The sequence below is a fragment of the Nonomuraea sp. ATR24 genome (genome assembly GCF_041950485.1).
GTDB lineage: Bacteria > Actinomycetota > Actinomycetes > Streptosporangiales > Streptosporangiaceae > Nonomuraea > Nonomuraea ceibae.
Genome location: NZ_JBGNUU010000005.1, coordinates 218,653 through 273,187, shown reverse-complemented (window position 1 = coordinate 273,187; position 54,535 = coordinate 218,653). Strand labels below are relative to the sequence as shown.

Annotated in this window: 58 protein-coding genes (2 of these 58 running past the window's edge); 35 read left to right on the top strand and 23 right to left on the bottom strand. The window is 72.5% G+C overall.

The annotated features are described in order from the left end of the window. Both ACBI99_RS15515 and ACBI99_RS15510 read left to right on the top strand, forming a co-directional pair. On the top strand, positions 1-361 hold the 3' portion of the coding sequence (locus tag ACBI99_RS15515) for a helix-turn-helix domain-containing protein (protein ID WP_375072569.1). Its footprint begins 737 nt before the window's first position; 361 of the gene's 1,098 nt are visible here — the last part of the coding sequence; the start codon falls outside the window, past its left edge; the stop codon is at positions 359-361. Positions 362-387: 26 nt separating this feature from the next. Beyond that, positions 388-903, top strand: a complete 516-nt coding sequence (locus ACBI99_RS15510) for a DUF3368 domain-containing protein (protein ID WP_219504535.1) — start codon at positions 388-390, stop codon at positions 901-903. 7 nt (positions 904-910) lie between these two features. Here the strand turns inward: ACBI99_RS15510 and ACBI99_RS15505 are convergent, their stop codons facing one another. Beyond that, positions 911-2,032: a winged helix DNA-binding domain-containing protein gene (locus tag ACBI99_RS15505; RefSeq protein ID WP_375072568.1), complete on the bottom strand. Its 1,122-nt coding sequence runs from the start codon at positions 2,030-2,032 to the stop codon at positions 911-913. Positions 2,033-2,099: 67 nt separating this feature from the next. Beyond that, a complete protein-coding gene (locus tag ACBI99_RS15500; RefSeq protein WP_375072567.1) occupies positions 2,100-3,455 on the bottom strand; it encodes a serine hydrolase domain-containing protein in 1,356 nt (451 codons plus the stop codon). 113 nt (positions 3,456-3,568) lie between these two features. Between ACBI99_RS15500 and ACBI99_RS15495 the strand changes: the two genes are divergently transcribed. Then, positions 3,569-4,093 carry a helix-turn-helix domain-containing protein gene (locus ACBI99_RS15495; protein ID WP_364167839.1) on the top strand — a complete coding sequence of 175 codons (525 nt, stop codon included), beginning with the start codon at positions 3,569-3,571 and terminating at the stop codon, positions 4,091-4,093. 82 nt (positions 4,094-4,175) lie between these two features. Here the strand turns inward: ACBI99_RS15495 and ACBI99_RS15490 are convergent, their stop codons facing one another. Further along, positions 4,176-4,745 carry an ArsR/SmtB family transcription factor gene (locus ACBI99_RS15490; RefSeq protein WP_375072566.1) on the bottom strand — a complete coding sequence of 190 codons (570 nt, stop codon included), beginning with the start codon at positions 4,743-4,745 and terminating at the stop codon, positions 4,176-4,178. 79 nt (positions 4,746-4,824) lie between these two features. Between ACBI99_RS15490 and ACBI99_RS15485 the strand changes: the two genes are divergently transcribed. From ACBI99_RS15485 to rfbD, 11 genes are all read left to right on the top strand, one after another. Next, positions 4,825-6,228 carry an alpha/beta hydrolase family protein gene (locus ACBI99_RS15485; RefSeq protein WP_375072565.1) on the top strand — a complete coding sequence of 468 codons (1,404 nt, stop codon included), beginning with the start codon at positions 4,825-4,827 and terminating at the stop codon, positions 6,226-6,228. A gap of 33 nt (positions 6,229-6,261) precedes the next feature. After that, positions 6,262-6,618 carry an MmcQ/YjbR family DNA-binding protein gene (locus ACBI99_RS15480; protein WP_219504548.1) on the top strand — a complete coding sequence of 119 codons (357 nt, stop codon included), beginning with the start codon at positions 6,262-6,264 and terminating at the stop codon, positions 6,616-6,618. Continuing rightward, positions 6,618-7,103 (top strand): GNAT family N-acetyltransferase, encoded by a 486-nt coding sequence (locus ACBI99_RS15475; RefSeq protein ID WP_219504551.1) that lies wholly within the window; start codon positions 6,618-6,620, stop codon positions 7,101-7,103. Before ACBI99_RS15480 ends, ACBI99_RS15475 begins: the two co-directional genes overlap by 1 nt. Before the next feature lie 352 nt (positions 7,104-7,455). Continuing rightward, positions 7,456-7,836 carry a hypothetical protein gene (locus tag ACBI99_RS15470; RefSeq protein ID WP_375072564.1) on the top strand — a complete coding sequence of 127 codons (381 nt, stop codon included), beginning with the start codon at positions 7,456-7,458 and terminating at the stop codon, positions 7,834-7,836. Positions 7,837-7,854: 18 nt separating this feature from the next. After that, positions 7,855-8,763, top strand: a complete 909-nt coding sequence (locus ACBI99_RS15465) for an EamA family transporter (RefSeq protein ID WP_357584651.1) — start codon at positions 7,855-7,857, stop codon at positions 8,761-8,763. A 10-nt stretch (positions 8,764-8,773) separates the two neighbouring features. Next, positions 8,774-9,520: a GntR family transcriptional regulator gene (locus ACBI99_RS15460; RefSeq protein ID WP_375072563.1), complete on the top strand. Its 747-nt coding sequence runs from the start codon at positions 8,774-8,776 to the stop codon at positions 9,518-9,520. An 18-nt stretch (positions 9,521-9,538) separates the two neighbouring features. Then, entirely contained in the window at positions 9,539-9,889 is a 351-nt protein-coding gene (locus ACBI99_RS15455) for a hypothetical protein (RefSeq protein WP_219504557.1), read from the top strand. A 258-nt stretch (positions 9,890-10,147) separates the two neighbouring features. Next, a complete protein-coding gene (locus ACBI99_RS15450; RefSeq protein WP_375072562.1) occupies positions 10,148-11,602 on the top strand; it encodes a sugar transferase in 1,455 nt (484 codons plus the stop codon). Between the two features lie 2 nt (positions 11,603-11,604). Further along, positions 11,605-12,672: a glucose-1-phosphate thymidylyltransferase gene (locus tag ACBI99_RS15445; protein WP_219504560.1), complete on the top strand. Its 1,068-nt coding sequence runs from the start codon at positions 11,605-11,607 to the stop codon at positions 12,670-12,672. Beyond that, positions 12,669-13,598, top strand: a complete 930-nt coding sequence (gene rfbB / locus ACBI99_RS15440) for a dTDP-glucose 4,6-dehydratase (protein WP_219504564.1) — start codon at positions 12,669-12,671, stop codon at positions 13,596-13,598. The genes ACBI99_RS15445 and rfbB overlap by 4 nt, the downstream gene beginning before the upstream one ends. Beyond that, positions 13,595-14,452 carry a dTDP-4-dehydrorhamnose reductase gene (gene rfbD / locus ACBI99_RS15435; RefSeq protein ID WP_219504566.1) on the top strand — a complete coding sequence of 286 codons (858 nt, stop codon included), beginning with the start codon at positions 13,595-13,597 and terminating at the stop codon, positions 14,450-14,452. Before rfbB ends, rfbD begins: the two co-directional genes overlap by 4 nt. Here rfbD and ACBI99_RS15430 read toward each other — a convergent pair. Continuing rightward, complete coding sequence (locus ACBI99_RS15430; RefSeq protein ID WP_219504568.1) at positions 14,434-15,006, bottom strand: dTDP-4-dehydrorhamnose 3,5-epimerase family protein; 573 nt, start codon at positions 15,004-15,006, stop codon at positions 14,434-14,436. The two genes, rfbD and ACBI99_RS15430, sit on opposite strands and share 19 nt — an antisense overlap. Before the next feature lie 62 nt (positions 15,007-15,068). On the opposite strand from ACBI99_RS15430, the gene ACBI99_RS15425 reads away from it, so the two are divergent. The 9 genes from ACBI99_RS15425 to ACBI99_RS15385 all read left to right on the top strand — a co-directional run bounded on the left by ACBI99_RS15425 (position 15,069) and on the right by ACBI99_RS15385 (position 24,238). Further along, positions 15,069-16,271 carry a methyltransferase domain-containing protein gene (locus ACBI99_RS15425; protein WP_375072688.1) on the top strand — a complete coding sequence of 401 codons (1,203 nt, stop codon included), beginning with the start codon at positions 15,069-15,071 and terminating at the stop codon, positions 16,269-16,271. After that, a complete protein-coding gene (locus ACBI99_RS15420) occupies positions 16,268-17,047 on the top strand; it encodes a glucose-1-phosphate cytidylyltransferase (RefSeq protein WP_219504570.1) in 780 nt (259 codons plus the stop codon). The genes ACBI99_RS15425 and ACBI99_RS15420 overlap by 4 nt, the downstream gene beginning before the upstream one ends. Further along, on the top strand, positions 17,044-17,694 hold the full coding sequence (locus ACBI99_RS15415; RefSeq protein WP_357584645.1) for a PIG-L family deacetylase: 651 nt from the start codon (positions 17,044-17,046) through the stop codon (positions 17,692-17,694). Before ACBI99_RS15420 ends, ACBI99_RS15415 begins: the two co-directional genes overlap by 4 nt. Before the next feature lie 5 nt (positions 17,695-17,699). After that, positions 17,700-18,719, top strand: coding sequence for an NAD(P)-dependent oxidoreductase (locus ACBI99_RS15410; RefSeq protein ID WP_219504574.1), 1,020 nt, complete (start codon positions 17,700-17,702; stop codon positions 18,717-18,719). After that, positions 18,716-19,987: a DUF4910 domain-containing protein gene (locus ACBI99_RS15405; protein WP_219504576.1), complete on the top strand. Its 1,272-nt coding sequence runs from the start codon at positions 18,716-18,718 to the stop codon at positions 19,985-19,987. Before ACBI99_RS15410 ends, ACBI99_RS15405 begins: the two co-directional genes overlap by 4 nt. Then, positions 19,984-20,940: a hypothetical protein gene (locus tag ACBI99_RS15400; RefSeq protein ID WP_375072561.1), complete on the top strand. Its 957-nt coding sequence runs from the start codon at positions 19,984-19,986 to the stop codon at positions 20,938-20,940. The genes ACBI99_RS15405 and ACBI99_RS15400 overlap by 4 nt, the downstream gene beginning before the upstream one ends. Beyond that, positions 20,937-22,385: an oligosaccharide flippase family protein gene (locus ACBI99_RS15395; protein WP_308125726.1), complete on the top strand. Its 1,449-nt coding sequence runs from the start codon at positions 20,937-20,939 to the stop codon at positions 22,383-22,385. The genes ACBI99_RS15400 and ACBI99_RS15395 overlap by 4 nt, the downstream gene beginning before the upstream one ends. A 22-nt stretch (positions 22,386-22,407) precedes the next feature. After that, the gene (locus ACBI99_RS15390) at positions 22,408-23,247 is read left to right on the top strand and encodes a glycosyltransferase family 2 protein (RefSeq protein WP_375072687.1); all 840 of its coding nucleotides are present in this window, start codon (positions 22,408-22,410) and stop codon (positions 23,245-23,247) included. 124 nt (positions 23,248-23,371) lie between these two features. After that, positions 23,372-24,238 carry a hypothetical protein gene (locus ACBI99_RS15385; protein ID WP_375072560.1) on the top strand — a complete coding sequence of 289 codons (867 nt, stop codon included), beginning with the start codon at positions 23,372-23,374 and terminating at the stop codon, positions 24,236-24,238. Here the strand turns inward: ACBI99_RS15385 and ACBI99_RS15380 are convergent. Together ACBI99_RS15380 and ACBI99_RS15375 are read right to left on the bottom strand one after the other, a co-directional pair. Further along, on the bottom strand, positions 24,217-25,089 hold the full coding sequence (locus ACBI99_RS15380; protein WP_219504584.1) for a DUF6492 family protein: 873 nt from the start codon (positions 25,087-25,089) through the stop codon (positions 24,217-24,219). The genes ACBI99_RS15385 and ACBI99_RS15380 overlap by 22 nt on opposite strands. Continuing rightward, the gene (locus tag ACBI99_RS15375; protein ID WP_219504586.1) at positions 25,086-25,970 is read right to left on the bottom strand and encodes a DUF6492 family protein; all 885 of its coding nucleotides are present in this window, start codon (positions 25,968-25,970) and stop codon (positions 25,086-25,088) included. The genes ACBI99_RS15380 and ACBI99_RS15375 overlap by 4 nt, the downstream gene beginning before the upstream one ends. A gap of 145 nt (positions 25,971-26,115) precedes the next feature. Between ACBI99_RS15375 and ACBI99_RS15370 the strand changes: the two genes are divergently transcribed. Next, positions 26,116-26,826: a hypothetical protein gene (locus tag ACBI99_RS15370; RefSeq protein WP_219504588.1), complete on the top strand. Its 711-nt coding sequence runs from the start codon at positions 26,116-26,118 to the stop codon at positions 26,824-26,826. A 3-nt stretch (positions 26,827-26,829) separates the two neighbouring features. Next, positions 26,830-28,197: an O-antigen ligase family protein gene (locus tag ACBI99_RS15365; protein ID WP_364167809.1), complete on the top strand. Its 1,368-nt coding sequence runs from the start codon at positions 26,830-26,832 to the stop codon at positions 28,195-28,197. Here the strand turns inward: ACBI99_RS15365 and ACBI99_RS15360 are convergent. Beyond that, a complete protein-coding gene (locus tag ACBI99_RS15360) occupies positions 28,146-29,051 on the bottom strand; it encodes a hypothetical protein (RefSeq protein ID WP_375072559.1) in 906 nt (301 codons plus the stop codon). The two genes, ACBI99_RS15365 and ACBI99_RS15360, sit on opposite strands and share 52 nt — an antisense overlap. Before the next feature lie 12 nt (positions 29,052-29,063). Then, positions 29,064-29,612: a dTDP-4-dehydrorhamnose 3,5-epimerase family protein gene (locus ACBI99_RS15355; protein WP_219504591.1), complete on the bottom strand. Its 549-nt coding sequence runs from the start codon at positions 29,610-29,612 to the stop codon at positions 29,064-29,066. A gap of 26 nt (positions 29,613-29,638) precedes the next feature. Here ACBI99_RS15355 and ACBI99_RS15350 point away from each other — a divergent pair, with 26 nt between their 5' ends. Continuing rightward, positions 29,639-30,484 carry a glycosyltransferase gene (locus tag ACBI99_RS15350; protein WP_375072558.1) on the top strand — a complete coding sequence of 282 codons (846 nt, stop codon included), beginning with the start codon at positions 29,639-29,641 and terminating at the stop codon, positions 30,482-30,484. Here the strand turns inward: ACBI99_RS15350 and ACBI99_RS15345 are convergent. From ACBI99_RS15345 to ACBI99_RS15295, 11 genes are all read right to left on the bottom strand, one after another. Then, entirely contained in the window at positions 30,457-31,641 is a 1,185-nt protein-coding gene (locus ACBI99_RS15345; RefSeq protein WP_375072557.1) for a glycosyltransferase family 4 protein, read from the bottom strand. The genes ACBI99_RS15350 and ACBI99_RS15345 overlap by 28 nt on opposite strands. Then, on the bottom strand, positions 31,631-32,938 hold the full coding sequence (locus tag ACBI99_RS15340; protein WP_375072556.1) for a nucleotide sugar dehydrogenase: 1,308 nt from the start codon (positions 32,936-32,938) through the stop codon (positions 31,631-31,633). The genes ACBI99_RS15345 and ACBI99_RS15340 overlap by 11 nt, the downstream gene beginning before the upstream one ends. Before the next feature lie 86 nt (positions 32,939-33,024). Next, positions 33,025-34,014, bottom strand: a complete 990-nt coding sequence (locus tag ACBI99_RS15335) for a GNAT family N-acetyltransferase (protein WP_375072555.1) — start codon at positions 34,012-34,014, stop codon at positions 33,025-33,027. Between the two features lie 5 nt (positions 34,015-34,019). Continuing rightward, on the bottom strand, positions 34,020-34,940 hold the full coding sequence (locus ACBI99_RS15330; protein WP_357584627.1) for a glycosyltransferase family 2 protein: 921 nt from the start codon (positions 34,938-34,940) through the stop codon (positions 34,020-34,022). Then, on the bottom strand, positions 34,940-35,602 hold the full coding sequence (locus ACBI99_RS15325; protein WP_357584626.1) for a polysaccharide deacetylase family protein: 663 nt from the start codon (positions 35,600-35,602) through the stop codon (positions 34,940-34,942). The genes ACBI99_RS15330 and ACBI99_RS15325 overlap by 1 nt, the downstream gene beginning before the upstream one ends. 75 nt (positions 35,603-35,677) lie before the next feature. Continuing rightward, positions 35,678-36,559: an NAD-dependent epimerase/dehydratase family protein gene (locus tag ACBI99_RS15320; protein WP_375072554.1), complete on the bottom strand. Its 882-nt coding sequence runs from the start codon at positions 36,557-36,559 to the stop codon at positions 35,678-35,680. A 12-nt stretch (positions 36,560-36,571) separates the two neighbouring features. Next, positions 36,572-37,504 carry a hypothetical protein gene (locus ACBI99_RS15315; RefSeq protein ID WP_375072553.1) on the bottom strand — a complete coding sequence of 311 codons (933 nt, stop codon included), beginning with the start codon at positions 37,502-37,504 and terminating at the stop codon, positions 36,572-36,574. A gap of 21 nt (positions 37,505-37,525) precedes the next feature. Beyond that, the gene (locus tag ACBI99_RS15310) at positions 37,526-38,572 is read right to left on the bottom strand and encodes a 2-oxoacid:ferredoxin oxidoreductase subunit beta (RefSeq protein ID WP_219504601.1); all 1,047 of its coding nucleotides are present in this window, start codon (positions 38,570-38,572) and stop codon (positions 37,526-37,528) included. Next, complete coding sequence (locus ACBI99_RS15305; RefSeq protein ID WP_219504603.1) at positions 38,565-40,409, bottom strand: 2-oxoacid:acceptor oxidoreductase subunit alpha; 1,845 nt, start codon at positions 40,407-40,409, stop codon at positions 38,565-38,567. Before ACBI99_RS15305 ends, ACBI99_RS15310 begins: the two co-directional genes overlap by 8 nt. A gap of 121 nt (positions 40,410-40,530) precedes the next feature. Next, positions 40,531-40,620, bottom strand: coding sequence for a putative leader peptide (locus tag ACBI99_RS15300; protein ID WP_357584620.1), 90 nt, complete (start codon positions 40,618-40,620; stop codon positions 40,531-40,533). 33 nt (positions 40,621-40,653) lie between these two features. Continuing rightward, on the bottom strand, positions 40,654-42,120 hold the full coding sequence (locus ACBI99_RS15295; RefSeq protein WP_375072552.1) for a polysaccharide deacetylase family protein: 1,467 nt from the start codon (positions 42,118-42,120) through the stop codon (positions 40,654-40,656). Between the two features lie 84 nt (positions 42,121-42,204). Here ACBI99_RS15295 and ACBI99_RS15290 point away from each other — a divergent pair, with 84 nt between their 5' ends. Genes ACBI99_RS15290 through nuoH form a run of 4 tightly spaced genes read left to right on the top strand, consistent with a single transcriptional unit; the run spans position 42,205 to position 44,592 of the window. Next, a complete protein-coding gene (locus ACBI99_RS15290; protein ID WP_375072551.1) occupies positions 42,205-42,576 on the top strand; it encodes an NADH-quinone oxidoreductase subunit A in 372 nt (123 codons plus the stop codon). Between the two features lie 54 nt (positions 42,577-42,630). Next, positions 42,631-43,131 carry an NADH-quinone oxidoreductase subunit B gene (locus ACBI99_RS15285; protein ID WP_219504707.1) on the top strand — a complete coding sequence of 167 codons (501 nt, stop codon included), beginning with the start codon at positions 42,631-42,633 and terminating at the stop codon, positions 43,129-43,131. Further along, positions 43,128-43,658, top strand: a complete 531-nt coding sequence (locus tag ACBI99_RS15280) for an NADH-quinone oxidoreductase subunit C (RefSeq protein ID WP_219504609.1) — start codon at positions 43,128-43,130, stop codon at positions 43,656-43,658. Before ACBI99_RS15285 ends, ACBI99_RS15280 begins: the two co-directional genes overlap by 4 nt. Further along, the gene (nuoH, locus tag ACBI99_RS15275; protein WP_357584616.1) at positions 43,651-44,592 is read left to right on the top strand and encodes an NADH-quinone oxidoreductase subunit NuoH; all 942 of its coding nucleotides are present in this window, start codon (positions 43,651-43,653) and stop codon (positions 44,590-44,592) included. Before ACBI99_RS15280 ends, nuoH begins: the two co-directional genes overlap by 8 nt. A 227-nt stretch (positions 44,593-44,819) precedes the next feature. Here the strand turns inward: nuoH and ACBI99_RS15270 are convergent, their stop codons facing one another. The 3 genes from ACBI99_RS15270 to ACBI99_RS15260 all read right to left on the bottom strand — a co-directional run bounded on the left by ACBI99_RS15270 (position 44,820) and on the right by ACBI99_RS15260 (position 50,221). Further along, the gene (locus ACBI99_RS15270) at positions 44,820-45,839 is read right to left on the bottom strand and encodes an ABC transporter permease (protein WP_375072550.1); all 1,020 of its coding nucleotides are present in this window, start codon (positions 45,837-45,839) and stop codon (positions 44,820-44,822) included. 143 nt (positions 45,840-45,982) lie between these two features. Further along, a complete protein-coding gene (locus ACBI99_RS15265; RefSeq protein WP_219504614.1) occupies positions 45,983-46,900 on the bottom strand; it encodes a zinc-binding dehydrogenase in 918 nt (305 codons plus the stop codon). Between the two features lie 108 nt (positions 46,901-47,008). Further along, positions 47,009-50,221: a BTAD domain-containing putative transcriptional regulator gene (locus tag ACBI99_RS15260; protein ID WP_375072549.1), complete on the bottom strand. Its 3,213-nt coding sequence runs from the start codon at positions 50,219-50,221 to the stop codon at positions 47,009-47,011. 117 nt (positions 50,222-50,338) lie between these two features. Here ACBI99_RS15260 and ACBI99_RS15255 point away from each other — a divergent pair, with 117 nt between their 5' ends. The 5 genes from ACBI99_RS15255 to ACBI99_RS15235 all read left to right on the top strand — a co-directional run bounded on the left by ACBI99_RS15255 (position 50,339) and on the right by ACBI99_RS15235 (position 54,262). Beyond that, on the top strand, positions 50,339-50,950 hold the full coding sequence (locus tag ACBI99_RS15255) for an NADPH-dependent FMN reductase (protein WP_219504619.1): 612 nt from the start codon (positions 50,339-50,341) through the stop codon (positions 50,948-50,950). Continuing rightward, a complete protein-coding gene (locus tag ACBI99_RS15250) occupies positions 50,931-51,935 on the top strand; it encodes an NADP-dependent oxidoreductase (RefSeq protein ID WP_357584607.1) in 1,005 nt (334 codons plus the stop codon). The genes ACBI99_RS15255 and ACBI99_RS15250 overlap by 20 nt, the downstream gene beginning before the upstream one ends. A gap of 86 nt (positions 51,936-52,021) precedes the next feature. Then, on the top strand, positions 52,022-52,696 hold the full coding sequence (locus ACBI99_RS15245) for an NAD(P)H oxidoreductase (protein ID WP_357584605.1): 675 nt from the start codon (positions 52,022-52,024) through the stop codon (positions 52,694-52,696). 4 nt (positions 52,697-52,700) lie between these two features. Further along, entirely contained in the window at positions 52,701-53,468 is a 768-nt protein-coding gene (locus ACBI99_RS15240) for a GNAT family N-acetyltransferase (RefSeq protein ID WP_375072548.1), read from the top strand. A gap of 425 nt (positions 53,469-53,893) precedes the next feature. Next, positions 53,894-54,262, top strand: coding sequence for a sulfurtransferase TusA family protein (locus ACBI99_RS15235; protein ID WP_375072547.1), 369 nt, complete (start codon positions 53,894-53,896; stop codon positions 54,260-54,262). A gap of 38 nt (positions 54,263-54,300) precedes the next feature. Here the strand turns inward: ACBI99_RS15235 and ACBI99_RS15230 are convergent, their stop codons facing one another. Then, on the bottom strand, positions 54,301-54,535 hold the 3' portion of the coding sequence (locus ACBI99_RS15230) for a VOC family protein (protein WP_375072546.1). It continues 23 nt past the right edge of the window; only the last 235 of its 258 coding nucleotides appear in the window; the start codon falls outside the window, past its right edge; the stop codon is at positions 54,301-54,303.

Below are 54,535 nucleotides of genomic sequence, written 5' to 3'. Positions count from 1 at the left end.
CGGTACGGTCACCCGGAGCGACGGGCGGGCGACGCGGGAGGACCTGGTGGTTCTCGCCGCACGCTTCAGGACCTCATGGTCGCTGACCGTACGGCAAGCCGTCGAAGCGCAAGCCATCGACAGGGGCGCGGCGAAGGAGATGCGCCGCCGGAATCCGACGCGTGCGGAGCTGATGGAGGCGGTCGGATGGACTCCGCAACCTGACCTGGAGACCGTACGAGTTCCGCCCGGCTACGCTCACGCGGTGGTGGAGTCCTACAAGAAGTCGCTCATCACTGCCCACCGTGCGGTCGAGTTGATGCGAGGTCAGATCGTGGCAGCCGACCTGCCGCTACGTGACGATGCGGATCCCGAGCTTTGAGCAGCGTGGAGCCGGACCCTGTCCTGGTGTTCGACGCGACGTGTCTCAGCCACTTCTCGCGCGCCGAGCGACTTGACGTCCTACGTGATCTGCTGTCCGGGGTCACGTGTCTCACAACGCACGTGGTGCGGGAAGAAATACGGGCGGGCTGCGGGGCGCACCCGCTCCTGCAAGCCGTGCTCGACGCCGACTGGCTCGGTCTGGCGAGACTTGACGAACTGGACGAGATCAAGTGCTTCGTCAAGTGGGTGCAGCGTATCGGTTCCGAGCAGCGGAACCTGGGAGAGGCCAGCGTGTTCTCCGCCGCCGAACTGCATCACGGGATCGCCATCACCGACGACCGTGAGGCGGTGGCGGTAGGGAGAGCACACGGACTGGAAGTGCATGGCTCCCTTTGGATTCTGGCTCGGGCGTGCCGTGATGGGAAGCTCAACGACGTGGGCGCCGGCAACATCGTGGACGCTCTGACGGCGACCGGGATGCGCCTGCCGTGTTCCGGCTCCACGTTTCCGTCCTACATGCACCACAACATGGGCTCCTGAAGGTCTCCTATCCGAGGATGCGCACCTGGGCGGCGGGGAGGGGTTTGGTCCACCAGTGGGCGTAGCGGCGGTAGGTGGCCGGGTCGCGGGCCGCCAGCAAGGTCACCAGGGCGGCGGCCTCAGTGGCGAGGGACTGCCAGGTCTCCTCGTCCAGCGGGTGGAAGGCCGTGGCCTCGATGCCGTCGTCGACCGGGCGCCAGACGCCGGCGACGTGGCCGTCCACCAGGAGGGTGGGCAGGACGTCGCCGTTGCGGCGGGTGACCAGGGGGCGGTAGGCGGGCGGGATGACGCGGCTGCGGTCGGCGTAGGCGAGCAGGATGCTGTCCCACATGGGGAGCAGGCGCGGCGGGGCGGGGGTGTCGGCGGCGGGCAGGGAGGCGCCGGCCAGGTCGTACAGCGTGACACCGCCGGGGCCGTCGAGCTCGACGACCTGGCCGGTGAGTGACTGGAGGACGCGGCGGACGACCGGGCGGCCGAGCAGGGTGAACTGGGCGAGGTCGGGCGCCGTGGCGGGGCCGAACGCCTCCAGGTAGCGCAGGGCCAGGTGGCGGAGGGAGTCGTCCTCCGGGGCCGGGGGCGTGGTCGAGGCGACGAAGGCGCGGCCGGCGAACGACCAGGGGCCGCCGGTGGGGGCGTGGCGCAGGGGCGCGAACGTGCGCAGCGCCCACCACATGCGGCGGCCGTGCTCGCCGAGACGGGACTCCAGGAGGGCTTCGATCTCGGCGGCGGTGCGCGGGACGGCAGTGAAGGCGGCGAGGTGGGGAAGCAGGGCGTCGGCGTCGTCGGCGGTCAGGCCGGTCGAGGTGAAGCGGCGGTCGTACAGCCGGACGGCGCGCAGGTTGGTCCGCATCGCGCCGTGGAAGGCCGGGTAGTCGGCGGCGTGCACGGCGTGCAGGGTGATGCGCATCAGCGTCGCCTTGACGACGGTCCCGGTGGCGAAGGCGGCGTCGAGGTCGGCCGGGTCGAAGCCGGCCAGCCGGTTCCACAGGGCCAGGTAGGGCGAGGCCGCTTCCTGGGCCTGCAGGGCGGCGATGCGGCGGATGCCGTCGCTGACGCCGAGCGGGGCGCGGCGCAGGAGCAGTTGCCGGTCGAGGGTGGCCCGGTTGAGCTGCCGGGCGGTGAGCGGCATGCCGGTGAACCTGTCCTTTCATGAAATGTCGGGAAAGGGTACCGGCTGCTCGCGCTGTCCGAGGCGGTCAGGCCGTGCGGGGGAGCGCCCGGCTGTTGTGCAGGATGCGGAAGCGCCCGTCGGCGCCGGGGTCCAGGAAGGCGACGCCGCGGTGCAGGCCGCCGTCCGGCTCGGTCTCGACGAAGTGCGTGTCGTCGAGCGCCACCAGCGTGGTGACCGGGTTGGTGACCACGGCCTCGGCGATGGCGCCGTGCGGGACGATCGTCATGGTGAGCGACGGGCCGCCCTCGTGGCTGATGCGGATCGTGGCCAGGCCCATGTCGTACGCGCCCACGTACCGGCCGGGGTCGAAGGGGACCGGGACGGCGGGCGGCGTCACGGCGGCGGGCGGGCGGACGCCGGTGAGCTCGGCCAGCAGCGGGAGCAGCAGCTCGTCGTGGAGTGCGGCGGGCGCGCCGCCGTTGGTCAGCAGCACCACGGCGGTGCCGGTGTCGGGGACCATGCGCAGGAACGCCGTCTGGCCGATGGTGGCGCCGTGGTGGCCGATCACCGCGCGGCCGTCCCACGCGTACAGCTCCATGCCGAGCCCGTACGAGGCCGGGAACCCCGACAGCGGCGGCGGGGACGACTGGTGGGTGCGGATCGCCTCGGCGGAGGCCGTGGAGAGCAGGCGGGAGCCGTCGCGGGCGAGGCCGAGCGTGAGGTGCAGGCGCGCGAACTCCAGCAGGTCGGCGGCGGACATGCAGAGCCCGCCTGCCGGGTCGAGCGCCCGGGGGAGCGACCACACGGGCGCGGGCTGGACCGTGCCGCCTGCCTCGACGTGCCCGACGGCGGCCCGGTGGAGGAGCGCCTGTTCGGGCAGGGTGACCGTGGCCGGCAGGCCGAGGGGCGCGATGAGCCGCCGGTGCACGGCCTGGCTCCAGCTCTGGCCGGTCAGCACCTCGATCAGGCGGCCGAGGACGACGAACCCGGCGTTGTTGTACGAGAACAGGGTGCCGGGGCGGACGATCTGGGCGGCGCGGGAGAGGTTGGCGACGAGGCGGGTGATGGCGTCGTCGCCGCGGCCGTAGTCGTCGAGGTCCTCGCCGGAGAAGCCGGCGGTGTGGGCCAGCAGGTGGCGCGCGGTGATGGCGGCGGCGGCGTCCTCGTCGGGCAGCGTGAAGCCGGGCAGCCGGTCGCGGATCGGCCGGTCGAGGTCGAGCAGGCCGTCGTCCACGAGTTGCATGACCAGCGTGGCCGTCCACGTCTTGGTGATGGAGCCGACCTGGAACAGGGAGTCGGTGGTGGCCGGGACGCCGGTGCGCAGGTTGAGGGTGCCGGTGGCGGCTTCGGTGACGGCGTCGTCGTGCAGGACGGCGATCACGGCCCCGGGGACGCGGTGGCGTTCGGCGAGCGTGGTGAGGCGTTCTTGCAGATCGGGCATGGCGGGGGTCCTTCCAGGAGCGATTGACTTCATTTTTGAGACTATAGCCAGAAACGAAATCAATGACCACGGCCGCGCTACGATTCCGGGGTCGGGAGATCGGGAGGACGTCAGTGAGCGATGTAGGTGTGCTGCACCCCGTACGGGTCCGGGTGGTGCAGATCCTGGCGCTCGGCCCCCGCACCGGCACGCAGCTCCGCCAGGCGCTGCCCGAGGTGCCCTACAGCAGCCTCTACCGGCACATCCGGTGGCTCACCGACGCGGGCGTCGTCCACGTCACCGGCGAACGCAAGGTGCGCGGCGCGGTCGAGCACACCTACGAGCTGGACGAGAGCGCGGTCCAGGGCGCGCTGCCCGATCCGGGGGAGCTGACCCCGGCCGACCATGACCGGGCGGTGACCGCGTTCGTGACCGGGCTGATGGCGCAGGCGCACGCCTACCTGGGCAATCCGCCCGACGATCCGGTCGCCGACGGGCTCACGTACACGCTGGTGCACCTGTGGGCCGACCCTGGCGACGTGGCGCGCATCCACGCGGGGCTGCGCGAGCTGATCGGCCCGCTGCTGGAGAAGGAGCCGGCCGAGGGGCGGCGGCAGATCACGCTCGGCGTCGTGACGATCCCGCAGCCGCGCCCCTGATCAGCGGCCGAACATCAAGGCGACGACGAGGGCCGGCATCGCGCCCCATAAGGGGCCGGTGATCCGCTCCGTCGTGGTCGTGTCAGTCCTCGTCGGCGGGGAGGGCGAACAGGCGGACGTGGATGGGACGGGCGCCGGGCGGGGCTTCCTCGGGCCGGTGGTTGTACTTCAGCAGCAGCGCGATGTAGGCGTCGAAGAACTCGGCGAACTCCTCCTTGGTCATGCGTCCCATGCCGCGCGACGCCTTGGCCCAGTCGGGGTCGCGGTAGTAGGCGGCCGGGAAGCGCTCCAGCAGCTCGCGGTCCTCCTCCAGGCCCATGCGCTGGAACTCCGCCAGCACCGGCCGGTCCTCGGGCGCGAGCTGGTCGGCCGTCGGCAGGCGCAGGTCGCGGGGGCTGTCGGACTTGCGCCACCAGCGCTCCCTGCCGGCGGAGCGCTCGGGGATCTCCTCGATGAGGCCGTGCTTCTCCAGTTGGCGCAGGTGATAGCTGGTGGTGCCGGTCTTGGCGCCGAGCAGCTCGCCGAGGGTGGTGGAGGTGGCGGGGCCGTGGATGCCGAGGTGGCGCAGCATCAGCCGGCGCATGGGATGCGCGAGGGCCTTGAGCCTCTCCGGGTCGAGCAGGGAAGGCTCTTCGGGCTCCTCATCCTTCATGACGATCAGTCTAGTCCGTGCGAGTGAGATTTGCAGAGAACTCTCTGCCGATAAGTCTCTGCAGATTATATTCGGCGATATGAGACGACTTTTCGCCGCATTGGCGGTCGTGCTGGCGCTGGTCGCCACACCCGCGGCGGCCATCGCCGACGAGCCGGAGCCGGCCGTCCCGTCCGACCTGGCCGCCACGGAGGTGAGCTTCCGCGGCAGCGGCGGGCTCACCCTGCACGGCACCGTCCTGTCCCCCCGCACCCCCGGCGAGCGCCCCGGGATGGTCCTCGTGCACGGAGCCGGTACGGGCACGCCCAGGACCAAGCTGATGGGCGAGGCCGTCGAGTTCGCCCGCCGCGGCATGGCCGTGCTGATCTACGACAAGCGGTCCGAGGGCTACTCGCTCTTCGAGCGCTCCTACGAGCAACTGGCCGAGGACGCGCTCGGCGCCGTCGCCGCTCTCGGCGAGCAGGACCGGGTCGGCAAGGTCGGCATCTGGGGCCTGAGCGAGGGCGGCTGGGTCGCCCCGATCGCGGCGTCGCGGTCGCCGGAGATCGCGTTCGTGGTGCTCGTCGGCGCGAACTCCCTGCAGCCGCTGCGCCAGCAGACCTGGGCCGTGGCCGCCGGGCTGCGCAAGGCCGGGGTGTCCGGGTCGCTGGTGGACCGGGCCGAGCACAACCTGTATCGAGCCATCGCCGACGGCGGCCTGTTCCCCGAGCCGTACCACGACGCCGAGGCGGTCCTCGCGGCGGTGCGCCAGCCGGTGCTGTCGATCTGGGGCACGAACGACCTGCTGACGCCGCCGCAGGAGAGCCCGCCCGTGATGGCCGCCGCCCTGGAGAAGGGCGGCAACCGGCAGTACGCGTTCCGCTTCGTCGCCGACGCCGACCACGCCGCGCACCGGACCCCCGACGGCGGCGTGACGCGGCTGCCCGAGCTCGCCCCAGGCTACGCCGACGCGGTCGGCGCTTGGGTCGAGCAGGTCGTCGCCGGCAAGGCGCCCACGGCCGACGTGTCAGGCCCCGAGCCGCAGCAGGCGTCACGCACCCGGCCCGTCGAGCCGCCTGCCTGGTGGGAGTCGGCCCCGGTGCAGACGGCCGCGCTGGTGCTGTTCGTCGTGGCGTTCCTCGCCTACCCGGTGGTCGCGCTGGTCAGGCGGCTGCGCGGGGCGTCGCGGGCCCCCGCCAGCCGGGCCGCGCGCCTGGTCAGCGCGGGCGGGCTGGTGGCGGTGCTGGGCGGGTTCGGCTACCTGTTCAGCGTGGTCATGAGCGGAGGGAAGCTTGCCTCACCCGGTCCCCTGCTGGCGGGGCGGCCGGTGATCTGGCTGGCGCTCCAGGTGCTGGCGGTGGCGGTCGTCGCGGCCACCGTGCTCGCCGCGCTCGCCTGGCGGCGGACGTCGGCCGGAGGGGAGAAGGTCCGGCTCGGCGTGCTGCTGGCCGGCGGCCTGGTCTTCGTCCCGTGGGCCTTCTACTGGGGGCTGCTGATCCCTTAGGAACTGTCGGCGGCGTTTGCTACACAGGAGCACATGGGTGTGACCGTCGATGAATTCCTCACCATGCTGGACAGCCTGCCGGAGGTGCGCACGAGCGACGGCGGGAGCTGGGTCGCGCTCAAGGTGCGTGACAAGGGCTTCGGCTACCTGTGGGAGGAGACCGAGACCGTCGGGCTCAAGTCCACCATCGAGGAGCAGCTCGCGCTCGTGGCCGAGCGGCCCGAGGTGTTCGAGATCCAGTTCACCGCCGGGCGGTTCGGGTGGGTCGTCGTCCACCTCGACAGGATCGAGATGGACGAGCTGTTCGAGCTGACCGCCGAGGCGTGGTGCCTGACCGCGCCCAAGCACCTCGTCACCGCTTTCGAGGAGGCCCATAAAATCGGTCAGTAATGGGACAGATAGGGCTGAGAGAGTGGCGTGAGGACGACGCTCCGGCGGTGCTGCGTGCCTTCCGGTCGCCGGACATGGCCACTCAGGCGTCCTGGCCGGTCGTCACGCTCCAGGACGCGGTCGGCTGGATCGCCTCCTGGACCGGCGTGGGCCACGCGTTCGCCGTCACGCTCGGTGGGCGGGTCGTCGGCAACGTGGCGGTGACGGGGATCGACAGGCACGACAACGGCTGGGTGTCCTACTGGACGGTGCCCGAGGTGCGGGGGCGCGGCGTCGCCTCGGCGGCCACCGCCGAGCTGGCCCGATGGGCGTTCGGGGAGCGCGGGCTGTTCCGGTTGGAGCTGGGGCACCGCACCGACAACCCGGCCTCGTGCCGGGTGGCCACCAAGGCGGGCTTCCGCCCGGAGGGCGTCGAGCGCGGGAAGCTTCACTACGACGGGATCCGCTACGACGTCGAACGCCACGCCCGCCTCGCCACCGACTGACATCACCTCCGGAACACGCCGCCTTCCGGTGCGGGCGCCTCGCCGCTGAGTGGCGGTGCCTCCCGGATGCGGCGTCCTCCACCGACCGGCGGGCGCCTTCCGGATGCGCCCGCCCCGCCCCGGGGTGGCGGGACGGAGGGACGGGGGCGGGGGGGATCTGGGGAGGCTGGGGGATTCGGGGGTCCCGGGCTTCCCGGGGATCGGAGCTGAGGTGCTCCAGGGCTCGGGGATCCGGGGCGCTGAGGGGATCGCCGGGGGCGGGGTAGTTGGCGGGATCTGTGGGATCTCTGGGATCCGGCGGGTAAATGGGATCGCCTGGTTATTTGGGGGCGGGGTGATCTACGCTTTTGTGGTGGACAGCGACAGTCTGGCCGCGGCCGCGCTCCTGGCGGGCCTGAGCCGGGCCTCGGGAATCCTCGCCGAGTTACATCACCCGTTCGTGCGCAGCGCGCCGTTCGCCGCCTTCCTCCCGCCCGCCGGGGCCCGTACCGGCGTCATGTTCACCCTGCCCGACGGCCGTGAGGTCACCGTCGCGGTCTCCATCGCCGCATCGGGCGGCGGCGTGCTGCAGGTCGACGGCGCGGTCACTCTCGACGGCGAGCCGCTGCTCGATCTTCCCCGCCGGACCGCCGTGGAGCTGGGCGACGCCCTGGCGGTCCTGGACGAGTACGTGGCGGACGTGGCGCAGCCCACAGGCCGGCTGCTGGACCAGCTACTGGACGAAATTGTCTAGTTGTCAGACAATGTCTGTATGAGGAACGGACCGCTCGCCGTCGTGGCCGCCGCCGTGCTGTGGGGCACGGCCGGCACCGCGGGCATGCTCGTCTCGGACGACTCCGTCGCGCTGGCCGCCGCCCGGCTCGTCATCGGCGGCGCGGCGCTGGCCCTGCTCGCCCGGGGCGGGCTGCGGCAGGCGGTGCGCCCCGGTCTGCTGCTGGCCGCCGTGGCCGTCGCCGCGTACCAGCTCTGCTTCTACGCCGCCGTCGCCCGCACCGGCGTGGCCATCGGCACGGTGGTGGCGATCGGCAGCGGGCCGGTGTTCACCGGGCTGCTGTCCTGGCTGATGCACCGGCAGCGGCCGAGCGCCCGGTGGGCGGCGGCGACGGCGGCGGCGGTGGCCGGGTGCGCGGCGCTGATCGCGGGCGGCGGCGCGCAGGCCGGTGGCCAGGTGGTGTCCGGTGTGCTGTTCGCGCTGCTGGGCGGCCTGCTCTACGCCTTCTACGCGGTCAGCGCGGCCCGCGCCATCAGCGGCGGCAGCTCGTCGAACGCGGTGATGGGCGTGCTGTTCGGCGGCGCGGCGGTCATCATGCTGCCGGTCCTGATCTGGCGGGGCTCCGGCCTGCTCGGGCCGGGCTCCTCCTGGCCGGTCGAGCCGATCGTCCTGCTCGCCGTCCTCTACCTGGGCCTGGGCACCACCGCGCTGTCCTACTTCCTGTACGGGCGCGGGCTGCGGACCACTCCGGTGGCCACGGCCGCCACGCTGGCGCTGGCCGAGCCGGCTGTCGCGGCGCTGCTGGGCCTGGTGGTGCTCGGTGAGCGGCTGGCCCCGGTCTCGATCGGCGGGCTGGTGCTGCTGGGGGTCAGCCTGGTGGCCGTGGCGCTGCCCGAGAGGCCGGCCCGGGTGGACGTACGGGAGAAAACGCCCGCCGGGGCGCGTTAGAGTCGCACGCGTGACGCCGCCCACCCAGCCGCCCACCCAGCCGCCCACCCAGCCCGGCCATCCAGTCCGGCCAACCCAGCCGGTCCAGTCGACCCAGCCGACCCAGTCGCCGATCCGGCCTGTGTCCGCTGTCGGCGCGCTGGCTGACGCGCTGCGCCGCCGGGTGCTCTCCGGCGAGATCGAGCCGGGCACGCCGCTGCCCGAGCAGGAGATCGCCGCGGCCTACGGCGTGGCCAGGCCGACGGTGCGCGAAGCGCTGGCCGTGCTGGTGCACGAGGGGCTGCTCAGGCGCGAGCGCAACCGCAGCGCGCATGTCGCCGAGGTGACGCTTTCGGACCTGGACGACCTGATGTTCGTGCGCAGGCCGCTGGAGGACCTGATGGCCACGGCCGTGGCCGGGCGGCGGGTGCCGGAGGCCGACGCGGCGCTGGCGCGGATGGCGGCGCTGCCCGCCGACGCGCCCTGGTCGGATTCGGTCGCCGAGCACATGGCGCTGCACGAGGCCCTGATCGAGGCGGTCGGCAGCCCTCGGCTGGAGCGGCTCTACGGGGCGCTGGCGGCCGAGACCCGGCTCGGGCTGGTGCGGCTGCGGCAGGTCTACGAGGAGCGTGACGTGCTCGTGCGTGAGCATCGCGAACTGCTCGACGCCATCGCCGAAGGGCCCGCCGAGGCGGCCAGGGCGGCAGTGGCGGCGCATCTCAGCCATTCGTGGGGTCACTCCCAAAGCAGCGCGAACCCTTGCGGGACTGCCCCGTAACTCGCAAGAATCGCGGCCATGCACGGCGAACCAGTGCCGGACTCCTATGTGTATGTCACGGAGGAGGGCGTCACCCGTCACTACGCGGACGGGAGCGTCGAGGCCCTCGCATGGGAGGACGTCGTGGAGGTCCGTGTGGCCACCGAGCCGGAGGCCGACGTCCTCTACATCTTGCTCGATCGGGAGGGCGAAGGGTGCGTGGTGCCGCGTTCGGCAACCGACGCCACTTTTCTGGCGCGCCTCCGCTATCTTCCTGATTTCGACCTCGACAGGTTGACCACGGCGTCGGATTCGGCGCATGACGGCGTTGTGGTCGTGTGGCGGAGCCCCGATCCGCCGTCCGCATTGCCCGATCTTGAGTATGACTAGCCTGTCACCTGCCGAAATACCGGCATAAACCTCGCATTTTCCCGAACTGTGCCGCATCACTGGTGGACCGTTCCGTCAAGCCCTGGAGCCGGATCGCCGGCCGTCCGATTGTGGCCAAAAGTCGATATTCCCCATTACAAGTTGGATCTTTACTCTTTAGTGGGGGCCGCCGCCCTTGATTGTGCATGGGGTGTTGTCAACCCATGGGGTTCAAGGAACGTCACGTTAACGCGGTGCACATGAGTTCTGGGTGGTGCTATGAGGGTGGGGACTGAGGAGTCCGCTGTCGTGCTCCTCGAGGCCGTGCCACGCCATGCGTCCAGCATCTGGACACGGGCGTATCTACGGCTTCTGTTATCCGGGGACACGATCTGCGCATTACTGGCATGCGTCTGCGTGCTGAGCGTCCGGCTGATCTACGGGGCCTACATTCCGCCGGAGGAGTTCCTGCTGGGATTCGCCCTGGTGGCGGCCTGGCCGGTGGCGCTCAGGGTCGGCGGCGCGTATCGCCAGCGCGCGAACGGCGAGGGAACGGACGAGTTCAAGGCGGTGTTCAACGGCGGGGTGGGACTGATGGCCGCCGTCGCCATCGGCGCATATGCCACGCAGACCGCGATCGCGCGGAGCTTCGTGATGGCGATGCTGCCGCTGGCGCTGCTTTCCACGCTTTTCTTCAGATATCGGATGCGCAAGCGCCTGCATCGCCGCCGGGCGGTCGGCGACTACATGCGCCAGGTCATCGCCGTCGGGCATCGGGAGTCGATTCTCGACCTGGTGATGCAGTTCCGCCGTCAGCCGTATCACGGGATGCGGGTCGTGGGGGCCTGCCTGCCGCAGGACCGGATGGACGCCGACCTGGACGGGATCCCGGTCCTCGGTGACTTCGCCGAGGTGGCGGACGTGGTGGCGCACACCCGGGCCGACGCGGTCGCCGTGCTGGCCTGCCCGGAGTTCGACGGGTCGGCGCTGCGCCGGCTCGCCTGGAGCCTGGAGGCCACGCGCACCGACCTGTTTGTGGCGCCCGCGCTCATGGACGTGGCGGGGCCGCGCATCAGCATCAGGCCGGTCGCCGGGATGCCGCTGCTTCACGTGGAGCATCCCGAGTTCGACGGCGGTCGGCAGTTCGTCAAGAGCGTGTTCGACCGGGTGGTGGCGGGGGCCGCGGTGCTGCTGCTCGCGCTGCCGCTGCTGGCGATCGCGCTGCTCATCCGGATGACCAGCCAGGGCCCGGCGCTGTTCCACCAGACAAGAGTGGGCAGGCGGGGCAAGGAATTCCAGGTCGTGAAATTTCGCACGATGGTGGTGGACGCGGAACGCCTGAAAGGCTCCTTGATCAATTCGAACGAGTTCGACGGGGTGCTGTTCAAGATTCGGAACGATCCAAGGATCACCCGTGTGGGAGCGTTCCTGCGCCGCTACTCGCTCGACGAGCTCCCGCAGCTCCTCAACGTGGTCCGCGGCGAGATGTCGCTCGTCGGCCCGCGCCCGCCGCTGCCGGAGGAGGTCGCCCAGTACGGCACCGACGTGCGCCGCCGCCTGGTCGTCAAGCCGGGCATGACCGGCCTCTGGCAGGTCAGCGGGCGCTCCGACCTGTCCTGGGAGGAGTCGGTCCGGCTCGACCTGCGGTACGTGGAGAACTGGTCGCTCATCCTGGACCTGCAGATTCTCTGGAAGACCTGGTCCGTCGTCACCCGTGGAGAAGGGGCCTACTGACCGTGAAAGCACTCGTGCTCGCCGGAGGGTCGGGCACACGGCTCCGGCCCATCACCCACACCTCGGCCAAGCAGCTCGTGCCCGTCGCCAACAAGCCCGTGCTGTTCTACGGGTTGGAGGCCATCGCGGCGGCCGGCATCCGCGAGCTCGGCCTGGTCGTGGGCGACACCCAGGCGGAGATCGAGGCGGCGGTCGGCGACGGCTCCGCGTTCGGGCTGGAGGTCACGTACCTGCGCCAGGAGGCGCCGCTCGGGCTGGCCCACGGCGTGCTGATCGCCCGGGACTTCCTCGGCGACGACGACTTCGTCATGTACCTGGGCGACAACTTCATCGTCGGCGGCATCACCGGCCTGGTGGACCGCTTCGCCCGGGAGCGGCCCGCCGCGCAGATCATGCTCACCCGGGTGGGCGATCCCCGCCAGTTCGGGGTGGCCGAGCTCGACGACCGGGGCCGGGTCGTCGGCCTGGAGGAGAAGCCGGCCCGCCCGAAGAGCGATCTGGCGCTGGTCGGCGTCTACCTGTTCAGCCCGGCGGTGCACGAGGCGGTGGCCGAGCTGAAGCCGTCGGGCCGGGGCGAGCTGGAGATCACCGACGCCATCCAGTGGCTGCTCGAAGCCGGTCTGCCCGTCGAGTCGTCGGTGATCACCGGCTACTGGAAGGACACCGGCAACGTCACCGACATGCTGGAGGTCAACCGGCTGGTGCTCGAATCGCTCGAGGCCGGAGTGCTCGGCTCGGTCGACGACGCCAGCGAGCTGGTCGGCCGGGTCCTGGTCGAGCCGGGCGCGGTCGTCGAACGCTCGCGCCTGGTCGGCCCGGTGATCGTCGGGTCCGGCGCGGTCGTCCGTGACAGCTACGTCGGCCCGTTCACCTCGATCGGGGCCGGGTGCGCGGTCACCCGCAGCGAGATCGAGTACTCGATCGTGCTGCCCAGGGCGTCGATCGAGGGCGTGGGCCGGATCGAGTCGTCGCTCATCGGCCACGACGTCGAGGTCACCCCGGCTCCCAACACGCCCAGAGCCCACCGTCTCGTGCTGGGCGATCACAGCAAGGTACAGATCAGTTCATGAAGAGAATCCTGGTGACGGGCGGCGCGGGCTTCATCGGCTCGCACTTCGTCCACGGGCTGTCCGGTGCGGACGTGACCGTGCTGGACAAGCTCACCTACGCGGGCAACCGGGCCAACCTCGAAGGCGCGCCGCACACGTTCGTGCACGGCGACATCTGCGACGGCGCGCTGCTGGCCGAGGTGGTGCCGGGCCACGACCTGGTGGTGAACTTCGCCGCCGAGTCGCACGTCGACCGCTCGATCGCGGGCGCCGGCGAGTTCGTCCGCACCAACGTGCTGGGCACCCAGACGCTGCTGCAGGCGTGCCTGGACGCGGGCGTGCCCAAGGTGGTGCAGGTGTCGACGGACGAGGTGTACGGGTCCATCGACATCGGCTCCTGGGACGAGTCCGCCCCGCTCCAGCCGAGGTCGCCGTACGCGGCGGCGAAGGCGGGCGGCGACCTCATCGCCCGCTCGTACGCGGTCACGTACGGGCTGGACGTGTCGATCACCCGGTGCGGCAACAACTACGGGCCGCGGCAGTACCCGGAGAAGGTGATCCCGCTGTTCGTCACGAACCTGCTGCGCGGCCGGAAGGTCCCACTGTACGGCGACGGCGGCAACGTGCGCGACTGGATCCACGTTGAGGACCACTGCGCGGGCATCCGCCTGGTCGCCGAGGTGGGCAAGCCGGGCGAGGTCTACCACATCGCGGGCACCGCCGAGCTGACCAACAAGGAGCTGACCGGCCGCCTGCTGGACGCGACCGGGCACAGCTGGGCCATGGTCACGCCCGTCGAGGACCGCAAGGGCCACGACCGCCGCTACTCGCTGGACGACCGCAAGCTGCGGGCGCTCGGCTACGCGCCGCGCATCCCGTTCGACCAGGGGCTGCGCGAGACCGTGCGGTGGTACGCCGACAACCGTGACTGGTGGGACGGGTTATGAGGTGGCTGATCACGGGCGGCGGCGGGATGCTGGCCGCCGACGTGCTCGACAGGATCGGGCTGACCGGTGAGCCGGTGCTCGCGCTCGGCCGGTCGGAGCTGGACCTGCGGGACGCCAGGGCGGTGCGCGACTTCGTCTCCGCCTACCGGCCGAGGGTGGTGGTCAACTGCGCCGCCTGGACCGCCGTGGACGAGGCGGAGACGCGCGAGGCCGAGGCGCTGGCGGTCAACGGTCACGCGGTGCGCACGCTGGCCGAGGCGTGCGAGCGCGTGGGGGCGCGGCTGGTGCACGTGTCGACCGACTACGTCTTCGACGGCGCCGGGGTGCTCCCGTACGCGGAGGACGCGCCGACGGCGCCGCTCAACGCCTACGGGCGCACCAAGCTCGCGGGCGAACTGGCGGCGCTGGGGCACGGCCACTACGTGGTGCGGACGGCGTGGCTGTACGGCGCCACGGGGCGCAACTTCGTCCGCACGATGATCGAGCTGGCCGGGAGCCGCCCGTTCGTGGACGTGGTCGCCGACCAGCGCGGCCAGCCCACCTGGTCGGCCGACCTGGCCGACTTCCTGGTCCGGCTGGCCCAGTCGGACCTGCCGCCGGGCGTCTACCACGGCACCAGCTCGGGCGAGACGACCTGGCACGGCCTGGCCACGGAGGTCTTCACGCTGCTCGGCGCCGACCCGGCCCGGGTGCGCCCGGTGCCGGCGGCGGCCTTCCCGCGCCCGGCGCCCCGGCCCGCCTACAGCGTGCTGGCCGGCACCCGGTGCGAGCTGATGCGCCCCTGGCGCGAGGCGTTGCACGCCGCCTGGCCGGTGCTGGCGGGGAAGGCGGGCCGTCAGTGCGTCGTCGCGTAGAACCGCCGGCACGCCTCGAAGTCGGGCAGGAGGCCGGCGGTCATCGCCTCCTTGAGCGTGGGCGCCGCCGCGTCCTTGTCCGACAGCAGCGGCTCGGGCCCCCACGGGATCGCCAGGTCCGCGTCGAGCGGGTGCACGCCGTGCTCGCGGCCCGGGTTGTAGGGCTGGGAGCACAGGTAGACGACCGTGGCCTGCTCGCTCGTCGCCTGGAACGCGTGGCCCAGCCCTTCGGCGACGAGCACCGCCCGGCGCTCCCGGTCGTCCAGCGTCACGGCCTCCCACCGGCCGAACGACGGCGAGCCCGTACGCAGGTCGACGACCACGTCCATGACGCTGCCCTGCACGCACATGACGTACTTGGCCTGGCCGGGCGGCACGTCGGCGAAGTGCACGCCGCGCAGCACCCCCCGGGCGGAGACCGAGCAGTTCACCTGGGCCACGTCGAACGGGCGTGGCAGGTCGGCGGCCCGGTACGCCTCCAGGAACGCGCCACGCGGGTCGGTGTGGACGCGAGGCGTGTGGCACCAGGCGCCGTCGATGCCGAGGGGATCCATGACGCGCACAGTAACGAGTGCGGCAGTCCGAGCGAAATATCCCACGGCCTTGGAGCGTGCGAATGATTGTTTGCCGGTTATGCGGATCGGGCGACCTCGCCTCGGTGGTCGACCTGGGCGCCACCCCGCCCTGCGAGCGGTTTCTGACCGCCGCCCAGCTCGACGAGCCTGAGACGACCTACCCGTTGCACCTGCGCGTGTGCACGGCGTGCTGGCTGGCGCAGATCCCGCCGCTGATCACGCCTGAGGATACTTTCACCGATTACGCGTACTTCTCGTCCTATTCGACGTCGTGGGTGGAGCACGCCCGCGCGTTCGTGGCCGGGCTGGAGCTGAAGCCGGACACGTTCGTGGTGGAGGTGGCCAGCAACGACGGCTACCTGCTGCGGCACGTCGTGGACCGGGGCGTGCGCTGCCTGGGCGTCGAGCCGTCGGTGAACGTGGGCGAGGCGGCCAGGAAGCGCGGGGTGCCGACGGTCACCGCGTTCCTGACGCCGGAGACGGCCAGGCAGGTCGTCGCCGAGCACGGCCCGGCCGACTACGTGGTGGCCAACAACGTCTACGCGCACATCCCCGACGTGATCGGGTTCACCCGGGGGCTGCGCACGCTGGTGGCGGACGACGGCTGGGTGTCGATCGAGGTGCAGCACCTGCTCACGCTCATCGAGGGCAACCAGTACGACACGATCTACCACGAGCACTTCCAGTACTACACGGTCGCCTCGGCGCAGCGGGCGCTGGCCTCCGGCGGGCTCACGCTGGTGGACGTGGAGCTGCTGCCGACGCACGGCGGCTCGATCCGGCTGTGGGCCAGGCCGTCGGGCGAGCCGTCGGCGCGGGTGGCCGACGTGCTGGCGCTGGAGAAGGCGGCCGGGCTGCACGAGATCTCCGGCTACATCGACTTCGCCGTGCGGGTCGCCAAGGTCCGGCGTGACCTGCTGGGCTTCCTGGTGGGCGCGGCCGAGGAGGGCCGGACCGTCGTCGGCTACGGCGCCCCGGGCAAGGGCAACACGCTGCTCAACCACTGCGGGGTGCGGCCGGACCTGCTCGCCTACACCGTGGACCGCAACCCGTACAAGCACGGCAGGTTCACGCCGGGGGCGCGCATTCCGGTGTTCGAGCCGGAGCGGATCGCCGCGGACCGGCCCGACTACGTGCTCGTGCTGCCCTGGAACCTGCGCGAGGAGCTGGCCGAGCAGCTCTCCTACGTCCACGAGTGGGGCGGCCGGCTGGTCTTCCCCATCCCTTCCCTGGAGGTCGTGTGAAGGTCGTCCTCTTCTGCGGCGGGTACGGCACGCGGATGCGCAGCGGCGCTCCCGGGGACGCGCCCAAGCCGATGCAGCTCGTCGGCCCCAGACCGCTGATCTGGCATGTGATGCGCTATTACGCGCACTTCGGGCACAAGGAGTTCGTGCTCTGCCTCGGCTACGGCGCCGACCAGATCAAGGACTTCTTCCTGCGGTACGAGGAGACCGCCTCCAACGACTTCGTGCTGCGCGGCGGCAGGGTGGAGCTGCTGGCCAGCGACATCTCCGACTGGACGATCTCGTTCGTGCACACCGGCATCGAGTCGTCGATCGGCGAGCGGCTGCGCCGGGTGCGCGAGCACCTGGACGGTGAGGAGGTGTTCCTGGCCAACTACGCCGACGTGCTCAGCGACGCGCCGCTGCCCGAGATGATCGACCGGTTCGCGGCCTCCGACGCGGGCGCCTCGCTCATGGTGGTGCCGCCGCCGGGCACCTTCCACTGCGTCGAGGTCGCCGAGGGCGGGCTCGTCGGCCAGATCACGGCTGTCACGGAGATGCCGCTCTGGGTGAACGGCGGCTACTTCGTGCTGCGCCAGGAGATCTTCGAGCACATCCCGGCGGGCGGCGACCTGCTCGTCGACGGCTGCCGGGAGCTGGCCAAGCGCGGCAGGCTGCTGGCCTACCCGTACCGCGGCTACTGGCGGCCGACCGACACCGTCAACCAGCGGCTGGAGCTGGACCGAGCCTACGCCAGGGGCGAGCGGCCGTGGGCCGTGTGGGAGCCCGCGGCATGATCGACCTCCTGCCCGGCAGCCTGCGCAGGGTCGCCGCCGTCGCCGCGCACTGCGACGACCTCGCGATCGGCGCCGGGGGCACGCTGCTGGCCATGTGCACGGCCCACCCGGGGATCAGGGTGGACGCGCTGATCCTGTCGGGCGGCGGCACCGAGCGGGAGCGGGAGGAGCGGGCCGCGCTGGCCGCCTTCTGCCCAGGCGCCGACCTGCGGGTCACCGTGGGCAAGCTGCCCGACGGCCGGCTGCCCGCGCACTGGGAGGAGGCCAAGCGCGCGGTGGAGGAGCTGCGCCTGCGCACGGTGCCGGACCTGATCCTGGCCCCCCAGCCCGGCGACGCCCACCAGGACCACCGGGGGCTGGCCGAGCTGGTGCCGACGGCCTTCCGCGACCATCTCACGCTCGGCTACGAGATCGTCAAATGGGACGGCGACCTCGGCCGGCCCAACGCCTACCAGCCGCTCGAACTGGCGCTCGCCGAGCGCAAGGTCGCGCTGCTGTGGGAGCACTACCCCTCCCAGCGCCGCCGCCACTGGTTCGACAGGGAGGCCTTCCTCGGACTCGCCCGGGTCCGCGGCATCGAATGCCACGCACGTTATGCCGAGGCCTTCTACGTGCGCAAACTCACTCTCGACCTCGCAGGAGGCTGATCGACATGCGCGTTCTGCTCACCGGGCACCAGGGCTACCTGGGCACCGTGATGGCGCCGGTGCTCACCAGAGCCGGGCACGAGGTGACCGGACTCGATTCCGGGCTGTTCGCCGACTGCGTCCTCGGCCCGGCCCCCGACGACCCGCCCGGCCACCGGGTGGACCTGCGCGACGTCACCGAGGCGCACCTCGACGGGATCGACGCGGTGATCCACCTGGGCGCCCTGTCGAACGACCCGCTCGGCGCGCTCGCGCCGGAGCTCACCTACGCCATCAACCACCACGCCTCCGTCCGCCTGGCCAGGCTGGCGCGCGAGGCGGGCGTGCGCCGCTTCCTGTACGCCTCCACGTGCTCGGTGTACGGCGCGTCCGGCGGCGACGAGCTGCTGGACGAGGACGCGCCGCTGCGCCCGGTCACCCCGTACGCCGAGTCGAAGGTGCGCGTGGAGGACGAGCTGGACGAGCTGGCCGACGCCGACTTCTCGCCCGTCTACCTGCGCAACGCCACCGCGTTCGGGTTCTCGCCGCGGCTGCGGGCCGACATCGTGCTCAACAACCTGGTCGGCCACGCCCATCTGACCGGGAAGGTGCTGGTGCTGTCGGACGGCACGCCGTGGCGGCCGCTGGTGCACGCCGCCGACATCGCCGACGCGTTCGCCGCCGTGCTGACCGCGCCGCGCGAGGCGGTGCACGGCCGGGCGTTCAACGTGGGCGGCGAGCAGAACAACCTGACCGTCGCCGAGATCGCCGAGCACGTGGTCGAGGCGGTGCCCGGCTCCGAGCTGGTCATCACCGGGGAGACGGGGGCCGACCCGCGCTCGTACCGGGTGGACTTCTCCCGCATCGAGGCCGCGCTGCCCGGCTACCACGCCCGCTGGACGGTCAAGGCGGGCGCGGTCGAGCTGGCCGACGCCTACCGCGACCACGGGCTGACCGCGCACGACTTCCGGCGCCGGTTCATCCGGCTGGCCCGGCTGGCCGACCGCCGCGAGGCCGGTACGGTCTCGCCGGAGCTCAGGACGTGACCGGGGAGGACATGCATGCCCTGGTGGAGCGGCTCTTCCCGGTGTGCCGCTCCATCACGGGCGACGGAGTGCGGCGCACGCTGGAGATCGTCGGCGAGCGGCTGCCGCTGACCGTCCACGAGGTGCCGACCGGGACCCAGGTGCTCGACTGGACGGTGCCCAGGGAGTGGAACATCCGCGACGCCTGGATCAAGGACCCCGAGGGGAACCGGGTCGTCGACTTCCGGCGCTCCAACCTGCACGTGGTGGGCTACAGCGTGCCCGTGTCGGCCACGATGACGCTCGACGAGCTGCGCCCGCACCTGCACACGCTGCCCGGCCAGCCGGACCTGGTGCCGTACCGGACCAGCTACTACGCCGAGACGTGGGGGTTCTGCCTGGCGCAGCGGGTGCTCGACGGCCTGGGGGAGGGGCCGTACGAGGTCGTGATCGACTCGACGCTGGCCGACGGCTCCCTCACCTACGCCGAGCACGTCGTGCCGGGGCGCAGCGCTGACGAGGTGCTCATCTCCTGCCACGTGTGCCATCCGTCGCTGGCCAACGACAACCTGGCCGGGATCGCGGTCGCCGCCGCGCTCGCCGCCCGGCTGGACCGGCCCCGGCTGACGTACCGGTTCCTGTTCGCGCCGGGCACGATCGGGGCCATCACCTGGCTGGCCCGCAACCGCGACCGCGTCGGCCGGATCGCGGCCGGGCTCACGCTCGCCTGCGCCGGCGACCGCGGCGCGCTCACGTACAAGCGGAGCAGACGCGGCGACACCCGCATCGACCGGGTGATGACGCACGTCCTGCGCGGCAGACCGCACACGGTCGTGGACTTCTCCCCGTACGGGTACGACGAGCGGCAGTTCTGCTCACCGGGCTTCGACCTGCCGGTCGGCAGCCTGACCAGGACCCCGTACGCCGGTTACCCGGAATATCACACCTCGGCCGACGACCCGGGCTTCGTCACCCCCGAAGCCCTGGCCGACACCCTGGAGACCCTCTGGCAGGCCGTACAGGTGCTGGAGCGCGACGGCCGCTACGAGAACCTGAGCCCCTACGGCGAGCCGCAACTCGGCAGGCGCGGGCTCTACGGCTCTCTCGGCGGCCGGAGTGACACGAAACAAGCCCAGCTGGCGATGTTATGGGTGTTGAACCAGTCAGACGGCGGCCACAGCCTGCTGGACGTCGCGGAAAGGTCGGGTTTGCCCTTCCAGGCGGTCGCCGAGGCGGCCGACGCGCTGGAAGGTGCCGGTTTGCTGAAGCGGGTGGGGGAAAGCGGATGAACCTCCGAGTGGGGGACCTCGTCGAGGTGCGCGGTCAGGCGGAGATCCTGGCCACGCTCGACGAGCGGGGCGAGCTGGAAAGCCTGCCGTTCATGCCGGAGATGCTGCGCTTCTGCGGGCAGCGGATGACGGTGCACAAGGTCGCGCACAAGCTGTGCGACACGATCAGCCGCAGCGGCATGCGGCGGATGGAGCGCGCCGTGCACCTCAAGGCGGCCCGCTGTGACGGCGGCGAGCACGGCGGCTGCCAGACCGCCTGCTCCCTCTACTGGAAGGAGGCGTGGCTGCGGAAGGTCGATCCGGACGAGCCGCAGCCGATCGCCGAGCCGTCGCCCGAGCTGCTGCCGCTGCTGCGGCTCAACACGCGCAAGGGCGGCGGCGCCTACTCCTGCCAGGCCACGGAGCTGCTGCGGGCGGCGCCCGCCTGCCTGCCGTTCCGCGACGCCGGCCAGTACGTCGCCGACGTGCGCAGCGGCAACGCCTCGGCCTCGCGGGTGGCGCGCACGTTCCTGGTCGGGCTGTTCAACCGCCTCCAGGAGGTCAGCAAGAAGGTGCTGCCGAGGCGGCTGTGGTTCCGGCGCGGGCTGCGGTGGGGGTTCGTCGAGGGCCGGGCCGGTGCCAGCACGCCGACGGCCAAGCTCGACCTCAGGCCGGGTGAGCTGGTCAGGATCAAGACGAAGGACCAGATCCTCGACACGCTCAACGGCGACCTGCTCAACCGGGGCCTGGGCTTCGAGGAGGAGATGGCCCGCTACTGCGGCAGGACCGCGCGGGTGCGGGCCAGGGTCGAGCGCTGCCTCGACGAGCGGACCGGGGAGATGCTGATCATGAAGACGCCCAGCATCATCCTCGACGACCTGGTGTGCGAGGGCGTCTACAACGCCAACTGTCCCCGCGAGTTCGTGCCGTTCTGGCGGGAGATCTGGCTGGAAAGGGTCGAGGACGGTACGTGAGCGACATCGGCGAGATCGGCCGCAAGGCAGGACGCGGGCTGCGCTGGAGCCTGCTGGGCAACGTGGTGATGAAGGCCGGCTCGTTCGGCATGAGCCTGGTGCTGGCGTGGTTGCTCCTGCCGACCGATTTCGGGGTGTTCGCGATCGCGCTCGCGGTCAGCCAGTTCGTCATCTTCATCAACGACGCCGGGGTCATCTCCGCCGTCGTGCAGTGGCGCGGCGAGCTGGAGGAGGTCGCGCCCACCGCCACGGTGGTCGCGCTCGCCTCCAGCGTCTCCCTGTACGCGCTCTTCTTCGTGATCGCGCCGTTCTACGCCCAGCTCGCCGGGAGCGAGGACGCCACCTGGGTGATCCGCATCCTCATGGCGACCAACCTCGTCTACGGGCTCACCGCCGTGCGCAGCGCCGCGCTGATGCGCCGGTTCGAGCAGGACAAGCTGGCCTGGGCCAACCTGGCCGGGTTCGCCGCCAACGCGTCGGTGTCGATCACGCTGGCCGCCAACGGGGCCGGCGCCTACAGCTTCGCCTGGGGGCAGCTCACCGGGGCCACGGTCACCGGCGTGTTGGTGCTCGTGCTGGCCCGGGTCCGCTTCACCGCCGGGTTCGACCGGGAGATCGCCAGGCGGCTGCTGAAGTTCGGGCTGCCGCTCTGCGTCGGGCTCGGCGTCGAGGGGCTGCTGCTCAACGTCGACATCGTCATCGTCGGCGACGTGCTGGGGCCGCACCAGCTCGGCCTCTATCTGCTCGCCTTCAACATCGCGAGCTGGGTGCCCGGGCTGATCGGCACCGCCGTCCGCTACGTGGCCCTGCCCAGCTTCTCGCGGCTGGCCGAGGAGGGGCGCGAGTCGATGGAGGCCGGGGTGCGGCAGGCCGTGCCGCTGCTGGGCGCGATCGTGCTGCCCATCGCGGTGCTCATGGGCACGCTCGCGCCCGCCCTGGTCGGGCTCCTGTACGAGCCGCGCTGGCTGCCCGCGGCCGGCGTGCTGCAGTTCCTGGCCGTGGTCATGGCCGTGCGGATGCTGACGCTGCTGATCACCGACATCCTGGCCGGGCTCGGCGCCACCCGGTCGATGATGTGGGTCAACCTGGGCTGGGCGCTCGCGCTGGTGCCCGCGCTGCTGGTCGGCGCCCGCGCGGGCGGCATCCAGGGCGCCGCCGTCGCGCACGCCGTCATCGCCGTCACGGTGGCGCTGCCGCTGCTCGGCATCACGCTGCGGCGCTCGCGGGTGCCGCTGCGCCTGGTCGTGTACGGGCTGGCCAGGCCGATGCTGGGCGCGGGCGTCGCGGCGGCCGTCATGGCCGGGCTGTCGCTGGTCGTCGAGGGGCCGTTCGCGCAGCTCTGCGTGGCCGGTGGCGCGGGCGTGCTGGCGTTCGCGCTGGTCGCCGTGCCGCGGGCCGTACTCATGCAACTGGTGCGTCAAAGGAGGGCACATGCCCGGCTCTGAGCTGGTCTCGATCGCGTTGCCGGTGCGCAACGGGGCGGACCGTCTGGAAGGCGTCGTCCGGTCGGTGCTGGCGCAGGACCACCCCGACGTGGAGCTGGTCATCTCCGACAACGCCTCCACCGACGGCACCGAGGAGCTCTGCCGCGACCTGGCGGCGGGCGACCCGCGGGTCGTCTACCACCGGCACCCGGAGAACGTCGGGCTGCTCAACAACTTCGTCCACGCCGCCCGGATCTCCCGGGGCGCGTTCGTGCGATGGATCGGCGACGACGACCGGCTCGACCCGGGCTGCGTCTCGCGCGGGCTGGCCGAGTTCGCCAAGGACGAGCGGACGATCCTGGTCACCACGCAGGTCGCCTACACCGGGCCCGACGGCGTCGTCAGGACCGCCGCGTACGACGGGACCGCGCTGGCCTCCGGCGACCCGGTGGAACGATTCACCGAGATGTTGCGGCTGCTCAACGAGAGCCACCTGCTCATCGACCCGCTCTACGGCATGCTCAGGCGCGGGCCGGCGACCGGCATCCCGCGGCGCAACATGCTGCGCGAGGACGAGGTGTTCGCCGCCAAGCTGGCGCTGGCCGGGCCGTGGGCGCACGTCAACGAGGTGCTGGCGCACCGCAACTGGCGGCAGGAGCGCATCTCCGGCGTGGCGCGGCGGCTGGACGTGCCGTCGTGGCAGTCGCGGCTGGCCAACACCCTCCAGTGCCGCGAGCTGCTGGCGTGGGTGCGCGGCTGCGACCTCACCGCCGACCAGCGCCGGCGGGCCCGCGCGGCGGTGCTCAAGATGTACGTGAGACGGCAGCGGCGCACTGTGGCGCACCGGAGCCGGAAGCTGCTGGCCATGGCCCGGTTGGTGTAACGCGGCAGATGAACAGCGCGATTTCCTGTTTGTATCGAAAAATCTGACGGGGGCGGAAATAGTGGGCTTCTGGACGACCATCTTTGGTCTGGCCCGGAAGAAGTTCGTTGGACCGCCCATCGCGGTGGCGGCGATCATCCTGGCACTGGCCGGGTACTTCCTCATGCCGAGCAGGTACGTCTCGACCGCGTCCATGGTGCTCACCGTGCCCGCCACCGGCGGCACGCTGGAGACCGAACGGCGCGAGAAGCCGAGCCTGACCAACCCGTTGCTGCACTTCAACGACGCGCTGCGGACCACGGCCGGCATCCTCATCCTGGCCACCAACACGCCCGAGGTGGCCGCCGAGATCGGCGTCACCGAGGACGGGCCGACCTCGGTCACCGTCAACGACGGGCGCACCAACCCCGACCTGCTCGGCATCAGCACCAACGGCCCGTTCGTGTACGTCGAGGTGGAGTCCACCTCGCCGCAGGTCGTCCGCGACGTGATGCGCAAGGCCCAGCAGCGGGTCCGGCTGGAGCTGGCCAAACGCCAGGTGGACCTCGAAGCGCCGGTCAGCACGCACATCGGCATCCTCGACGTGATGCCCGCCTCCAGCCCCAGGGCCGTGGTCTCCGACCGGCTCATGGCGGCGGCGGGCGGCGGCCTGCTGGGCGTGCTGGCCGGGTTCGCGGTCGCCTACGCGATCCCGCGCCTGCGCCCGGCCGCCCGCCGCGAGCCCCTGCCCGCCCCCGAGCCCGAGGCCGCCCCGGCACCCGCGCCGGAGCCGGCTCCCGAACCTACGCCGGAGCCCGCTCCCCAGCCCCGGCCCGCCCCGGTTCCGGCCGAGGACGTCAAGGGGACCGTCGAGTTCCGGGTGCGCAACGGGACGCACGCCCCCGCCGCGCCGGTGTTCCCGATGACCGTGGCGGAGCTGGGGTCGGACGACGACACGGGCCCGATCGAGGTCGTCGTGCCCCGCGACGATCAGCTCGACTCCACCACCTGAGCGCACCGCCGGATCGCCGCCAGCCGTGACTCCATCGGCGTGTGCGACTTGGCGGAGATCATCATGCCGACCGCCTGCGGCCCGAGCCGGTCGGCGAACGCCACGGCGGTGGCCTCGTCCCACGGCTCGTGGTTGTAGCTCAGGTGACAGATCGAGGTGTTGACCGGCGGCGACGCCTTCAGCACCTCGTCCACGAACACCCCGTACAGGATGAACTCCGAGATGTGCAGCTGCGAGTTGAACGCGTCGATCCAGTCGCGCCCGGTGACCTCGGAGATGCGCCGCTGCATGGCCCGCACGATCACCGGGTCCCAGTACGTCAGCGCGGTCACGTAGTCGGGCAGCGGAGGCGGCGGCGCGGGCGGCAGGCCGAGCAGCTTGCGCGCCACCTGGTGCCACAGCACGTGCCGCTCCATCCCGGCGGTGACGCCGTTCTCCAGCCGGTACAGGCACAGCCGCCCGTCCACGCTGAACGACTCGACGCCGGCCGGCCGTACCAGGACCGCGTCGGAGTCGACGATGAGCAGCGCGTCGGCGTCGATCAGCCCGGCGGCGGCGATCTTGACGGTCTGCTGCATGACCCAGCCGCGCAGCGGCGGCCACGGCCGCCGGCAGTTGACGTACAGGTCGGTCGCCGGGACCCGCACGTAGCGGCGGGGCAGCAGCTCCGAGCGCACCCACACGTGGCAGCGCGGTCCCTGGAAGCGCGCGAACGCCTCCCGGTCGCCGGGCGGCACGAAGACGTGGTGGATGGTGTCGTCGGAGGTGTGTTCCAGAACGGATCGGTGCAACAGGGCGAACAGCTCGGCGTCGGGGGCGTAGGACGGGGTGATGACCGCCAGCTTGCTCAAGGATGGCTCCCATCGGGTCCGGTGACCTGGGCGCACCGCTGGATGGCCGCGAGCCGGGCCGCCATCGGCGTGCGCGACTTGGCGGAGATCATCATGCCGATCGCGCGGGGGTCCAGCAGGTCGGCGAAGGCGACGGCCCCGGCCGGGTCCAGCGGGGTGCGTTCCCATCGGTTGTGGCAGATCATGGTGTCGACCGGCGGCGACGCCTTCAGCACCTCGTCGACGAACACGCCGTACACGATGAACTCCGACACCTGGAGGTGGGAGGTGAAGGCGGCCAGCCAGTCGCGCCCGGTGGCCTCGGCGACGCGCTCCTGCATGGCCCGCGCGACGGCCGGCTCCCAGATCGCCAGCGAGCTGATGTAGTCGGGCTGCGGCAGCGTGAAGCCGGAGGGCAGCCCGAGCAGCGCGCGGGCGGCCCGGTGCCAGACGACGTGGTCGGCCATGCCGTCGTGCACGCCGTCGTCGGCGCGGAAGAACGTCACCCGGCCGTCGCGGACGAAGTGCTCGGGCAGCGCCCGCCGGACGAGGACCACGTCGGAGTCGGCGACCAGCACGACGCGCGCGTCCAGCAGCGCCGTGACGGCGATCTTGACGGCCTGCTGCACCACCCAGCCGCGCAGCGGCGGCCACGGCCGCCGCGCGTTCACCCACAGGTTCGTGCCCGGCACGTGCACGACGTGCCGGGGAAGGATCTCCGGGTACGTCCACAGCCGGCAGCGCGGACCCGCGTAGCGGGCGAACAGCGACCGGTCGGCCGGCGGCACGATCACGTGGTGCACCGTGTCGTCCGAGGTGTGCTCCAGGACCGAGCGGTGCAGGTGGGCGAAGAGCTCGGCGTCGGGGCCATAGGTGGGCGTGACGACGGCCAGTTCGCTCATGAAGGTTGATCTCCAGTCCCCCGGCGCGGGTGAAAACGCCCTGTAAGCCATATCGGGCTGCGGATGGCGGCGTTACAGCCCGCCGTGTAACGCTCCACCCCGGTTCGCGCGACATGCATGAGGCGAGACTCGCAGGGGAGGGCGCGTGGATTTCTGGGGGACCATCCTCGTCCTGTTGCGGCGGTGGTTCGTCGCCTTACCGGCGTTCGCGCTGGCTGTGGGCGGGGCGTTCTACGCGTACTCGACGGTCCCGACCACCTACACGACGACGGCGGTGCTGGTGCTGACCGCGCCGACCAGCGGCGGCGTGCTCCCGCCGCACCCCGACCAGCCGATTCCCCGGGTGAACCCGCTGCTCAACTTCGACCACGGGCTCAGCGTCGCCGCCTCGATGCTGATCAGCGCGATGAGCACGCCCGACATGGTCGCCGAGATGGGCACGGCGGAGGGCGACACCAAGTACGCGGTCACGAACGGCACCAACAACCTGGAGTCGCTGGCCACCGGGCCGCTGGTGTTCGTCGAGGGGGAGAGCCTCACGCCGGAGGCGGCGACCGCGATCACGCTGAAGGTGCTGGACCGGACCAGACGCGAGCTGGACAAGCGCCAGCGCCAGGTGCAGGCGCCCGAGGAGACGTACATCACGACGAGCGAGGCGGTGCCGCCGACCACGCCGGTGCCGCAGCAGGGCAGGAAGCTCCGCTCGGCCGCGGCGGCGCTCGGGCTGGGCCTGATCGCCGCCCTGTGCGCGTCGTTCGCGGCGGAGAGCGTCTCCGGCCGCCTGCGACGGCGACGGCCCGCGCCGGAGGCCGCCGGCGAGGCACGGGAGCCGGCCACGGCCGGCAAGGGAGCCTGAAGCGTGGCCACCGGCTCCGTCGCGGGCATCGGCCCGCTGGGCGCGCGGTCGCCGCTCGCCGGGAGGGCCGACGGGGCGACCGTGGCGGCGGTCTTCGCCCTGGCGCTGCTCGTCGTGCCCGCGCGGCTCGTGCTCAAGTACCTGCCGCTGTCGCTGACCCCGGCCAACGTCGTCAGCCTGGCGGCGGCGCTGCTCTGGCTGTGCGCGCAGTTCACGCTCACGCTCGGCGTCGCCAAGGGCCGCAACCCGGTGCGCACCGCGCTGTTCGCCTACTTCACCGCCATGCTGGCCACCTACGGGTTCTCGACCTGGGGCTACATGGACTCCGACGAGCTCAACCTGACCGACCACGCGTTCGTGCTGGCGATCGCGTCCGTCGGCATCGGGCTGACCATGTGCGACGGCGTACGCGGGTTCCGGCGGCTGGACTTCGTCATCAAGACGCTGGTCGTCGGCGGCGCGATCATCTCGGTGATCGGGGCCTTCCAGTTCGTCCTGCACTGGGACCTGACCCGGTTCCTGGAGCTGCCGATCCTGCGCTACACCTCGGAGGGCGACTCGTTCGTGCTGGAACGGGCCGACCTGCGCCGGGTGGCCGCGACCACCGGCCACCCGATCGAGTTCGGCGTGACGACGGCGATGCTGCTCCCGCTGGCCGTGCACCTGGCGACCAAGGCGCGGATGCGGGCCGAGCCGTCGCTGCGCTGGTGGGCGTGCGCGCTGCTGATCGGGCTGGGGCTGATGTTCTCGGTGTCGCGCTCGGCCATGCTCAGCCTGGGGGCCGTCGGGCTGGTGCTGTTCCTCGGCTGGCAGGCGCGGCGGCGCCTGGAGGCTGCGGCGGTGGCCGGCGGGTTCCTCGTCGTCATCTGGGTCACCGTGCCGGAGCTGCTCGGCGCCATCTTCGGGCTGTTCTCCAACCTGTCCAACGACGAGAGCATCCAGTACCGGACGCACGACTACGCGGTGGCCGCCCAGGAGATCGGCAGGCACTTCTGGCTGGGCCGCGGCCTCGGCACCTGGTACGCGCCCAAGCACCAGATCTTCGACAACCAGTACATCCTGTCGATGGTGGAGACCGGGCTGGTCGGCACGCTCGCGTTCGCCGCGCTGTTCGTGGTGGCGTTCTGCACCGCGCTGCGGGCTCGCCACCTGAGCGCCGACCCCGGCACCCGGGATCTCGGGCTGACCGTCGCCGCCTGCCTGGTGGTGCCGCTCGTCGGGTCGTTCACCTTCGACCTGCTGTCGTTCGCCACCGTCACCGGGCTGTCGTTCGTGCTGGTCGGGGCCGCCGGGGCGTTGCTGCGCGCGGTCAAGGAGGATCAGCTCGCGCCCTCGCAGCGCAGCGGGCCGACGATCGAGGTGACCCGATAATCGGCGTCGATGGTGACCAGCTCGTTGCCCGCCCACTCGGTCCGGCCGCACTCGGAGTCGACGGGCCCGTACACCCACGACTTGTCGACGAGCTTGTTGCCGCGCACCACCTGCTTGCCGCCCGCGTTGCGCACCTGGATGCTGAACGTGCCGCCCATCACCAGGTTGTCGGTGACGACGACGTCGCGCGACTTCTCGTCCACCAGGAAGATCGGCGCGGTGATGTCCTTGGCCGCGCGCTGGTCGACGGTGTTGTGGTGGAAGAGCAGCCCGGTGCCGCCCACGTACGCCTGGATGCCGTCGGAGTGGTCGCCGGGGTTGGAGCAGAGCTTCACGAACGAGTCGCTGATGCGCACGTCGTCGCCGGAGACGCGGAAGCCGTCGCTGTGGCCCTGGACGAGCACCCGGCTGGCCGTGTACTTGTCCTGGCCGATCGCGGGCAGCGGGCCGCACGTCTTCGTGGTGCCGACCGTGGTGTCGGAGATGGAGAAGCGGAAGGTCTTGGCCCCGTCGGCGTTGGTGACGTGGCCGTCGATAACGCTGTTGCGGACCGTCACATCGTCGGCGTGGATCACCAGCGGGCCGGGGACGTGCACGCCGTCGAGCACGGCTCCGGGCGTCTTGACGCGGTAGGCGACGCCGTCGAGGTTGGGCGCGACCGGCGTCAGCTTGACCGCCTTGGGCGCGCCGGTGCAGGCCGGGGTGGGGTGGTTGGGGCAGGAGCTGCCGTCGGGCCGGACGATGCCCGGCGACGGGGTGGGGGCGGCCACCGGCGGGTCCGACGGCCGCACGGCCGGGGTGGCCTGGCACGCCGCCAGCACGAGCACCGCAACAGCCGCGAACAGCACGCGCATCGCCGTCACCTCTCAGCCGCCGAGCCGGCGCAGCAGCTCGGCCCACGAGCCCGCGCTCAGGTCGCGCCCGCTGACCTCGGTGGGCGGCAGGGGCCACGCTACCTTCAGATCCGGGTCGTCGTAGCGGACCGCGAGATCCTCGGCCGGATCGTGCTCGCGGTCGATGCGGTAGCAGGTGTCGGCCTGCTCGGTCAGCGCCTGAAAGCCGTGCAGCAGCCCCGGAGGCACGTACAGGGTGACGAACTCCTCGTCGTCCAGCCGTACCGCCATCTGCCGCCCGAACGTCGGCGAGCCCGGCCTGGCGTCCACCAGCACGTCGTGGATCGCGCCCCGGGCGCAGCGCACCAGCTTGGCCTCGCCGCTCCCGGCCCGGCCGTGCAGGCCCCGGATCACGCCCCGGCGCGACCTGGACTGGCTGTCCTGGATGAACGCCTCCGGCCTCAGCCCCGCCCCGGCGGCCACGGCCGCGTCGAACGTCCGGGTGAACAGGCCGCGCCCGTCCCGGTGCGGCGCGGGCTTGAACAGCAGCACGCCCTCGATCTCGCCCCGATCCACTCGCATGTGTCGTCCTTACTCAAGGCGGTCTGATGAAGCCGACGGTCAGTGTCGTCGTCCCGGCGCACAACGAGGAGGCGGTCATCGCCGCCGGCCTCGACACGCTGCTGGCCGGCGCCGAACCCGGCGAGTTCGACGTGGTCGTGGTGGCCAACGGCTGCTCCGACGGCACCGCGCGGGCCGCCGCCCGGCCGGGGGTGCGGGTGCTGGAGACGGCGACGCCGGGCAAGGCGCACGCGTTGCGCCTGGGGGACGCCGCCTGCCGCACGTTCCCGCGCGTCTACCTGGACGCCGACGTGCGGCTCGACGCCGGGTCCCTGCGCGCCCTGGTCGCGGCGGCCGGCTCGCCGGGCGTGCTGGCGTGCGCGCCGCAGGTCTCGTGGGACCTGACCGGCGTCGGCCTGCTGGTCCGCCGGGTGCTCGCCGTGCACGAGGCGCTGATCCGGCCGGGCCGCGCGCTGGCCGGTGTGGGCGTGTACGCGCTCACCGCCGAAGGGCACAGCCGGGTCTTCCCGCTGCCGGACGTGATCTCCGACGACGGCTACGTGGACAGCTTCTTCACCGGGGACGAGCGGGTCGTGGTCACCGGGGCCCGCTCGGTCGTCCGCCCGGCCCGCACGGTCCGCGCCCACCTGGCCAGGCGGGTCCGGGTCCGGCAGGGCAACCGGCAGCTCGCCGCGCTGGGCCGCCCCCTGCGCCCGCTGGAGGCGGGCAGCCTGCGCCGCGTGATCCGCTCCGGGGCCGCCGGCCCGCTGAACGTCGCCTGCTACCTCGCCGTCCTGGCCGTCGACCGCCTCCTCACCCGGCTGCGCGGCGACCGGCAGGACTGGGGCACGGACGCGAGCAGCCGTCACAACGAACCGACGGCCGCGTCGTAGGCCCGGAGCAGCGCCGCCTTCGAGTGCTCCCACGACAGCGGCCCCGCCACCCGCTGCCTGCCGATCTCGCCCATCCGCTCCCGCTCGGCCGGGTCGTCCAGCAGCCGGGCGATCAGCTTGGCGAACTCCGACTCGTCGTTGGCCGGTGCGTACACGGCCGCCTCGCCCGCCGACACCCGCGCCTCGCGCAGCTCGAAGGAGACGATCGGCCGGGCCATCGCCATGTACTCCATGACCTTGTTCATCGTGGAGACGTCGTTGAGCGGGTTGAGCGGGTCCGGTGACAGACACACGTCGGCCGTGGACAGGTAGCGCATCAGGTCCTCGTCCGGGATGCGGCCGGTGAACTCCACCTGCTCGCCCAGCCCCAGCTCGCGGGAGAGCGCCACCATCGCGTCGAAGGTGTCGCCCCCGCCCACGAACACCGCGTGCCAGTCGTCGCGCCCGTGCTCGTCGCGCAGTCTGGCCAGGCTGCGCAGCGCGTAGTCGACGCCGTCCTGCGGCCCCATGACGCCCAGGTAGCACAGCAGGTACGGCTTGCCGCGCCGGGCCGACGGGTCGGGCGGCACCTGGTGGAAGCGCTCGACGACCGGGGCGCTGCGCACCACGAACACCTCGCCGGGCTTCTTGCCGCCGCGCGTCATCGCGACCTGCCGGTAGCTCTCGTTGGTGGCGATCACCACGTGCGCCGCCCGGTAGGTGCGCCGCTCCAGCCAGCACACGGCCCGGTAGAGCTGGTCGCGCCCGCGCCCGAACCGCGACAGGTACAGCTCGGGCACCAGGTCGTGCTGGTCGAACACGAACCGCGTGCCCTTGCCCCGCATGGCCAGCGCGACCAGGAAGAACAGGTCGGGCGGGTTGCAGCCGTGGACCACGTCGAAGCGGCCGAGCTGCCGGGCGATGCGGAAGGTGTGCCACAGCGCCGAGCCGTACTCCCGCAGGTAGCCGGCGGGCCCGCCGGTGGCGGCGCGCAGCGGGTAGCGGTGGATGTGGACGCCGTCGATCACGGCCTCGGGCTCGGTGTCCTGCTTGGCGCCCTGCGGGCAGATGACGTGCACCTCCCAGCCGGCCTCGCGCAGGGCGGTGCACTCCTGCCACACGCGGCGGTCGAGGGGCACGGACAGGTTCTCGACGAGGATGAGCGCTCTACCAGCCAATGCCCGCGTAGTCCCTTCTGTGGCGGTGCGCCGCGGCGCCCGGCATCCGCACGAGGTCGACGATCGCCTTGCCGTCGGCCCGTTCCATCGCCTCCAGCACGGCGGGGTCGGTGGAGCCGACCACGCACACCTCCGCGTGCGCCAGGACGTCCTCCACCGAGTCGCCGAGCAGGTCACCCAGGTGCGGCAGCCGTTCGGCGATGTAGGCGCGGTTGGCGCCCATGAGCCGCGACAGCGACACGTTGGCGTCGTAGATGCGCAGGTCGTAGCCCTTGCCCAGGAGCCGTTCCGCCAGCTCGACCAGGGGGCTCTCGCGCAGGTCGTCGGTGCCGGGCTTGAACGACAGCCCGAACAGCCCGATCTTCCGCCTGCCGGGCGCGGTCACCAGGTCGAAGGCCCGCTGGAGGTGCGCGTCGTTGGCGGGCAGCACGTGCGACAGCAGCGGCACGGCCACGTCGGCCTTCCTGGCGGCGTAGACGAGGCCGCGCAGGTCCTTCGGCAGGCACGAGCCGCCGAAGGCGAACCCCGGCCGCAGGTAGGCGGGGCTGACGTTGAGCTTGCGGTCCGCCAGGAACACGTCCATGACCTGGTGCGAGTCGAGCCCCAGGGCCTGGCAGACCGCGCCTAACTCGTTGGCGAACCCGATCTTCACCGCATGAAACGCGTTATCCGCATATTTCGTCATCTCGGCGATCGGGATCGGCACCCTGAACACCTCGCCCGGCAGCCCCTCGTACAGCGCGGCCACCACGTCCCCGGCCGCCGGGTCGGACTCGCCGATGACGGTCTTGGGCGGTGCGAAGAAGTCGCGCACGCTGCTGCCCTCGCGCAGGAACTCCGGGTTGACCGCCACGCCGAAGTCCACCCCGGCCCGCATCCCGGAGGCCAGCTCCAGGATCGGCACCAGCAGGTCCGCGCAGGTGCCCGGCAGCATCGTGGAGCGGAACACCACCACGTGCCGCTGCCGCAGCGCCCGCCCGATCTGCTCGGCGACCCGCTCCAGGAACGTCGTGGACAGGCTCCCGTTCGGCGCGGACGGGGTGCCGACGCACACCAGCGACACGTCGCCGGCCCCCACCGCCTCGGCCGCGTCGGTGGTGGCCCGCAGGTTGCCGTCCGCCACGGCCTTCGCCACCAGCTCGCCGATCCGCTCCTCCACGATGGGGGCGCGGCCGTCGTTGATGAGGTCCACCTTGACCGGGTTGACGTCGACGCCGACGACCTCGTGGCCCATCGAGGCCAGGCAGGCCGCCGAGACGCACCCCACGTAGCCGAGCCCGAAGACGCTGATCCGCATAGCTGCCCTCCGCCGATTGGACCGTGGAGGGCAGCGATCATTTCCCCCCGCCTCCAACGGATATGTCGGGCATGCCGATTGGAACGTTACTGACCTGTCCGGGACCGGACACTTCTCACGAACGCCCGCGCCCGCGTCTCCGCCGACGCTGCCGCCCGGCGCACCGGGTTGCGCGTCACCACGCCCTGGCACACCTGCGTCTCGCCGGTCTTGGCCCGCCGCTTGTACTCGTCCTCGCCCCGGCCCAGGTCGATGCGCGTCACGCCGAGCGCCGGCGCGGCCGACACCAGCTCGCGCAGCAGCATCCAGCCGGGAGCCAGCCGGGCGAACTCCGGGTCGTACACCGGGAACCACCAGTGCAGCACCCCGCCCGCGCGCAGCCCGAAGTGCGCGGCCAGCAGCCGCGGCCCCGCGTGCAGCGTCGACAGCACGCCGCCGAACGACCGGTCGCGGGTGCGCAGCAGGCTCTCCAGCAGGCGCACCCGGTCCGGCTCTGCGAAGTGGTCCTTGGCCCCGGTGGCCGCGTACTGGGCCCGCTTCAGCGCGATCACCCGGGCCAGCGCGTCGGCGTCGGCCGACTCGGCCTCGAAGCGGACCTCGCCGTGCTCGCGCGCCGCCTTGCCGGCCCGGCGCCGGGCCTGAGCCATGTTGTCCCTGCCGCTGCGCGAGGCCCGGCCCAGGTAGCCGTCGAGCCCGCCGGTCACGTCCAGATACGGCGACGGCCTGCGCGAGATCACCCACGGCTCGAAGCCGGGCGCCCCGTCCACGAGGTGGTCGAACGCGTACGCCGCCGCCCCGCCCCCGAGCAGGTCCAGCGGCCGGAACGCGGCCCCGGCCGCCTGCACCGGGCCCTGGAAGTCCGCGCCCGGCCAGCCGACCGGCCGCAGCGTCCGGCCCTCCCGGTGGTGCGGCACCAGCACGCCGTCACCGACGGCGACCCGCACCTCCCGCCCGCTCGCGTGCACGGCGGCGGCGAAACCGGGGTGGAAGTAGGGGCTGTCCAGCGCCGGGTTGCCGGCGTGCAGGGCGTGCCAGGCGTCCAGCTCGGCCGTGCCGAGCCGGTCGAACGCCACCATCCGCATCACTGGGGCAGCGCCTTCGTCCGGCGCGACGGGCGCAGCAGCGCCATCACGGCCGCCCGCGCCGTGCGGCGGCCCGCCAGCGCCCGGACCGCCTCGCCCGCCAGCACCGCCGCGAAGTACGCCGCCCCGGCCACCACGCCGTTGCGCCGGCGATACAGCCGCACCTTGTTGACCACCAGCATCGCCGCCAGCATCGGGTTGACGCCGGAGTCGCCGCCGATGTGCTCGATCACCGACGCGGGTTCGTACCAGGTGCGCCAGCCCAGGTCGGCGGCCCGCAGGCAGTAGTCCGTCTCCTCGCTGTAGAGCAGGAACGACTCGTCCCACGGCCCCACCTCGCGCACCATCCGGGCCGAGAGCAGCATCGCCGCCCCCGTCACCCAGGCGAACGCCCCCGGGCGCGCGTAGTCGCGCGGGTCCGTCACCAGCTCGCCCAGCGAGCCCAGCCGCCCGGCCCGGTCGCCGCCGATCACCGCCTCGACGAGCGCCCGCGCCACCGTCGGCGCCCGCCGCAGCGACGGCTGCAGCGACCCGTCCGGATTGACCATGTACGGCGCCACGATGCCGGTCCGGGGCCCCGCCTGATGCTCGGCCAGGCACGCCACCAGCGGCGCGATCGCCCCGGGGCGCAGCCGGCAGTCCGGGTTGAGCACGTACACGGCGTCGAGCCCGTCCAGGTCGAGCGCCGCGATCCCGGCGTTGATCCCCGCCGCGTAACCGGCGTTGCGCCCGAGCTGCACCACCTTGACCGGAAGGTCGGCGCGGTCGGCGATGGCCGTGGAGCCGTCCTTGGAGGCGTTGTCCGCCACGACCACGTCGGCCAGCTCCACGCCCTCGGCCCCGGCGGGCAGTGACGCCAGGCAGCCTTCGAGCACGTCCGCGCTGTTGTAGGTGACGATCACCACGGCGACCCTGGGCATCAGCGCACCCGCTTGTACAGCCGCATGGCCAGCTTGGCCGCCCGGCGCGGCAGCGAGGGCCCGCCGCCGAGCACCCGGGAGATCCAGCCGCCGTCGAGGTCGCTGCGCAGGCTGTTGCGCGCCTGCAGCCAGGAGTCGGCGCGGGCCCGGCCGCCGTCGCTGGTGTAGGCCCGGGTGACGCCCGCCTGCCGCAGCCGCCGCAGCACGTCGCGGTCGTAGGAGCCGAACGGGATCGCCACCCGCGACACCGGCTCCCCGGTGAGCTGCCCGAGCAGCCGGTGCGCCGCCGACAGCTCCTCGGCCGCCTGCCGCGCGTCGAGCGTGCGCCAGTCGCGGTGCGCCCACCCGTGCGAGCCGATCCGCATGCCCGCCCCCAGCAGCTCGCGCACCCCTTCGGAGTCGAGCCTGCCCGGCTCGCCGAGCATCCCGGCCAGCACGAAGAACTCGGCCTTCAGCCCGCGCTCCACCAGCCGGGGCAGCGCGATCTCCACGTCGGAGGCGTTGCCGTCGTCGAACGTGACGCGCACGTCGGGCCGCCCGGCGACCGCGTCCATGACCTGCTCGAACTGCGCCACGCTCACCCAGGTCAGGTCCTCGCCCGGATCGAGTTCGCGGGGCGCCTCCCCGATCCCGTGCACGGTCAGGTTGGTTACCGCCCGCATCCCGCCCCCTGGTGAGAAAGCCGCCAGGAGTGATATCGCGGCCCTGATTAGACCGTTACAGGCGCCGGCGTGCCACTACAGGTGCTTGGCGTACCACGCGACCGTGCGGCGCAGCCCCTCCTCCAGCCCGGTCGACGGCCGCCAGCCGAGCACCCGCTCGGCGGGCCCGATGTCGGAGCGCTGCGTGCGGTCCAGCGGGCGCGCGTCCACCGCCCCGAACGCGAGCCGGGCCGGCCCGCCCACCACCCCGGCCAGCAGCTCCACGGTCTCGCGGACGGAGACGGGCTCGGCCGTGCCGATGTCGAGCACCTCCCCGGCCGCCTTCCCGCCCTCCCCGGCCAGCACGAATGCGTCCACCACGTCGTCCACGTACACCCAGGTCACCATCCTGGTCCCGGACGTCAGCCGGGGCTCCTCGCCGCGCAGCAGCGACAGCGTCACGTACGGCACCAGCCGCGCCGTGTCGGGCTGCCCGGGGCCGTACACCATCGCCACCCGCAGCACCGAGACCGGCAACTGCCACAGCGCGTGGAACATGCGGGCGTAGCCGGTCGCGGCGGCCTTGGCCGCGGCGTACGGCGAGCCGGGCGGCAGGCCGTCGCGCGGCTCCTCCACCGAGCCGGCGAGCACCACGCTGCGCACCGGCGTGCCGGTGAGCGCGGTCATCAGGTTCACGGCGGCGGTGACGTTGCCCGCCAGCGTGGGCGCCACCACGGCCGGGTCGCGCACGCCGGTGACCTCGCTCGCCAGGTGGAAGACGACCTCGGGCGCGACCTCGGCGACCAGCGCGGCGGTGGCGGCGGCGTCGCTCAGGTCGGCCCGGTGGGCGCGGGGCCCGTCCTGCGGGCGGCGGCTGACCGTGTGCACCCGCGCGCCGAGCCCGTCCAGCCGCCTGACCAGATGGGCGCCGATGAACCCGGTCGCCCCCGTGACGAGCACCCGCGTGTCCTGCCACATGTCGCTCTCCCGCTAGTCGTGTCGTTCCGGCTCCGGGATCGGCTCGCCGGTGTCGTGCCAGACGTTGCCCGAGCCGCTGACCAGCTCCGCGCGGGTGCTCAGCAGGACCGGGCAGTCGTGCGCGGAGCCGCGGCCGAACCGGTTGCCGGTGACGCGCTGCCCCTTGAGCGGGCGGCCGAGCGGCGTGTGGTCGATGTTGACCACGCACGCGCCGCCGTCGAGATAGTTGCCCTCCACCCGCAGGTCGTCGGCCGACGACTGGACGGCCGCGTTCGGGTCGGTGGTGGTGGACAGGTCGATGGTGTTGCGCACCAGCCTCACGCCGGTCTGCTCGGCGAACGCCTGGACGCCGTCGTTGTGCGTGGGGCCGCCGTCCTGGTCGGGGTCGCTGCCGAACCAGCTCAGGTCGTGGATGTAGGAGTCCTGGACGAGGGTGCCGGTGTGGGCCTTGACGCCGTCGACGGTGCCGGAGAACTCCGACCGGTAGATCTTCGTGCGGGCCGCCCAGACGCCGTCGATCGACGGTGACGGATGCGCCGCGCGGAACTCCGAGTCCTCGATCACCGTGTCGGCGGCGTGCTCGGTGTCGAGCAGCGGGCGGGTGCGGTCGGCGACGCCGCCGAGGAAGACGCAGTCGCGGAAGGTCACGCCGCGCGCCGTCACCTCGACGAAACCGCGGAACTCCCGGCCCTGGACGACCTCGCCGTCCGTGGCGAAGACCTGGTCGCCGGTGACGACGGTGAGCTTCGTGCCGGGCCGGACGCCGGTGGAGGCCGCGTCGGGGAACCCCGCCGGGACGGTGCGCACGGGATGCAGGGACGTGGGGCTCACGGGCGCTGGGCTCGGGGTGGCCTCACCCGAGGGCTCGCCGAGCCCCTGCGCGATCGTCACGGCGAGGGCCAGGGCGGCGACCGCGGCTATGACATACGACCACGTCTTCGCCACCCCGGCATCGTCGCGCAGGAATCAGCCGATGCGCCAGGTGTCGCCGCCCATGAGCAGCTCGCCCAGATCGCCCTGACCCTGCTGGGCCACCGCCTCGTCGAGCTGCTCGGACATCAGCACGTCGTAGGCGGGGCGGTCGACCTGACGGAAGATGCCCACCGGCACGTGCTCGAAGGCCGGCTCGTCCAGCCGCGACAGCGCGAACGCCACCGACGGGTCGGGGTGGTGCGCGTCGTGCACGAGGATCTGGTCCTCGGTCACGGTGTCGCGCGCGACCACCTCGATGCCGCCGTTGGCGCTCCTGACGACGGCCTTGGAGGCCGACACGATCGGCTGCCCGTGCTCCAGCCGCAGCGTGATGTCGTCGCGGATCTCCGGATCCTTGAGCTGCTCGAAGGCGTTGTCGTTGAAGATGTTGCAGTTCTGGTAGATCTCCACCAGCGAGGCGCCCCGGTGGGCGGTGGCCTCGCGCAGCACCGACTGCAGGTGCTTGCGGTCGGAGTCGATGGTGCGCGCCACGAAGCTCGCCTCGGCGCCCAGCGCCAGCGAGATCGGGTTGAACGGCTTGTCCAGCGACCCCATCGGCGTCGACTTGGTGATCTTGCCGACCTCGGACGTGGGGGAGTACTGGCCCTTCGTCAGGCCGTAGATCCTGTTGTTGAACAGCAGGATGTTGAGGTTGACGTTGCGCCGCAGGGCGTGGATCAGGTGGTTGCCGCCGATCGACAGCGCGTCGCCGTCACCCGTGATCACCCACACGCTCAGGTCGGGCCGGCTGGCCGCCAGCCCGGTCGCGATCGCCGGCGCGCGGCCGTGGATCGAGTGGACGCCGTAGGTGTTGAGGTAGTACGGGAAGCGCGACGAGCAGCCGATGCCGGAGACGAACACGATGTTCTCGCGCCTGAGCCCCAGCTCCGGCAGGAAGCTCTGCACGGCCGCCAGGATCGCGTAGTCGCCGCAGCCCGGGCACCAGCGCACCTCCTGGTCGGACTTGAAGTCCTTCAGGCCCTGCTTGGCGTCGGTCTTGGGGACGAGCGACAGGCCCTTCCCGTTGACAAGCTCAGTCACTGTCGATCACGTCCTGGATGACTCCGGCCAGCTCTTCCGCCTTGAACGGGAGCCCGCGCACGCGGTTGTAGCTGATGACGTCGACGAGGAAGCGGGCCCGGAGCAGCAGCGCGAGCTGGCCGAGGTTGATCTCGGGCAGCAGCACCTTGTCGTAGCTCTTGAGCACCTCGCCGGTGTTGGCGGGCAGCGGGTTGAGGTGGCGCAGGTGCGCCTGGGCGACCTTGCCGCCGCTCTTCCTGATGCGCCGCACGGCGGCGGCGATCGGGCCGTAGGTCGAGCCCCAGCCGATGACGAGCACCTTGGCGTCGCCGTCGGGGTCGTCGACCGCGAGCTCGGGCACGTCGATGCCGTCGATCTTGGCGGCCCGGGTGCGGACCATCAGGTCGTGGTTGTTGGGGTCGTAGGAGATGTTGCCGGTGCCGTCGGCCTTCTCGATGCCGCCGATCCGGTGCTCCAGGCCGGCGGTGCCGGGGATGGCCCAGGGGCGGGCCAGGGTCTCCGGGTCGCGCTTGAACGGCAGGAAGGCGCCGTCCTCGCCGTTGGGCTCGGTCGTGAACTCCTGCGAGATGTCGGGCAGCTCGGACACCTCGGGCAGCCGCCACGGCTCGGAGCCGTTGGCCAGGTAGCCGTCCGACAGCAGCATCACCGGGGTCCGGTACTTGACCGCGATCCGGGCGGCCTCGACGGCCGCGTCGAAGCAGTCGCTCGGCGACATCGGCGCCACGATCGGCAGCGGCGACTCGCCGTTGCGGCCGAACATGGCCATCAGCAGGTCGGTCTGCTCGGTCTTGGTCGGCATGCCGGTGCTCGGCCCGGCCCGCTGCACGTCGACGATGATCAGCGGCAGCTCGGTGGTGACCGCCAGGCCGACCGTCTCGGCCTTGAGCGCCACGCCAGGCCCGGACGTCGTGGTGACGCCCAGCGCGCCGCCGAACGCCGCGCCCAGCGCCGCGCCGACGCCCGCGATCTCGTCCTCCGCCTGGAAGGTGCGGATGCCGAACCGCTTGTGCTTGGACAGCTCGTGCAGGATGTCGCTGGCCGGGGTGATCGGGTAGGAGCCGAGGAACAGCGGCAGCTTGGACTGCACGCTCGCCGCGATCAGCCCGTAGGCCAGGGCCTGGTTGCCGGAGATGTTGCGATAGACGCCCGGCGCCAGCCTGGCCGGCTTGACCTCGTAGGAGACGGAGAACGACTCGGTGGTCTCGCCGTAGTTCCAGCCCGCCTGGAAGGCCGCGATGTTGGCCTTGGCCAGCTCCGGCTTCTTGGCGAACTTCTGCTCCAGGAACTTGATCGTCTGCTCGGTCGGCCGGTGGTAGAGCCACGACAGCAGGCCGAGGGCGAACATGTTCTTGGAGCGCTCGGCGTCCTTCTTGGACAGGTCGAAGCCCTCGAGCGCCTTGACCGTGAGCGACGTCAGCGGCACCGCGTGCAGCCGCCACTCGCCGAGCGAGTCGTCCTCCAGCGGGTTGGCCGCGTAGCCGACCTTCTGCAGGTTGCGCTTGGTGAACTCGTCGGTGTTGGCGATGATGTCGGCGCCCCTCGGCAGGTCGCCGAGGTTGGCCTTGAGCGCCGCCGGGTTCATCGCCACGAGCACGTTCGGCGCGTCGCCCGGCGTGAGGATGTCGTGGTCGGCGAAGTGGAGCTGGAAGCTCGACACGCCCGGCAGGGTGCCGGCGGGGGCGCGGATCTCCGCCGGGAAGTTGGGCAGCGTCGACAGGTCGTTGCCGAACTCGGCGGTGCCGGCGGTGAACCGGTCGCCCGTGAGCTGCATGCCGTCGCCGGAGTCTCCGGCGAACCTGATGATCACGCGATCGAGTTGCTGGACCTGCTTCGTCACAGCTCAGTCCTCCTCGACGCGCCGGGGCGCGGTCGCTTCTGGCGCGTTCTCTGTTCCATGCTAGATCCTCGGGAGGTCACGCGTTTGCCACCCGCGCGAAGCGGGTAGACGCGATGGGAATTCAGGGAGAGGTGGGAGAACGACGACACAGCCCTGACGCGAGCCTGCAGAGATCCACATGCAGACGTTCGAAGAGGACGGTTCGGGTCACAGCCGCCAACTATACGTCCCCCCGTCGGTTCTCCTACGTCAGGGGTTCCTTGCGTGAGGGCCCGATTCCCGACGTGTAGACGCGTCCAGCTTGCATGCCGGCCGTTCCGTACAACTCTGGAACGGTGACGAACGCGTATCCCTTCCCCTGAAGTTCTTCCAGGATGCCCGGTACGGCGTCGACGGCGGTGCGGTCGAGGTCGTGCATGAGCACGATCGCCCCCGGATGCGCCTGGCGGACCGTCCGCGCGGCGATCTCCGCGGGGTCGCCGCCCTGCCGGTCGCGGCTGTCGACGTCCCAGCCGACCAGCGACAGCTTCCGCTCGCGCGCCACGTTCCTGACGTCCAGGCTCACTTCCCCGTACGGCGCCCGCACCAGCGTGGGGCGCTGGCCGATGGCCGCGGCGACGGCGTCCCCCGCCCGGCCGAGCTGGTCGGCGATCTTGCTGGTGGGCAGCCTGGACAGGTCGCGGTGGTCCCACGTGTGGTTGCCGACCAGGTGCCCCTCGTCGCGCATGCGCCGCAGCAGCTCGGGCTCGGCGGCGACGCCGCTGCCGACGGGGAAGAACGTGGCTCTGGCGCCGGCCTCGCGCAGCACGTCGAGCAGCTCGGCGGTGTACGGCCCCGGCCCGTCGTCGAAGGTCAGCGCCACGCACTTGACCGCCGCGCAGTCCACGGTGCCGGCGCGGTCGCTGGCGGTGGCGGGCACCGACCGCTTGGGCGTGTAGGCGGCCCGCGCCACCTGCCGCGCGGACTCCCGTACGGACTGCTGGGCGCGCAGGCCCGTCGGCGACAGCAGTGGCGTGACCTTCGCGGCCGGGACGGCGACGGCGAGGCGGCCGAGCGAGCAGGGGCCGATCTGGCAGTCGTCGAACTCCACCACCAGGTCGCCGTCGGCGTTGAAGGCCATCGAGTCGAGCTTCCCGCGCTCGGCCGAGACCTGGTCACGGTCCACGTCCGGGCCGCGTTCCTTGAGGCCGTTCCTGACCAGGCGGGAGACCTCGCGCAGCGCGTCGGTCCCGGCCAGCAGCCCGGCCGAGCCGGTGGCGCGGCCGGTGTGGCGGTCGTACCAGAAGGTGCGGGTGGCGTTGCCCCAGTCGGCGCCCCGGTACTCGCCGGTGCGCAGCCGCACGCCCACCACGTCGCCGGCGGCGGCGAGCTGCCAGTCCACGTTCAGCTCCGGGCGGGGCAGGCTGTCGACGGCGGAGGTCGTGTCGTGGAAGTCGCGCAGCTCGCGCTCGGCCTCCTGGCGCAACAGCGCGTTGAGCCGCGCCGCGCCCGGGAGCTCCGGGTAGCTGATGTGCACGTGGCGTCCTGCGCTCTCGCCCTCCGTGAGCGTGCGCGGGGCCAGCCCGGCCACGGTCGCGGGGTCGACGAAGTCGATCCTGGTGGGCTCCGCGGGGACCGTGGCCTCCCGGTCGGGGGCGGCCGCGGCCATCCCGCATCCAGTGGCGGAGACGGCCAGCAGCGCGATCCCACCGAGCAATCGCAATCTGGGCATGCATGCACACTATGCGGCGGATCATACTGTTTGCCCTATTTTGGGGGGATGGGGCGTTAGCTTTGACTGGGTTACCATCGCGGAATGGACGGCTACTACGGGTCCTACCTGCTGGTCGCGGCGCTGCTCGCGATCGGGGTCGCGATCGTGGCCGGAGCCATGCTGATCAACCGCCTGCTCCGCCCCGCCCGGCCCACCGCCGACAAGCTCACCTCCTACGAGTGCGGCGTCGACCCCGTCGGCGAGGGCTGGGCCCAGTCGCAGGTCCGCTACTACGTCTTCACCTACCTGTACGTCGTCTTCGCCGTCGACGCGGTCTTCCTCTTCCCCTGGGCGACGATCTTCGACGCGCCCGGCTACGGCCTGACCACGCTGGCCGAGATGTTCGTCTTCCTCGGCTTCATCGCCCTCGGCATCCTCTACGCCTGGCGCAAGCGCGTCCTGACCTGGACATAGCTCTCGCCCCCGATCCGCGCAACAATGGCAGACATGGCAGCGACGGATCTTCCGATGCCCACGGTGGGGCCGATCTCCCGGCTGGCGCCCAAGCCGATGCGGTTCGTGCTCAACTGGGGACGGCGCTATTCGCTGTGGGTGTTCAACTTCGGGCTGGCGTGCTGCGCCATCGAGTTCATCGCCACCTCGATGAGCAGGCACGACTTCATCCGGTTCGGAGTGATCCCGTTCGCCAACGGGCCGCGCCAGGCCGACCTGATGATCGTCTCCGGCACCGTCACCGACAAGATGGCCCCGGCCGTCAAACGGCTCTACGAGCAGATGCCCGACCCCAAGTACGTGATCTCGTTCGGCGCCTGCTCCAACACCGGCGGCCCCTACTGGGACTCCTACTGCGTCACCAACGGCGTCGACCAGATCGTCCCCGTCGACGTCTACGTGCCCGGCTGCCCGCCCCGGCCCGAGGCGCTGCTCTACGGCATCATGAAGCTCCAGGAGAAGATCGCGGGCGAACGGCTCGGCGACCGCTACCTGCCCTCCGGGGAGGCGAGGTGACCCGTTTCGGCGAGCACGCCCAGGTCACCGACTCCTTCGGCGACACCGTCGTCGACGTCGCGCCCGGGGACTGGATCGCCCTGCTCACCCGGGTCCGCGACGAGCTGGGGTTCTCCTTCTTCGACTGGCTGACCGGCGTCGACGAGCCGCCCGACGAGTTCCACGTCGTGGCCCACGTCTACAACCCCGCCACCCGCGAACGGCTGCTGCTGCGCACCCGGGTGCCGCGCGCCGACCCGCGCCTGCCGACGGCCGTCGGCGTCTACCGGGGCGCCGACTGGCACGAGCGCGAGACGTACGAGATGTTCGGGGTGATCTTCGAAGGACACCCCCACCTGGTGCCGCTGCTGCTGCCCGACGGGTTCGAAGGGCATCCGCTGCGCAAGGACTTCATCCTGGCCGCCCGGGTCGCCAAGCAGTGGCCCGGCGCGAAGGAGCCGGGCGAGTCCGGCCACGGCGCCCCGAGCCGCCGCAAGACGCTGCCGCCGGGAGTCCCGGCCGACTGGGGGGCGACGCCCGATGCTTGACGTGGTGCTGCACTTCGCCGTCATCCTCATCGCCTTCCTCGCGCTGCCGCTGATCGTCGGGCAGACCGAGCACAAGGTCATGGCGCACATGCAGTCGCGGCTCGGCCCCATGTACGCGGGCGGCTTCCACGGCTGGGCGCAGCTCATCGCCGACGGCGTCAAGTTCATGCAGAAGGAGGACGTCATCCCGGCCGCCGCCGACCGGCGGGTGTTCATGATCGCGCCCGGGGTGGCGCTGGTGCCCTACCTGCTGGTGCTGATCGCGATCCCGTTCGACGACGGGTTCGTGGGCGTCGACCTGGACCTTGGGCTGTTCTTCGTGCTCGCGGTCATGGGCGTCGGCGTGCTCGGCGCGATCATGGCGGGCTGGGCGTCGGCCAACAAGTACTCGGTGCTCGGCGGCATGCGCGCCGCCGCCCAGCTCGTCGCGTACGAGCTGCCGCTGGTGCTGGCCGCCTCCTCCGTGGCGATGGCGGCGGGCACGCTGTCGCTGCCGGGCATCGTCGAGGCGTGGCAGTGGTGGTGGCTGCCGTGGCAGGCCGTCGGCGGCGTGGTGTTCTTCCTGGCGGGGCTGGCCGAGCTGCGCAGGCCGCCGTTCGACATGCCGATCGCCGAGTCCGAGATCATCATGGGGCCGATGACCGAATACACCGGCATGCGGTTCGCGCTGTTCATGCTGGCCGAGTACGCCGGGATCGTGGTGCTGTCGTTCCTGACGGCCGTGCTGTTCCTCGGCGGCTGGCACGGGCCGCTGCTGCCCGGCTGGGCGTGGACGCTGGTCAAGATGTTCCTGCTGGCGTTCGTGGTGATCTGGCTGCGGGTGACGTTCCCCCGCCTGCGCGAGGACCAGTTGCAGAAGCTCGCCTGGGCCGTGCTGGTGCCCCTGGCGCTGCTCCAGCTCGCCCTCACCGGCGTGGTCAAGGTCCTGATCTGAAACTTCCGGCTCCTCCCGTACGTCGTGAGGGTGGGGGTGATCAAGCGTGCGGTTGACCCTGCACGGGCGGCGGCAGCGCCCGCTCACGGAGCTGACCTGGGACGGAATACCTCGTCTCGGTCGGCGGCTACGTCGCCTGGCGGGCCGCGGCGACGGTCTTCAGGGCGGTGGTGGACCACTTCGAGGTGACATGGCTGGGGATGGCGCTCAGCCCGGCGCTGCCCTGATCACCGCCCGCCCGGGTGCCGGTGCCGCCACGTCCAGAACACCGCGCACGACACCGCCGCCCACCCGGCCAGCACCAGGAACGGCAGCGGGTGCTGGTGCCCGCCGAAGTAGACCGCCGTGTGCTGGGCGTTCACCGACGCGCCCGGCGGCAGCCAGCGCCCGATCGCGCCGAACGGCGACGGCAGCAGCGGCCACGACACCGCCCCGCCCGACGACGGGTTCCCGATCAGCACCATCACGCCCCACGTGGGCACCATCGCCCACCGGCCCATGAGCGTGTTGAACATGGTGAACACCATCCCGGAGGTGAACATCGTCAACGCCAGGATCAGCCACGACTCCACGAAAGGCAGCGACAGCGCCCCCAGCAGCCAGTCCACGACGGCCGCGATCGCGAACCCGCCCGCCAGCGCGTAGGCGGCGGTGAAGCCGATCCGCTCCAGCGGCTTGAGCCCCCGCGCGTGCACGCTGAGCTGGATCGCCCCCACGAACCCGATGATCACCGCCGCCAGCGAGATGTAGAACAGCGCCAGCCCGCGCGGATCGCCCCGCTGGAGCGGCTTGACGTCCCGCACCGTCACCGCCACGCCGATCCGCGCCCCCACCCTCGGCGCCGCCTCCGCCAGCAACTGCGCCACCGACGCGCCCGCCGCGCCGGCCACGTCCAGCCACGCCCGGTCCCCGTACACGCGCACGACGCCGAACACCCGCTGCTCCTCCACGGCCCGCGCCGCCCCCGCGTACGTGGAGAACTCCCGCAGGTCGAGCGCCGCGTCCAGAGCCCCGTCCATCCCCGCCACGAACGCCGCCCGCTTCACCGCGTCACCCGTGCCGACGACCGCGACCGGGATTCGGTGCGGCGCCGGCCTGGCCATCGCGTACGTGTACGAGCCCGCGAACAGGCCCGCCGCGGCGGCCAGGATGAACACCAGCACGGTCGCGGGCAGGAACGGCGAGTTGACGAACGCCGACCACAGCTCCCGCACCCCTCGCGGGTCGCGGGGCATCTTCGTGGACATCACCTGATCGCATACCCGCAGCCCGACCGGCCCGGACGCGCCAGGCCGTCAAGGATGCGTCAACCTAGCAGGGTGAGTCAATCCGGCAGGGACCTAGCAGGGTGAGTCAATCCGGCAGGGTGCGTCAACCTCTTGGGGATGCGTCAACCCCGCAGGTCCAGCACTGCCTTGCCCGCGACGCGCCGGCCGACCAGCGCGTCCGCAGCCTCCAGCGCCCGCTCCCACGGCCCCCGCCAGCCGACCTGCGCGTCCAGCTCGCCCCGCGCCAGCAGCCCGACCAGGTACGCCAGGTCGTCCCCCAGCGGCGTGGCCAGGTTGAACGTCTCCAACCGGCCCCGGTCCACCCGGGTCCGCGCCTCCTCGAAGTCGATCAGCGTCGGCTCCCGCGAGGCCATCCCGACGGCCTGGACGACGCCGCCGTCCGCCAGCCGGTTGAACGCCTCGGCGAGCTGCTGCCCGCCGACGTTGTCCACCACGCCGTGCACCCGTCCGGCCATCGCCGCCGGCCCCACGACGATCTCGGCCGCCCCGAGCTCGCGCAGCCCCTCCCCGCGGGCCGGGCTGCCCACCGACGCCACCACGCTCGCGCCCGCCCGCGCGGCGAGCTGCACCGCGTACCGGCCCACGCCGCCGGAGGCGCCCGTGACGAGCACCCGCCGCCCGACCAGCGGCCCGAGCAGCCGCACCGCCTGCAGCGCGGTCACCCCGGCCACCGGGAGCGCGGCCGCCGTCCCCAGGTCGACACCGTCCGGCACCACGGCCAGCTCATCGGTGTCCACCGCCCGCAACTCCGCCCAGGCGCCCGACCAGCCGAACGTGACCACGGGCGTGCCGGCGGGCGGCCCCGACCCGTCGGCGGCCGGCCGCACCACCACCCCGGCGGCGTCCCACCCGGAGACGTGCCCTGGCCGCCCGTCGGCCGGCCGGAAGGCGATCTCGCCGTAGTTGAACGAGACCGCCGCGACCTCCACCAGCGCCTGCCGGGGCGTCGGCTCGGGATCGGGCGCCTGCCCCAGGGAAAGCCGGTGGGGCGCCGCCGGGTCGTAGACGAGGGCTCGCATCGTCGCTCCTTCTCACGTGCCGCAGCGGCCGTGCTTCGCCGGCCGTGCCGCGTCGGCCGCGTTCTCTCGGCCGGGTTTCATCGACGCGACGAGCCTCTCGTCCGGCCCTCACGAACCGCTGACGGTCCGCGCACGCTCCTGGACGCGGGCGGCGATCCTGTCGACGTCGCCGCGCTCGGCCGCCGGGAGCGGCGCGCCCACCGACTCCCTCAGCGCGGCCGCCTCCGCCAGCAGCCGCGCCGCCTCCTCGTACGCGCCCTCCAGCGCCGCCACCCCGGCCAGCCCCTCCTGGGCCAGCGCGATCGCCCTCGGATCGCCGCCCTCCCGCGCCGCCGCGAGCCCCCGGCGGTGGTACGCCCCGGCCGCCTCCGCGTCGCCCCGCAGCTCGGCCACGAACCCCAGCTCCGCCATCAGCAGCGTCAGCCCGTAGAACGGCACCCCGTAGTCGGCCTCCAGCCGCAGGTTCCAGGCCAGCGACTCCTCGAAGAGCCGCTGCGCGCCGTCCAGATCACCGGCCCGCCGCGCCACCAGCCCCAGCCCCACCCGGGCGAACTCCTCGGCGAACCGGTTCGACTGCTCGCCCGCCAGCCGCATCCCCCGCTCGTGGAACTCCCGGGACCGCGCGAGGTCACCGGTCAGCAGCGCGACCCGGCCCAGACTGGACAGCCGGTACGACACGTCCGTCCACAGCCGCAGGTCCTCCGCCACCCGCAGCCCCTCCCGGTGCAGGCGGCCCGCCTCCGCGTAGTCACCGGCGATCTCCGCCACATACCCCAGCATGTCGGCCGCCTGCAGCCGCCCCCAGCCGTCGCCCAGCTCGGTGAACAGCTCCAGGCTCCGGCTCCCGTCCCGCCCGGCGGCGGCGAAGTCCCCCTGGAACACCGCCTGCTTGGCGCGCAACGCCAGCGCCGCCGCCTCGCCCCACCGGTCGTCCAGGGCCCGGAACTCCGTCAGCACCTCGCCCAGCAGCGGCCCGGCCGCCGCCACGTCGCCGAAGTTCAGGTGCGCCAGCGCCAGGAACCACCGCTTCCTGGGGTCGCGGGTCCGCGCCAGCGCGGCCCGGCTGCGCGCCGCCAGCCCGGCGCCGTCGCCGGTCAGCAGGGCGAACCCGGCTTCCCACGCCGCCGTCCGCTCGTCCGCCACCCTGGACAGCGCCCGATGCGCCTCCGTGTGCCGCCCGCGCAGGTACCAGTACCAGGCCAGCGCGTCGGCCAGCCGCGCCCCGCCATCGCCATCGCCCTTGCCCCCGCCCTTGCCCGGGCCCTCGCCCGCGCCGCCGCCCCCGCCCTTGCCCGCGCCCTCGATTCGGGAGTCCAGTACGGCCCGCAGGTTGACGACCTCGTCGTCCAGCCGCCGCAGCCACCTGCGCTGCCCGTGCCCGTACAGCTGTGGCGCCGCCCGCTCGGCCAGCTCCACGTAGTAGCCGTCACGCCGCGCCCACACGGGATCGTCGGCGGCGAGCCGTTCCAGGCAGTAGGCGGCGACCGACTCCAGCAGCCGGTAGCGCGTCTCGCCCGACGGCCGCTCCTCGGCCACGACCATCGACCGGTTGACGAGCTGCACCAGCACGTCCGGCACGTCCTCGACGTCCAGCCCCGGCCCCGCGCACACGGCCTCGGCCGCCTCCAGCAGGCAGCCGCCCGGGTGCGCCGCCAGCCGGCACAGCGCGAGCCGCTGCCTCTCGCCGAGCTGCTCCCAGCTCCAGTCGATCACCGCGCGGAGCGTCCGCTGCCGGGCCGGCAGCCCGCGCCCGGCGGCGGCCAGCACCCGGAACCGGTCGTCCAGCCGTTCCTCCAGCCGCTCGGCCAGCCCGCGCACGCCGAGCGCCCGCACCCGGGTCGCGGCCAGCTCCAGCGCCAGCGGCAGCCCGTCGAGCCGCCTGCAGATCGCCGCCACCCACTTCTCGTTCCCCGCGTCGAGCGTGAACCCCGGCGCCGCCGCCGCGGCCCGCGCCACGAACAGCCGGACCGCGGCCGACTCCCGCACCGCACCGCCGTCCGGCGGCAGGTCGAGCGGGGCCACCGCCTGCACCACCTCGCCGGGCACGGCCAGCGGCTCCTGGCTCGTGGCCAGCACCCGCACCTCCGACGCCGCGCCGAGCAGCAGCCCGGCCAGCTCGGCGACCTGATCCACCAGGTGCTCGCAGTTGTCCAGCACCAGCAGCGTCCGCATCCCCCGCAACGCCCCGGCAACCCGCCGCACCAGCCCCCCGCGGGCCTCGCCCGGTGCGGCGGGGCGCGGGTCGGCCGTGGCCTCGTCCCGTGCGGTGGGGCTGGGGTTGATCGGGGGCTCGTCGTGGATGCTCAGGGTGGTCGCCAGCACCTCGGCCACGGCCTCCGTCCCGCCGGAGACCCCGGCGAGCTCGACCAGCCACACCCCGTCGGGGAACGCGCCTGTCACCGTCGCGGCGGTGGCCAGCGCGAGGCGCGTCTTGCCGACCCCGCCCGGCCCGGTCAGCGTGACCAGCCGGGCCTCGCGCAGCAGCCCCGCCGCCGCGTTCACCTCGTCGTCACGTCCCACCAGCTCCGTCAGCGGGACGGGCAGGTTCGAGCGGGGCCGCGCCGCCGAGGTCGCGGGCGCCGGGGCGGCGGCCAGCGCCGGATCCTGCCGCAGCATCGCCTGGTGCAGCGCCGCCAGCTCCGGGCTCGGGTCCAGCCCCAGCTCCTCGTCCAGCACCCGGCGCAGCTCCCCGAACCCCGCCAGCGCCTCGCCCTGCCGCCCCGCCCGGTACAGCGCCCGCAGGTGCGCCGCCCGCAGCCGCTCGCGCAGCGGATGCTCCGCCACCAGCCCGGCCAGCTCGTCCGCGAGCAGGCTGTGCTCGCCGAGCTCAAGCCGGGCCTCGGCCTGCTCCTCGACGGCCGTAAGCCGCTGCTCGTCCAGCCGCCCGGCCGCCACCCTGGCGAACTCCTCGTCCCGGAAGTCCGCGTACGCCGGTCCCCGCCACAGCGCCAGCGCGTCGGACAGCAGGTCGGCCCTGGTCCGCGCGTCACCGGCGGCCCGCGCCCGGCTCACCAGCTCGGCGAACCGCAACGCGTCCACCGACCGGGTGCCGAGCGCGTACCCGGCGGGCTGGTAGGAGACCAGCTCGCGGCCTCCCGGCTCGGCCTGCTCCAGCGCCCGCCTGAGCTGCGAGACCTTGGTCTGCAACGTGTTGCCGGGATTGCCCGGCGGGTTCTCGCCCCACAGGTCGTCGGCCAGCCGGTCGGCCGGCACCGGGCGCCCCTCGTGGACCAGCAGGTCGGCGAGGAGCGCGCGTACCTTCAGCTCCGGCACCCGGACCTGCCGTCCGTCCGCCGCCCACACCGCAAGCGGACCAAGCACCCCGAACTCCATCAGACCACGCTATTACAGCAGGCAGGGCCCCGATCCCGGTGAGCCCCCAGCGGACCCCCAGCGGACCCGCAGTGAACCGTGCGCGCCGGCTCGCACAGTAGGGCCATGAACATCCGGATGGCGATCGTCATCGGCGGCGTCGGGCCCGACCGGTTCGGCCCGGCCGCGGCCGACTGGCTGACCTGCCGGGCGGGCCTGCGCAAGCACCCGCCCGGGGACCAGGCAGCCGCCCCGGCCGTAGTTATGGGCGTGGACGTCGACGTGGACGTCCTCGACCTCGCCGAGGCGTGGCTGCCGCCGGTCCCGTGCGAGCGGCCCTCCGTGGCGCCGCCCGCCGTGCGGGACCTGGCGCCGTGGCTGGCGTCGGCGGACGCGTTCGTGATCGTCACCCCGGAGCACAACCACAGCTTCCCGGCCTCGCTCAAGAACGCCGTCGACTGGTACCGGGACGAGTGGCGGGCCAAGCCCGTCGCGTTCGTCTCGTACGGGGACGACGGCGGTGGGACTGCGGCTGTGGAGCAGCTCCGCCCGGTGTTCGCCGCGCTCGACGCGGTCACCGTCAGCGGCGGGCTCGCCTTCCGCCACGGCAGGCCGCCTCCCGTCGCAGCCGCCGAACACCTGCTCGACCGGCTTCTCTGGTGGGCCCGCGCGCTGCGGGCCGCCCGCGACACCCTTCCCATGAACTGGAGATATCACCATGTCCCTCGTCAACCGTGAGATCCGCCTGGCCGCCCGTCCCGTCGGCGAGCCCGTCCTCTCCGACTTCGAGCTGGCCCGTACCGAGGTGCCCGACCTGGCCGACGGGCAGATCCTGGTGCGCAACACCTGGATGTCCGTCGACCCGTACATGCGTGGCCGGATGGACGACGCCGAGTCGTACATCCCGCCGTTCGAGCTCGGCGCGCCCATGGACGGGGCGGCCGTCGGCGAGGTCGTCGCCTCCCGCTCCGCGGACGTCCCGATCGGCGCGACCGTCGTGCACTTCCTCGGCTGGCGCGAGTACGCGATCATGGACGCCGCCGCCGCGACCGTCGCCGACACGACGCTCGCCCCGGCGCAGGCGTACCTGGGGGCGCTCGGCACGACCGGGCTGACCGCGTACGCCGCCCTGACCGAGATCGCCCCCGTCCGGGAGGGCGACGTGGTGTTCGTCTCCGCCGCTGCGGGGGCCGTCGGCACCGTCGCCGGGCAACTCGCCCGCAAGCTCGGCGCCTCCCGCGTGATCGGCTCGGCGGGCGGGCCGGAGAAGACGGCCAAGCTCGTGTCGTCCTTCGGGTACGACGCCGCGATCGACTACCGGGCCGGGTCCGTGGCCGCCCAGCTCGCCGAGGCCGCGCCTGACGGCATCGACGTGTACGTGGACAACGTGGGCGGCGACCACCTGGTGGCGGCCATCGACGCGCTCCGCGAGGGCGGCCGGATCGCCATGGTCGGCGCGATCAGCGCCTACAACGCCACCGAGCCCGTCCCCGGGCCGCGCAACCTGTTCAGCCTGGCGGCCAAGAACGCGACGTTGCGCGGCATCCTCATCAGCTCCTACCTGCACCTGTTCCCCGAGTGGATCGGCAAGGCGGCCGGCTGGCTGGCCGACGGCTCGCTCCACACCGAAGAGACCGTGGTCGAGGGGCTGGCGGAGGCGCCGGAGGCGTTCCTGGCGATGATGCGCGGCGCCAACACCGGAAAGATGCTGGTGAAGCTCTGATGCCCGCCCCAACCGCGCCGGCCTCTTCGGTGCCGACTCCTCCGGAAGCTGCGCCGACCTCGTCGGAAGCTGCGCCGACTCCTTCCGTGACTGCTGCGCCGATCTCGTCGGAGGTGCCGGAGGCCCGGCCCGCCGGTGCGCCGCGTGCGCTGCTCGTGGTGGCGCACCCGCGCGCCACCTCGCTCACCGCGCGCGCCGCCGGGCGGGCGCGGGCCCGCCTGGAACGGGACGGGTACGAGGTCGACCTGCTCGACCTGTACGCGGAGGGCTTCGACCCCCGCATGCCCGTCGAGGACGAGCCCGACTGGAACGACCGCGGCAAGACGTACACCCCGGACACCGAGGCGCACATGCGCCGGATCGAGGCGGCCGACACCATCGTGGTGGTGTTCCCCGTCTGGTGGTTCAGCCTGCCGGCGATGCTCAAGGGCTGGATCGACCGGGTGTGGAACTACGGCTTCGCGTACGGCGTCCGCCCCCCGGGCCGCCTGGCCGGCAAACGGATGACCTGGATCGGCCTGGCCGGCTACTCCGAGGAGCACTTCACCTCGGCAGGCTGGGACAAACTGCTCACCCAGCAGCTGGCCCAGGGCATCTCCGCCTTCTGCGGCATCCCGGACGCGTCCGTACACCTCGTCTACGCCACCGTCCCGGACGCCGCCGCCGACGACGCCCACGTGAGCCGGATCCTCGACGAGGCCGAGGCGGCCGTGGCCGCTGGAAATCAGGTTGCCGCCGCCGACGCCCTCCTGCTGAAGTGAGCGGATGGATCGTGACGAAACGCTCGCCCTGTTCGACCGCGAACTCCGGCAGGGCGCGCAACCGGACGGCCCCGGCAGCCGCGTGGAGCGGATCGGCGGCGTGATCCGGACGACCGGAGACGCCTGGAACGGCATCATCTGGTCAGACCTGGACACCTCCACCGCGGATGCCACGATCGCGGCCCAGCTCCGGTACTTCGCCGAGCTGGGCCGTCCGTTCGAGTGGAAGCTCTACGACTACGACCGTCCCGCCGACCTCGCGGACCGGCTTCTGACAGCCGGGCTGACCGCCGAGCCGCCGGAGGCGCTCATGGTCGCCCGCGTCGCGGACCTGCCGGATGCCACCGTCCCCGACGGCATCCACCTGCGTCCCGTGACCCGCCCGGACGACGTTGCTCTGATGGCCACCGTGCACGACCAGGCGTTCGGCACCGACTCGGCGCGCCTCATGGCGAGCCTGACCGCGCAGCTCGCCGACGAGCCGGACCGGGTCTTCGCCGTCCTCGCCATGGCCGGCGACACCCCGGTCAGCGCCGCCCGCCTCGAACTGAACCCCGGCACCCACTTCGCCGGCCTCTGGGGCGGGGGCACGGTCGAAGCCTGGCGCGGGCGCGGCATCTACCGGTCGCTCATCGCCTACCGCGCCGCCATCGCGACCGAACGCGGCTACGAGTACCTCCAGGTGGACGCCTCCGACGACAGCCGCCCCATCCTGCAACGCCTCGGCTTCCACCACCTGGCCACCACCACCCCGTACACCTGGCACCCCTGACGCCCCGCCCACCGCTCACGCCCCGCCCACCGCTCACGCCCCGCCCACCGCTCACGCCCCGCCCACCGCTCACGCCCCGCCCACCGCTCACGCCCCGCCCACCGCTCACGCCCCGCCCACCGCTCACGCGTCGGTCACCGCACCGCCCGCACTCACACCCGTAGTCCAGCACCCGCGCGGCGACGCATCCGCACCCCCGCATCCGCACCCCCGCATCCGCACCCCCGCATCCGCACCCGCACGCCGCGACGCACCCCCGCCAGCCACGTGGGGCCACCGGGACCGGGTACGTGATCACAATGGCCCAGCACCCGCCAGCGCTACGCGGGGACGGACGGCGGTGGGCCGGGCGGCGACGGCTTGACGGGCGGCGGCAGGATGGAACCCAGCAGGGCAGAATCGGTGCCGGTACGAAAAGGGGCCCCATGACCGAAAGCGGCATGAACGACACCCCCATGAACGACGACGCCCCGGCCGGCGGCGACGACGCCAGGGTGAGCGGCGGCGGTGAGTCCCAGCCCGGACCGGTGGTGCTGGACGGCGGTGACCGCCGCTGCGTCCAACTGCTGATCGAGCTGCGCCGCCTGGTGACCGACCTGCCGTCCGGCACCGTCGTCCACTTGATCGCCACGGATCCGGCCGCGCCGATCGACCTGCCCGCCTGGTGCCACCTGACCGGCCACCACTACCTCGGCCCCGTCCCCCGCAACGACCGCCCCACGTACGCCGTCAGCGTCCAGGCCGACGCCCGCCGCACCGACCCGCAGGCCCCCTGGCACTCGACCCCCTCCTGACCGACCCCCTTCTGACCGGCCCATCGGTCGGTACGAGGTCAGTCGGCCTGCGCCGCAAGCGAGGCGTACAGGTCGACCCCGCCCCCGTCCGGGTCGGCCACCGTGGCGTACCGCATCCCCCAGAACGCGTCGAACGGCTCGGCGATCCCCTGGTAACCGGCCCCGACCAGCTCGGCGTACTTGGCGTCGACCTCGGCGGGCGAATCGAACTCGAAGCACAGCAGCGTACGCGGCCCGCCCTCCGGAGCCCTCCAGCCCGGCAGGAACGGCGTA

Excerpts from the sequence above, each read along its gene's own strand:
- ACBI99_RS15350 (WP_375072558.1), top strand. The coding sequence starts at position 29,639 with ATGAAGCCGACGGTCAGTGTCGTCGTCCCGGCGCACAACGAGGAGGCG.
- ACBI99_RS15410 (WP_219504574.1), top strand. The coding sequence starts at position 17,700 with ATGCGCGTTCTGCTCACCGGGCACCAGGGCTACCTGGGCACCGTGATG.
- ACBI99_RS15415 (WP_357584645.1), top strand. The coding sequence starts at position 17,044 with ATGATCGACCTCCTGCCCGGCAGCCTGCGCAGGGTCGCCGCCGTCGCC.
- ACBI99_RS15240 (WP_375072548.1), top strand. The coding sequence starts at position 52,701 with ATGGATCGTGACGAAACGCTCGCCCTGTTCGACCGCGAACTCCGGCAG.
- ACBI99_RS15335 (WP_375072555.1), bottom strand. The coding sequence starts at position 34,014 with ATGGTGGCGTTCGACCGGCTCGGCACGGCCGAGCTGGACGCCTGGCAC.
- ACBI99_RS15480 (WP_219504548.1), top strand. The coding sequence starts at position 6,262 with ATGGGTGTGACCGTCGATGAATTCCTCACCATGCTGGACAGCCTGCCG.
- ACBI99_RS15295 (WP_375072552.1), bottom strand. The coding sequence starts at position 42,120 with ATGCCCAGATTGCGATTGCTCGGTGGGATCGCGCTGCTGGCCGTCTCC.
- ACBI99_RS15505 (WP_375072568.1), bottom strand. The coding sequence starts at position 2,032 with ATGCCGCTCACCGCCCGGCAGCTCAACCGGGCCACCCTCGACCGGCAA.
- ACBI99_RS15340 (WP_375072556.1), bottom strand. The coding sequence starts at position 32,938 with ATGCGGATCAGCGTCTTCGGGCTCGGCTACGTGGGGTGCGTCTCGGCG.
- ACBI99_RS15265 (WP_219504614.1), bottom strand. The coding sequence starts at position 46,900 with ATGCGAGCCCTCGTCTACGACCCGGCGGCGCCCCACCGGCTTTCCCTG.
- ACBI99_RS15455 (WP_219504557.1), top strand. The coding sequence starts at position 9,539 with ATGCACGGCGAACCAGTGCCGGACTCCTATGTGTATGTCACGGAGGAG.
- ACBI99_RS15475 (WP_219504551.1), top strand. The coding sequence starts at position 6,618 with ATGGGACAGATAGGGCTGAGAGAGTGGCGTGAGGACGACGCTCCGGCG.
- rfbD (WP_219504566.1), top strand. The coding sequence starts at position 13,595 with ATGAGGTGGCTGATCACGGGCGGCGGCGGGATGCTGGCCGCCGACGTG.
- ACBI99_RS15250 (WP_357584607.1), top strand. The coding sequence starts at position 50,931 with ATGTCCCTCGTCAACCGTGAGATCCGCCTGGCCGCCCGTCCCGTCGGC.
- ACBI99_RS15375 (WP_219504586.1), bottom strand. The coding sequence starts at position 25,970 with ATGAGCGAACTGGCCGTCGTCACGCCCACCTATGGCCCCGACGCCGAG.
- ACBI99_RS15325 (WP_357584626.1), bottom strand. The coding sequence starts at position 35,602 with ATGCGGGCGGTAACCAACCTGACCGTGCACGGGATCGGGGAGGCGCCC.
- rfbB (WP_219504564.1), top strand. The coding sequence starts at position 12,669 with ATGAAGAGAATCCTGGTGACGGGCGGCGCGGGCTTCATCGGCTCGCAC.
- ACBI99_RS15485 (WP_375072565.1), top strand. The coding sequence starts at position 4,825 with ATGAGACGACTTTTCGCCGCATTGGCGGTCGTGCTGGCGCTGGTCGCC.
- nuoH (WP_357584616.1), top strand. The coding sequence starts at position 43,651 with ATGCTTGACGTGGTGCTGCACTTCGCCGTCATCCTCATCGCCTTCCTC.
- ACBI99_RS15355 (WP_219504591.1), bottom strand. The coding sequence starts at position 29,612 with ATGCGAGTGGATCGGGGCGAGATCGAGGGCGTGCTGCTGTTCAAGCCC.
- ACBI99_RS15450 (WP_375072562.1), top strand. The coding sequence starts at position 10,148 with ATGAGGGTGGGGACTGAGGAGTCCGCTGTCGTGCTCCTCGAGGCCGTG.
- ACBI99_RS15235 (WP_375072547.1), top strand. The coding sequence starts at position 53,894 with ATGACCGAAAGCGGCATGAACGACACCCCCATGAACGACGACGCCCCG.
- ACBI99_RS15270 (WP_375072550.1), bottom strand. The coding sequence starts at position 45,839 with ATGTCCACGAAGATGCCCCGCGACCCGCGAGGGGTGCGGGAGCTGTGG.
- ACBI99_RS15360 (WP_375072559.1), bottom strand. The coding sequence starts at position 29,051 with ATGCGCGTGCTGTTCGCGGCTGTTGCGGTGCTCGTGCTGGCGGCGTGC.
- ACBI99_RS15465 (WP_357584651.1), top strand. The coding sequence starts at position 7,855 with ATGAGGAACGGACCGCTCGCCGTCGTGGCCGCCGCCGTGCTGTGGGGC.
- ACBI99_RS15255 (WP_219504619.1), top strand. The coding sequence starts at position 50,339 with ATGAACATCCGGATGGCGATCGTCATCGGCGGCGTCGGGCCCGACCGG.
- ACBI99_RS15400 (WP_375072561.1), top strand. The coding sequence starts at position 19,984 with ATGAACCTCCGAGTGGGGGACCTCGTCGAGGTGCGCGGTCAGGCGGAG.
- ACBI99_RS15500 (WP_375072567.1), bottom strand. The coding sequence starts at position 3,455 with ATGCCCGATCTGCAAGAACGCCTCACCACGCTCGCCGAACGCCACCGC.
- ACBI99_RS15330 (WP_357584627.1), bottom strand. The coding sequence starts at position 34,940 with ATGCCCAGGGTCGCCGTGGTGATCGTCACCTACAACAGCGCGGACGTG.
- ACBI99_RS15425 (WP_375072688.1), top strand. The coding sequence starts at position 15,069 with ATGATTGTTTGCCGGTTATGCGGATCGGGCGACCTCGCCTCGGTGGTC.
- ACBI99_RS15490 (WP_375072566.1), bottom strand. The coding sequence starts at position 4,745 with ATGAAGGATGAGGAGCCCGAAGAGCCTTCCCTGCTCGACCCGGAGAGG.
- ACBI99_RS15430 (WP_219504568.1), bottom strand. The coding sequence starts at position 15,006 with ATGGATCCCCTCGGCATCGACGGCGCCTGGTGCCACACGCCTCGCGTC.
- ACBI99_RS15320 (WP_375072554.1), bottom strand. The coding sequence starts at position 36,559 with ATGTGGCAGGACACGCGGGTGCTCGTCACGGGGGCGACCGGGTTCATC.
- ACBI99_RS15290 (WP_375072551.1), top strand. The coding sequence starts at position 42,205 with ATGGACGGCTACTACGGGTCCTACCTGCTGGTCGCGGCGCTGCTCGCG.
- ACBI99_RS15285 (WP_219504707.1), top strand. The coding sequence starts at position 42,631 with ATGCCCACGGTGGGGCCGATCTCCCGGCTGGCGCCCAAGCCGATGCGG.